The 51,271-nt window shown below is 48.2% G+C and carries 37 protein-coding genes, 1 tRNA gene and 2 pseudogenes; 18 read left to right on the top strand and 22 right to left on the bottom strand.

Annotated features, from left to right (window positions below; genetic code table 11):
- Positions 1-102 precede the first annotated feature (102 nt).
- Positions 103-540 carry an N-acetylmuramoyl-L-alanine amidase gene (locus T500_RS0112430; protein ID WP_028908384.1) on the top strand — a complete coding sequence of 146 codons (438 nt, stop codon included), beginning with the start codon at positions 103-105 and terminating at the stop codon, positions 538-540.
- A gap of 197 nt (positions 541-737) precedes the next feature.
- Here the strand turns inward: T500_RS0112430 and T500_RS15970 are convergent, their stop codons facing one another.
- From T500_RS15970 to T500_RS0112385, 9 genes are all read right to left on the bottom strand, one after another.
- Entirely contained in the window at positions 738-1,802 is a 1,065-nt protein-coding gene (locus T500_RS15970; RefSeq protein ID WP_230580908.1) for a glycoside hydrolase family 26 protein, read from the bottom strand.
- An 86-nt stretch (positions 1,803-1,888) separates the two neighbouring features.
- Positions 1,889-4,393 (bottom strand): glycoside hydrolase family 2 protein, encoded by a 2,505-nt coding sequence (locus tag T500_RS0112420; RefSeq protein ID WP_230580907.1) that lies wholly within the window; start codon positions 4,391-4,393, stop codon positions 1,889-1,891.
- Positions 4,394-4,448: 55 nt separating this feature from the next.
- Positions 4,449-5,642, bottom strand: a complete 1,194-nt coding sequence (locus T500_RS0112415; protein WP_028908382.1) for a glycoside hydrolase family 26 protein — start codon at positions 5,640-5,642, stop codon at positions 4,449-4,451.
- A 3-nt stretch (positions 5,643-5,645) separates the two neighbouring features.
- Positions 5,646-7,127, bottom strand: a complete 1,482-nt coding sequence (locus T500_RS0112410) for a hypothetical protein (protein ID WP_028908381.1) — start codon at positions 7,125-7,127, stop codon at positions 5,646-5,648.
- Between the two features lie 10 nt (positions 7,128-7,137).
- Positions 7,138-8,097, bottom strand: coding sequence for a hypothetical protein (locus T500_RS0112405; RefSeq protein ID WP_028908380.1), 960 nt, complete (start codon positions 8,095-8,097; stop codon positions 7,138-7,140).
- A 21-nt stretch (positions 8,098-8,118) separates the two neighbouring features.
- Entirely contained in the window at positions 8,119-9,621 is a 1,503-nt protein-coding gene (locus T500_RS0112400; protein ID WP_028908379.1) for a RagB/SusD family nutrient uptake outer membrane protein, read from the bottom strand.
- Positions 9,622-9,637: 16 nt separating this feature from the next.
- Positions 9,638-12,742: a SusC/RagA family TonB-linked outer membrane protein gene (locus tag T500_RS0112395; RefSeq protein WP_036909077.1), complete on the bottom strand. Its 3,105-nt coding sequence runs from the start codon at positions 12,740-12,742 to the stop codon at positions 9,638-9,640.
- Positions 12,743-12,912: 170 nt separating this feature from the next.
- Positions 12,913-13,944: a glycosidase gene (locus T500_RS0112390; protein WP_028908377.1), complete on the bottom strand. Its 1,032-nt coding sequence runs from the start codon at positions 13,942-13,944 to the stop codon at positions 12,913-12,915.
- A gap of 27 nt (positions 13,945-13,971) precedes the next feature.
- The gene (locus T500_RS0112385) at positions 13,972-15,549 is read right to left on the bottom strand and encodes a sodium:solute symporter (protein ID WP_028908376.1); all 1,578 of its coding nucleotides are present in this window, start codon (positions 15,547-15,549) and stop codon (positions 13,972-13,974) included.
- A gap of 167 nt (positions 15,550-15,716) precedes the next feature.
- Here T500_RS0112385 and T500_RS0112380 point away from each other — a divergent pair, with 167 nt between their 5' ends.
- Complete coding sequence (locus T500_RS0112380; RefSeq protein WP_028908375.1) at positions 15,717-16,586, top strand: AraC family transcriptional regulator; 870 nt, start codon at positions 15,717-15,719, stop codon at positions 16,584-16,586.
- Between the two features lie 162 nt (positions 16,587-16,748).
- On the opposite strand, the gene lpxA is transcribed toward T500_RS0112380, so the two are convergent.
- The 10 genes and pseudogenes from lpxA to T500_RS0112335 form a co-directional block, all read right to left on the bottom strand.
- The gene (gene lpxA, locus T500_RS0112375; RefSeq protein ID WP_028908374.1) at positions 16,749-17,528 is read right to left on the bottom strand and encodes an acyl-ACP--UDP-N-acetylglucosamine O-acyltransferase; all 780 of its coding nucleotides are present in this window, start codon (positions 17,526-17,528) and stop codon (positions 16,749-16,751) included.
- Positions 17,529-17,561: 33 nt separating this feature from the next.
- Positions 17,562-18,941: an efflux transporter outer membrane subunit gene (locus T500_RS0112370; RefSeq protein WP_028908373.1), complete on the bottom strand. Its 1,380-nt coding sequence runs from the start codon at positions 18,939-18,941 to the stop codon at positions 17,562-17,564.
- Position 18,942: 1 nt separating this feature from the next.
- Positions 18,943-22,203: an efflux RND transporter permease subunit gene (locus T500_RS0112365; RefSeq protein WP_028908372.1), complete on the bottom strand. Its 3,261-nt coding sequence runs from the start codon at positions 22,201-22,203 to the stop codon at positions 18,943-18,945.
- 31 nt (positions 22,204-22,234) lie between these two features.
- Entirely contained in the window at positions 22,235-23,410 is a 1,176-nt protein-coding gene (locus T500_RS0112360; RefSeq protein WP_028908371.1) for an efflux RND transporter periplasmic adaptor subunit, read from the bottom strand.
- 173 nt (positions 23,411-23,583) lie between these two features.
- Positions 23,584-24,048: an outer membrane protein gene (locus T500_RS0112355; protein WP_028908370.1), complete on the bottom strand. Its 465-nt coding sequence runs from the start codon at positions 24,046-24,048 to the stop codon at positions 23,584-23,586.
- A gap of 48 nt (positions 24,049-24,096) precedes the next feature.
- A complete protein-coding gene (locus T500_RS0112350) occupies positions 24,097-25,170 on the bottom strand; it encodes an acyltransferase family protein (RefSeq protein ID WP_028908369.1) in 1,074 nt (357 codons plus the stop codon).
- On the bottom strand, positions 25,160-27,106 hold the full coding sequence (locus T500_RS0112345; protein ID WP_410543884.1) for an alpha-N-acetylglucosaminidase: 1,947 nt from the start codon (positions 27,104-27,106) through the stop codon (positions 25,160-25,162). The genes T500_RS0112350 and T500_RS0112345 overlap by 11 nt, the downstream gene beginning before the upstream one ends.
- Before the next feature lie 42 nt (positions 27,107-27,148).
- Positions 27,149-27,385 (bottom strand): annotated as a pseudogene (locus T500_RS17515) (alpha-N-acetylglucosaminidase N-terminal domain-containing protein); the annotation flags it as partial.
- A 46-nt stretch (positions 27,386-27,431) separates the two neighbouring features.
- A complete protein-coding gene (locus T500_RS0112340) occupies positions 27,432-28,871 on the bottom strand; it encodes a CCA tRNA nucleotidyltransferase (protein ID WP_028908367.1) in 1,440 nt (479 codons plus the stop codon).
- Between the two features lie 63 nt (positions 28,872-28,934).
- Positions 28,935-29,213, bottom strand: coding sequence for a hypothetical protein (locus T500_RS0112335; RefSeq protein ID WP_013063461.1), 279 nt, complete (start codon positions 29,211-29,213; stop codon positions 28,935-28,937).
- 160 nt (positions 29,214-29,373) lie between these two features.
- Between T500_RS0112335 and T500_RS0112330 the strand changes: the two genes are divergently transcribed.
- From T500_RS0112330 to T500_RS0112280, 10 genes and pseudogenes are all read left to right on the top strand, one after another.
- A complete protein-coding gene (locus tag T500_RS0112330) occupies positions 29,374-30,741 on the top strand; it encodes an alanine/glycine:cation symporter family protein (RefSeq protein ID WP_028908366.1) in 1,368 nt (455 codons plus the stop codon).
- A 37-nt stretch (positions 30,742-30,778) separates the two neighbouring features.
- Complete coding sequence (locus T500_RS0112325; RefSeq protein WP_080694888.1) at positions 30,779-31,948, top strand: glycoside hydrolase family 5 protein; 1,170 nt, start codon at positions 30,779-30,781, stop codon at positions 31,946-31,948.
- On the top strand, positions 31,945-32,298 hold the full coding sequence (locus T500_RS0112320; protein WP_028908364.1) for a hypothetical protein: 354 nt from the start codon (positions 31,945-31,947) through the stop codon (positions 32,296-32,298). The genes T500_RS0112325 and T500_RS0112320 overlap by 4 nt, the downstream gene beginning before the upstream one ends.
- A gap of 130 nt (positions 32,299-32,428) precedes the next feature.
- Positions 32,429-32,995, top strand: a complete 567-nt coding sequence (locus tag T500_RS0112315) for a DUF1599 domain-containing protein (RefSeq protein ID WP_013063675.1) — start codon at positions 32,429-32,431, stop codon at positions 32,993-32,995.
- Positions 32,992-34,965: pseudogene (gene tpiA, locus T500_RS17020) on the top strand (triose-phosphate isomerase). Before T500_RS0112315 ends, tpiA begins: the two are co-directional and overlap by 4 nt.
- 17 nt (positions 34,966-34,982) lie before the next feature.
- Positions 34,983-35,600 (top strand): SPOR domain-containing protein, encoded by a 618-nt coding sequence (locus tag T500_RS0112300; RefSeq protein WP_080694887.1) that lies wholly within the window; start codon positions 34,983-34,985, stop codon positions 35,598-35,600.
- The gene (gene folE / locus T500_RS0112295) at positions 35,600-36,205 is read left to right on the top strand and encodes a GTP cyclohydrolase I FolE (protein ID WP_028908361.1); all 606 of its coding nucleotides are present in this window, start codon (positions 35,600-35,602) and stop codon (positions 36,203-36,205) included. The genes T500_RS0112300 and folE overlap by 1 nt, the downstream gene beginning before the upstream one ends.
- 12 nt (positions 36,206-36,217) lie before the next feature.
- Positions 36,218-36,808, top strand: coding sequence for a hypothetical protein (locus T500_RS0112290; protein WP_028908360.1), 591 nt, complete (start codon positions 36,218-36,220; stop codon positions 36,806-36,808).
- Positions 36,809-36,841: 33 nt separating this feature from the next.
- Positions 36,842-38,479 (top strand): glycoside hydrolase 43 family protein, encoded by a 1,638-nt coding sequence (locus T500_RS0112285; RefSeq protein ID WP_028908359.1) that lies wholly within the window; start codon positions 36,842-36,844, stop codon positions 38,477-38,479.
- A 5-nt stretch (positions 38,480-38,484) separates the two neighbouring features.
- Positions 38,485-40,821: a TIM-barrel domain-containing protein gene (locus tag T500_RS0112280; protein ID WP_028908358.1), complete on the top strand. Its 2,337-nt coding sequence runs from the start codon at positions 38,485-38,487 to the stop codon at positions 40,819-40,821.
- 120 nt (positions 40,822-40,941) lie between these two features.
- Here the strand turns inward: T500_RS0112280 and T500_RS0112275 are convergent.
- From T500_RS0112275 to T500_RS0112265, 3 genes are all read right to left on the bottom strand, one after another.
- A tRNA-Lys gene (locus tag T500_RS0112275) sits at positions 40,942-41,014 on the bottom strand.
- Between the two features lie 72 nt (positions 41,015-41,086).
- Positions 41,087-42,187, bottom strand: coding sequence for an AI-2E family transporter (locus T500_RS0112270; protein WP_028908357.1), 1,101 nt, complete (start codon positions 42,185-42,187; stop codon positions 41,087-41,089).
- Positions 42,162-42,764, bottom strand: a complete 603-nt coding sequence (locus T500_RS0112265; protein WP_028908356.1) for a thymidine kinase — start codon at positions 42,762-42,764, stop codon at positions 42,162-42,164. Before T500_RS0112265 ends, T500_RS0112270 begins: the two co-directional genes overlap by 26 nt.
- Before the next feature lie 95 nt (positions 42,765-42,859).
- On the opposite strand from T500_RS0112265, the gene rsmI reads away from it, so the two are divergent.
- The 6 genes from rsmI to T500_RS0112235 all read left to right on the top strand — a co-directional run bounded on the left by rsmI (position 42,860) and on the right by T500_RS0112235 (position 50,806).
- On the top strand, positions 42,860-43,558 hold the full coding sequence (gene rsmI, locus T500_RS0112260) for a 16S rRNA (cytidine(1402)-2'-O)-methyltransferase (RefSeq protein WP_028908355.1): 699 nt from the start codon (positions 42,860-42,862) through the stop codon (positions 43,556-43,558).
- A 2-nt stretch (positions 43,559-43,560) separates the two neighbouring features.
- Positions 43,561-44,427: a hypothetical protein gene (locus tag T500_RS0112255; RefSeq protein WP_013064364.1), complete on the top strand. Its 867-nt coding sequence runs from the start codon at positions 43,561-43,563 to the stop codon at positions 44,425-44,427.
- A gap of 372 nt (positions 44,428-44,799) precedes the next feature.
- The gene (locus T500_RS0112250) at positions 44,800-48,003 is read left to right on the top strand and encodes a SusC/RagA family TonB-linked outer membrane protein (RefSeq protein ID WP_028908354.1); all 3,204 of its coding nucleotides are present in this window, start codon (positions 44,800-44,802) and stop codon (positions 48,001-48,003) included.
- Between the two features lie 19 nt (positions 48,004-48,022).
- Positions 48,023-49,540 carry a SusD/RagB family nutrient-binding outer membrane lipoprotein gene (locus tag T500_RS0112245; protein ID WP_028908353.1) on the top strand — a complete coding sequence of 506 codons (1,518 nt, stop codon included), beginning with the start codon at positions 48,023-48,025 and terminating at the stop codon, positions 49,538-49,540.
- Between the two features lie 33 nt (positions 49,541-49,573).
- A complete protein-coding gene (locus T500_RS0112240; protein WP_036909070.1) occupies positions 49,574-50,275 on the top strand; it encodes a BT_2262 family domain-containing protein in 702 nt (233 codons plus the stop codon).
- 6 nt (positions 50,276-50,281) lie between these two features.
- Positions 50,282-50,806: a lipid-binding protein gene (locus T500_RS0112235; protein ID WP_028908351.1), complete on the top strand. Its 525-nt coding sequence runs from the start codon at positions 50,282-50,284 to the stop codon at positions 50,804-50,806.
- Positions 50,807-51,271 lie beyond the last annotated feature (465 nt).

The raw sequence follows: 51,271 nt of genomic DNA, 5'->3' as shown, positions 1-51,271 counted from the left end.
ACTTAACATGAAGGCAAAAGTTAATTGGACCAAGGTAGCAAAAGTCCTAAAATTCATCGCTACAGTAATAACCTCTGTTCTCGGATCGATAGCCGTACAGTCATGCGCACAGTAAACCTTATTATCATCCATTGCAGTGCCACTCGCAGCAACCGACGATTTACCGTCAAGGACCTCGAGAGCTGCCACAACGCCCGATTCCACAACAAGGGCATAGGCTATCACTACTACATTGAGCACGACGGACAGCTCTACGCCACCCGCGACGAAGACGAGATTGGTATACACGCCCGCCACTACAATGCCCACAGCATAGGCATCTGCTACGAAGGTGGATTAGACGAGAAAGGTAATCCAGCCGACACCCGCACCCCAGCCCAGAAACAAACGCTCATCGCATTGCTACGTAGTCTGAAGGTTGACTACCCCAATGCCGAGATCATTGGTCACCGCGACCTTCCCTGGGTAACCAAGGCCTGTCCCTGTTTCGACGCCCGCACCGAGTACCAGCACCTACAACCATTAGCTTTAGAACAGTAGTAACCATTAAAAGAGAATCCTCCAGCTTGCGATAAGCTGGGGGATTTTTTATCTATAAAACACTTTCTCGTTTATCCAGTAAAAGGCAATAATATATCAAAACGGGTATAATTTTAAATAATTTAAACGATTTTATACCCGAATTGATATAAAAGTAAGAGGATGTGCAAAAGAAATAGGCACATCCTCTTAATTGTTTACTCAACGATGATTCCGGTAACGGGAGAATACATATCAGGCAAATCGCGACTAAAATAGGTACGTTTATCGCAATAGAATGCCTTGAAATCCTGTTCAGAGGGATGTCCTGGAAAAACAGAGAAGAAATGAGTATCCTTCTCGTTCTTTCCTACATACTTATTTCGCCAGAAGGTTATGAAACTTATATGCACACCCGATGCTGTAGCAGGCTGTAAAATCTGGTCGGTCCAATAGCGAGGATTAGAAAAAGCTTCGAGACCGGTCTCGGTAACTGCACAGGGTTTCTGTTTCTTGGCTGACACAGCAGATAAACTCTTCAAACTGATATAGAAATCGATGGGATTCTCCTGCTCATAGAAATCATAACCAATCATGTCGACATAATCGTCGCCAGGCCACCAATAAGTAAAGCGCTCCTCACCATCAGCACCTCCCGACTGAGGCGAGATGATATAGATAAACTGGTGGACACCACCCCGCATCAGATAAGCCACGGTGTACCTCCAAAGGTTTACGAACTCAGACTCGGTTGCACAGCCACGGCCCCACCAGTTCCAGGTTTGTGTATGCTCGTGGAATGGACGAAAGATAATGGGGATTGGATGTCCGTTATCGTCCTTTAAATCCTTTACGAAGCTAATCAAACGATCTAACCATGTGTTAAACTTGGCCTGAGTATTGCTACCATTTTTCAGGATACCAGCCACAACAGCACGGCTCGAGTTGTCCCACGAATCACCACCGGTTAAAGGGTTATTAAGATGGCAACAAGCGGTAATCACCTCGCCACGGCGACGCGCTGCCAGAATGTTCTGCTTTGATTGCGCCACCCAATCGCTTTGGGGATTAAATCTATCATCCATCATACTGGCAAAGTCGAGACTATACACGGCAGGATAATCACCACACACGTCTTTCGTATCTGATTTTCCCTTAACGCCCTGCCAATGGCGACCATAGCTCAAATCATCGTGGTGACCGAACATAAAGCCTCGCTGCTGGATAGCCCATAAATTGGCATAGAGTGCTTTTGTCTCAGCTGTTGCATCTGGATCTACCATTTTCAGGGTAGTATGAGCCCCTATGTTAGTATAGCTACATACTAACATTATCAATATATAAAACTTGTTCATTTTTACGTTGTTATTTAGATATTGTTGAGTATTGTTATCTTTAATTGTTTTCTAAAATCGTCCTCATTCAAATCAGTCTTGACATATACCTGCTTCTTTGCACCTGGTATCAAGTCAAAATAGTTATCACTAAAGAAATTGTCGGTACCATCGAGCGACAGGAACACACCTCTTGCCACCTTATCGGCCGAAATCACCAATCGATAGCCATCAACAACCTTTATCATCTGGTAGACCACTGCAGACTTCTTGAACTTAACGTCCTTTGGTGGCTTCAGGTAAAAGATGTTACCATAGTGTTCCCTATCGGTAAACTCGGCAAGTATGACCACCTGGTCGGTCTGTTCATGATTCAACAACTGCTTGACGGGGACAGAGAATACATTCTTCGACACATTAGCAGGCACACGCACTTGCTTAGTGTGCTGATTCCTGACAGCACCATCCATATCGAGGACCTTTATCGACAGCTGACCGGAAGTTGAAGTAAGACGGTCGTTGACAATATAAACCTGCAGATTACCGTCCTTCTCAATCGGAGAGACAAGTATATCACGATACGAGTTACGCATCAGATAATGTGCAGCCTTCCATCTTCCGTAATAATCACGAGTGGCCCACGATGCTACTGGCCAGCAGTCGTTAATCTGCCAAAGCAGTGTGCCCCAACAGTAACCTTTCTCGCGGCGATGCGATTCGATAGCTGTCTTCATAGCATCGCCCTGCATCAGCTGGCCTACATACAGCAACGATTCGAAATCCTTAGGACGTTTATACTCACTGAGCAGATAAGACTCTATCAGCTGATTGGCATGCATACCGCCACGCTGGTGCGACATCATAACATCCGAATAGATATCCCAGTCGTTGGGTTGTGGTGCAAACTGTTTAACCGACTCAAACTCAGGGAAACTCTGCATACCGTATTCGCTACAGAAACGGAAACGTGTATTATTATACTCAGAGATGGGTTTCTTAGCATGCCATACTGCCCAATAGTGATAATCGCCAGATGTTTCTATGCTACCATGACCATAGCCACCAAAAGGCGATGAAGGCCAATAGGCTATGGCAGAATGATACTTACCAACAACCTCGGGCAGAAGATGATAGAACAGATCTTCGTATTCTTTCCAGACCTTTTCGGCATATTCAGGCTTCTGGTCTTCGAGTCGCTTTTTCCAGCCCCAGTTGTACCATCCGTCCTGACATTCGTTATTGCCACACCACAAGGCTATACAGGGGTGGTTGCGCAATCGGCGAACATTGTCGATGGCCTCCTGACGTATATTCTCCAACAAGGCACCTGATGCAGGATAGAGGCTACAGGCGAACATAAAATCCTGCCAGATAAGTATACCCTTCTCATCGCAAAGTTCATAGAAATAATCGTCTTCGTAGATACCGCCGCCCCACACTCTGAGCATATTCATGTTCACATCAACAGCATCCTGAATGGTTTTCTCGTAGACCGACTTTGTGACACGCGGCAGAAAATTATCGCAGGGGATATAGTCGGCTCCTTTCATGAACACACGTACACCATTCAACTCAAAACAGAACTCCTGCCCCCACTCGTCTTTCTGAGTGAGCAACTTGATGGAACGAATTCCCGTTCTCTGCGTATAAGTATCAGAAGAATCATCTTTTTGCACCTTTACATTAAAGGTATAGAGGTTGGGCTTGCCCAAGCCATTACACCACCAGAGTTTGGGGTTGTTGATACAGAACTCTAATGTCACCGTATTAACTCCTTTTTCCAGCTTTACCTTTTTATCGGCATAGTTGTTGCCAGCGTGATCTGTTGTCTGAACCATGGCCATTCCATCAGCATCGGCAAAGATTTCAACCGTCTGTCGGATTTTTGCCTTGGCCTTGCTAACCAGCGGCTGCTCGGTATACACATCGGTAATCCTAACGTCATTCCAAGCTACCAACGACACCTTTCGCCAAATGCCCGATGTAACCAGTCGAGGCCCCCAGTCCCAACCATAATGATAACCGGCTTTGCGGGCAAAGATACTGATTTTCTTATCAAAAAGTCCACCATTCTCCGACTGGTCGTTGGCTGCTTCGTAATGGTATGGCAGTGCATCCCATTTAGGCACGTCGACTTTGACGGGCGAATGGAAATAAACCTTCAGCTCATTATCCGAGCGTTTCAACAATTGACGGATATCGGCTTTCCATCTGCGGAACATGTTGTCAGCCTTGATAATCAGACTGTCGTTCAGGTAAACATCGGCATAGGTATCAAGACCATCGAACTCTATCCAGACATTATGTTTGGAGAATATGCTCTCATCCACACCGAATGCGGTTCTATATATCCAGTCTTCCTTATCAATCCACTGCACACCACGCTCGTTCAATCCGATAAAAGGATCGGGGATGATGCCGTTGGCCATCAAGTCGGTATGCACGGTGCCCGGCACTATGGCAGGAAGCCAATTGCCCTGTCGAACCTGCTTGAACTGCCAATCTGATCTCAACTCTACTCTTTGAACATTATTTGCCATAATTCCTAAAAAACAGAATATTGTAACGATTAAAAATATACATCTCTTTTCCATGCTAATTTACAGTTATATGGCTTGGTAAACTATACATATCATTCAGATCCTTGCTGAACAGGGTCAGCTCACTATTGTAGAACTTTACAAAATCGGAGGCCGAAGGATGTCCACCATAAACTGAATAATAATGTTTATCGGCTTCGTTGCCATTGACAAACTTGTTTCGCCACATCACAATCATACTAACCTTGCGTCCTGCGGCTGGTGTCAATATCTGCTTGGTCCAATAATTCTTATCAGTAAATGATTCCACACCGGTTTCGGTTACGCCACAAGGCTTGTGTTTATTGGCCGACAAATCAGAGAGAGTCTTGAGATTGTGTGAGAACACCTCTGGATTCAAGCCATGATAACAGTCCATGCCTATAAAATCAACATAATCGTCGCCAGGCCAGCGAAACAGGAAATCATCCATCGTCTTGCGACTGTCCATCTGTGGCGAAACAGCATAGATAAAATGATGAACACCTGCATGTTGCAGATAATCTACAGTAAATCGCCATAAACTGATAAACTCCGCCTCGGTAGTACACGACTTACCCCACCACGACCAGGTTTGTGTATGCTCATGAAAGGGACGGAAGATAATAGGAATAAAACGTCCGTTATCATCTTTCAAACTCAGCGCAAACGTAACCAATCTGTCAAGCCACGACTTGAACTTAAGTTGCGTGGCACTGCCATCAGTAAGGATCTCTGCTACTACCATATGGCTCGAGTTATCCCACGAGTCGCCTCCTGTCAAAGGATTATTCAGATGGCAGCAGGCAGTAATCACTTCACCACGACGGCGTGCTTCCAGAATGCAGCGTTTCCTGATGTCGTTTGCCTCTTTAGCTGTCTCATAACGGTCATCCATTATTTCTGCGAAATCGCAGCTAAACACAGCTGGATAATCGCCACAGACATCTTTGGTATCAGAGTTTCCAGACTTATTATACCAATATCTGCCATAAAAAAGATCATCGTGATGACCGAACATAAAACCTTTTTGCTGAACCTCCCATAAGTTAGCATACAGCGCCTTTGTTTCTGCAGTGGCCTGACTATCGGAAACAGAAAGAGTAACACTTCCTGAAGAAGGCTGCTCATGCTCTTTCTCTGTCTCATCGCCAGCTGCTGTACAAGATACAATGGGCAGCACGGAAATAAGACAAACTGCCCATTTTATTTTTCTATATATTGAAGTCATGTGTTATTTGATGTTTGTGTATAGAACAAACGACTGCGCCTTTACCGTTATGCGTTGGCCGCTGTTCAACGTTAGATTTTGTTCTACAGGAATGGGGAAACCATTAGTTCCCTTTAACTGATGGGGTTCTTCATACAAATACTTATCAGCATTGTTAATGACTGTAGGTAACGACAGCTGGATGGTCTTATCAGCATCGCCTACATTAACGATGGCAATGGTATTATGCCCTTGATACTCGCCAGCTACGCAGAACACGCCTTCATTGGCAACTCTACTTGTCTTGAGGATGTTAGTGCCTTTGGGGAAATACTTACACATTAATGACCAAGTGTAATACAATGGGCGCATGGCCTCCTCATCAGGTTTATTGAACACCTCGTTACCTAAGATATTCCATAGTCCCCAGATCTTTATGTCCTCAGGCCTTCCCGTATCACCATTGCTATGCATGGCATCATCGAGCATCCAGATAGCTAGCCCTGAGAAGCCATGGTTCATGACCTCCATGGCCAACATAGGCATGTCGAGTCCATAAAAGTAGTCGTAACAAAGCATGTTACAATCAGAACCCTTGGTAAAAGGATGATTCTCTACACGGCGCTTGTACTCGGCTAATAGCAGAGAGTCTTCGGTCTGCTGGTATTTGAAGCCCGCCTCGCCAAGCACGATTTTCTTTCCTGCAGGAACCTTACTTCTGAATGCAGCCAACGTCTCTCCGTACCTTCCGCTCCTAACCTCATACTGTCCTGGATAAGCATGAATATCATAAATACCAACAATAGAGTCGGCCATGGCTGCCGTATTAGTCACCCATCCGTAAGCATCGAATTCAGAATGAGGATTTTTGTAATGCGACACTACATCGGGACCTGCCAGCGATACCTTGTCGAGCAATCCGGGATACTCAGACATCTTCTGATGGAACCGATGCAGCATATCAAGCCATAAGCGATAATCGCCATTAGTCGAGGCCCAGTCGCCATCAGGCTCGTTGAATATCACAAAATGTTTGATGCAGGTAAAGCCTTGATCGCAGACGAGATAGTTGAGATAATCAACCGACATGTCGATCCATTTCTGATCAGCCTTCATCTCCCATGTAGGGGGATTGTATTCGCCAAAGATAACCGTGATTTGTTTCTGGGTGCAATACTTCAGCAGGCGCGAGATGGATTTTAGATGACGGGCTTTATCGTACGTTCCCGTTTGAGGGGTGTAATAACGGAACGGGCTATTGATCATGCAGCGCACATACTGCGGTTGCATAAAGTCGAGTCGCTTATATAGCGTCTGCCAGTCGTCGTCGGATACTTCAGTGCCCCACAACTCAGCCTCGTCGTACGGATCCCATTCTACACCATTACCAACGTAATCGGCGTTTATTACTTCATCGGCCACCTTAATCTCTACCACATCGTGCATTGAGCACGATGCAGTAAAGAAAGGAACAGCTAAACCAGCTAAAAGCATTCTTACATCCATAAAAACAATCTTAGTTTACCTTAGTTACACTTACCCAAAGTATTCTTGGCTTCTTGGCGAACTTATCATAGTCGCTATAAATATTCGTCCAATCATCAGTACCATTCAGAGAGAACTGGAATGCCTGATTGCTGACCGTGAAGCTCTTATCATAGCCCACATCTACAGTTCCTGCATCCACAAACTTACCGATAGTGGTCTTACCGTCCTTATCAATAAACGACACGGTTCCATCCGAATAGTTTCTGATCCAAGTACTCTCGCCCTCAGGAATCTGTCGATAAAACTTCTTTAAATCGATATCCACCCCCGACTCTTCCTTGTTCATACTACCATTGAAGATAAAATCGGCATACTTACCATCGGCTCCAGCATGGTTAATGCATGTGCCTGTGGTTGAACCATCGGGGGTTACACCTGTCATTGTAAACGTGAGCGTATTATCGCACTCTACCTCCGGACCATAGGTATCCGACCAGCACCATGGCTTATCGGCCAGCTGCATGATGGCTCCACCACCATACTCTGGGCCAGTACCACCGAATATGGTGAGGGCATTTACCTGATAAGTGCCTGTCAGAGTCTCTGTAAACTCCGACACGTTGATAGTATACGTTCTTGTTTCGCCCAGTGTAGAGGTAACGGTAAACGAAGCCTTGCCATTGCTGAAATCCATAGCATCGCCTACTTTTACCGAGCTCTGGGCCTGATACGACACTTGGATAGCGGTTAGTTTAACACTCGACATATTGGACTGGGCACCAACATTGATGGCCAGATCAATATTTCCAGTTGTGGCATCGGTATTCTCAATCATTGCTACACCTATCTGATTTTCGAACTCAATTTCTATAACGGAACGCTCATGGTTCCAACCACCGTTATTAATATCATCCTGCATATCTTTTACGCACGACTGTAACAACAGCACACCAACAAGCAGGAAAACATATTTCCTTATATATTTCATAACGTTTTTTTTTATGTTTTATTATCTTAAACTACCATTTAAATTAATTTCGGCCTGAGGAATCGGATAGAAAGTTACCTGATCTTCGGAAAGACCAGCAGCCTCGGCAACACTCTGGATTCGGTTAGTACGGCGCAGATCGTACATATAATCGCCCTCGTAAGCCATTTCAAACTTACGTTCCTGTATAACTGCCTGTCGGAACTCATCCTGATTTAGATTGCGAGCCATATCGCCAAGTCCGGCACGATGACGAATATAGTTAACTAATTCATATGATTTATCAGTAGGACCAGCAGCCTCTGCATATATCAGCGCCACATCAGAGAAACGAATCAGGAAAGGGCGTGTGCTGGTTTTATCACCATCGTAATTAGGATCGATGTACTTACGACAGAAGGGATAAGGCAATGCGCCTGGGTACTCCACATTCAAACTGCCATCTGCTCGATAAACCTTGCTCACAATCAAATCGGTCTTACGCTTATCGCTAGCATCGAAACTATTATAGAACTCTGGCGTAGTGCGGTATTCACCCCATCCGTCGTGCGAAGGTATATACGTATCGGTATCGCCCTGCTTCAGATAGATAGCCGCACCGTCGATATATGGTATGAACATCTTAGATATCTTAGAGTATTGACCCTCTGTTGTACCCGATCGGTCCATGGCCATCATAAAGATATGCTCTTTACCGTGACTTTTCTCTACATCATAGATGTCCAACAAGTTACCCTCGAAACCATAGGTTGACTGGCTATTGATGACCTGACCAGCATAGTAGGCAGCACTATCATACATCTCTTTGATATCACGGTGCATATCACGATACAGCATCACATTATGCTCTTTGGCTGAAGCTACATAGAGATAGGCCTTTGCTGCCAACGATTGCGCTGCCACACGGTCGGTACGTCCGGTTTTAGGTGTATCGTAAACTGGCAGGATATCAGATGCCTTACGGCAATCACCAAGAATAAGATCATAAAGCTCATCCAGGTTAGATGCAAAGGGCGATGAAGTTTCATCAAGTTCGTCAACCATTGTTGTATGCATGGGCACCAAGCCAAAATTCCTAACCAGGTTAAAATAGTTCCATGCACGCAGGAAATAGGCCTCGCCTAAGATTTGCTTACGAGCATTCTCGTCGAAAGATGCATTCTCAACATTCTGGATAACAGCATTGGCTCTGTTCACACCGATAAATGCATATTTAAAGAAGTTTTCGAGTGTACCATTTGTCTTAAAATTGGCCACCTTCCAGTTATTCAGATCCTGATTGTCGGCTGCCGCATCTGATTTTGTTGTCAATTCCTCAGTAGGCATATCACCAAGGAAGAACACTGAGCGCGAATACTCCAGATAATTCAGCGTACCATAGGCATACGTCAACGAGGCCTCGGCATCAGCAGCAGTTTTATAAAAATTGTCTTCAGAGTAGAAACCATAAGGTTCCTCTTTCAGACTGCAAGCCCCCAACACAAATGTGCCGGCAAGCATTGTTATAAGATTTTTTGTTTTCATAATTACATTGTTGTTTTTAGAATGTTAAATCAAAACCAACGGTCCACTTACGAAGGCGTGGGAATCCACCGCTATACACACCATTAAGTCCTACTTCTGGATCGTATCCTTTGAATCCAGTGAATGTATAAAGATTCTGCACATTCAGGTAAAGGCGTGCCTTTTCAAGGAAACTGCGTTGAGGCATATTGAACGTATAACCCACACTGGCATTCTGAATACGTACAAACGAACCATCTTCTAACCACCAATCAGATATCTTAGTCTGACGGCCTTCACGCAAACGAGGATAATCATTGGTGGGGTTGTCGGGTGTCCAACGCAATGGAGAATTGCTTGAAGTGCCAAACTTCTGGGTATTCAGGACGTCCTGTCCGAACACACCATTTAAGAAGATGCTTGCATCCAGATGCTTGTAAGTGAAATTAAGTGCCAAACTGGCCGTAAAATCCGGATTAGGATCGCCAATCACACATTTATCAGCTTCGGAAATCTGTCCGTCACCATTCAAGTCAACATACTTAAACTCACCTGGCTGTGCATACTCGCCGGCAAGACCAGCGTCAATACCCTCATTCAATGTCTGTACTATGCCATCAACCTTATAGCCATAGAATGCATATACAGGCTGACCAATGGCCAAGATATTGGTATAATCGCGATACTGTTCCAGACTGTTGCCCGAATACTCAAAGAGCATACCTGTGAGTTCGTCGGTAATCAAGCCCGACTCCAGAGTATTTCCCAGACTTTTTACCTTATTACGATTCATGGAATAGATAAGAGTACCTGACAAGCTCATATCATGTGTACTGATGATATTACCCTCGACAGTGACTTCGAAACCGCGATTCTGTATTTTTCCATCATTAACCCACATCTTATCGTAGCTTGAAGACAGCGGCAGGTTTCGCTGACGGAGCAAATCACGCGTTTGCTTATCGTAGACATCAAGAGAGACACGAAGACGACGGTTAAAGAAAGCCATATCAATACCAAAGTCGGTCTGAGATGTTGTCTCCCACTTCAGGCTTGGATTAGGAATACCACTCCATACGCGATAAATATAACCAGGACCAGTCCAACCTGATACATAACCAGGACCTATCGTGGTTACCCATGTACCATCGTTGTAATACATATCGGTACCATATCGGCTCAGTGTTTGATAAGGGCTGATACCCTGATTACCAGAAACACCATAACTAAGACGGAACTTCAGTTCATCAAACAAATGAAGGTTCTTGATAAACTCCTCTTCCTGGGCTTTCCAGCTGATGGCACCAGAGGGGAAGAATGCCCATTTATTATTATCACCAAATTTTGAAGAGCCATCGGCACGTGCTGTCAAAGTAAGCAGATAACGATCGGCATAGGTATAGTTTGCACGAAACATTCCCGACAATAACGTATTGGTAGACAGACCGTTAGACACAACATTCTTCTCAGGGCTACCAGCTCCCATATTTTCATATCTTAATGCCTCGTTTACAAAATCACGAGCTGTAAGACTTGAACTACGGCTATGGTAATACTCCCATGAGAAACCTGCCATGACGCCAAGAGCATGGCGACCAAAGTCTTTCTGGAAGTTGGCAAAAGTCTCGGATACCAGATTGGTTCCTCCCCAATTAGACATCACTGCCTGACCATTATTCATAGTTCCTGCTTCGGTGTAGGTCTTAGGATAATAAGCATCGCTAGTAGACTTTCCGAATTTGTAATTCAACTGTTCGGTAATTTTAAGTTCTGGAAGAGGCTGCCATTCAAAGGCCAATGAGGAAATCACATCGATGGTCTGCGACTTGTTTACCTGATTGTCAGAAATGGCAATAGGATGACTATAGTCGCTGGCATTCAGCAGGTAATACGATCCATCCTCATTATACACAGGATAAATAGGATTTCGCCAGAATGCCAAGCCATTATTTGTGTTACGCCAACCTGCACTCAAAATATTAGAAAAACGGATTTTGAAGTTATCGAACACGTTATGGTCAACACTCAGATTGTAGCCACCTTTTTTATATGAGTCCTTAATGTACATGCCCTGGTCGGTAAAGTAATTTGCACTAAGATTGAACATGGTTCTATCGTTAGAACTTGAAATGGTAGCCGTGGTATTATTAGAGATAGGATGGTCGCGGAAGACCAGATCAGACCAGTCAGTACGCGTAGTCCACGTTGTCATCAATTCATTGATACTAGGATAATAGATGCCTGCAGAGTTTATTTTACCCACATACATGGGTTCCAGATTGCCATTAATACGCGATTCATTGTTAAGAGTAGCCATCAACACCGGGTCGCGCCAAACATCGAGTTTTCCACTAAACTCCGACAAGGTGAGCTGCTGACGTACGGTGATATTGGTAGTTCCTGTTTTAGCACGCTTAGTGGTAACCATAATAACACCATTAGCACCACGCGATCCATATATAGCACTGGCCGATGCATCTTTAAGCACTTCGATATTAACGATATCGGCAGGGTTTATCTGTTTCAGATCGCCAGCATCGCCTAAAGGAAACCCATCAACAACCACAAGAGGAGCATTAGAGCCATTTAACGAACTACCACCACGGATACGAACCGTGGATGATGCACCTGGATCTTGTGACGAATTAACCACCTGTAAACCTGCAGCACGTCCCTGCAGCAAACTCTCAACAGAATTGGCAGGTATTTCCTGCAACTTATCCATCTTTACTGTTGCTACAGAACCTGTCAGATCACTTTTCTTCACACTACCGTAACCGATAACAACCACTTGATCTAACACCTGGCTATCATCCTCCATCATTACATCGATGGTCCTATCACTACCAACAACTACCGTTTTATCAGCCATTCCTACATACGAGAAACGCAGAATGGAACCTTTACGTACCTTATTTATTTTATAAAAGCCATCCAAATCGCTAATAGTACCAGTAGATTTTCCTTCACATTGTATGGTGACACCTATCAGTGGAGCACCAGAGGTATCCTTCACACGCCCAGACACATCGATGGTCTCAGGCGACTGTGCATAGATTGCATTCGAGCAATAAATGAGACAGACAGTCAGTACCAATTTCGACACAACTGCCATAAAATTCAGGTTCTTAATCCTTTTCATTTTTAATTCATTATAGATGTTGTTTATATGCTCAAGTGCTTCTTCACCCGGGATTTGAATCAGCAAACTTTCACGCTGCAAAGGTAGAGATATCTTTGCAATTATTGATTATAATAAATGTCCTAAGGCTATACTATTTTGAACACCTAACGATTTAACATTTCTTTAGGTCAGACAAACTTACAGGTATCAGATTTTAAATAGTTAATCAGGTCGTTTAAGGGGCATGTGGCCAAACCGATATTCATATCAGCAGCACCATAATAAACATATAACGTGTCGTCAACAACCACATTTCCCGTGGGAAAAACACAGCCATGATACATACCATTGAGTTCGTAGTCTAACTCAGGTTCAAGAATAGGCTGAGGTGTACGGGCAATCATCTTCAGTGGATTATCAATATCAAGCAGAACAGCCCCCACTCGGTAAAAGCCACATCCACCATGTTCAACACCATGGTAAAGCATTAACCATCCAGCCTCAGTACGGATAGGCGGTGTGCTGCCTCCGATTTTCTCTTCCCAAGTACCCTCGATACCAGTCATCAGCAGGTGGCTTTCTTTGGATTCCCAATCAAGCAAGTCGTCAGAGAACTTTATCCAAACCGACGGATACTTTACACCATACTCATCGCCAACATACTGTTTAGGGCGATGCAACATCACATACTTACCACCCACCTGCTCTGGGAACAAGATAACATCACGATCGTCGAGAACAGGTGAGGTCAAGCGGCCTAAACGCTTAAAATTCACGAAATCCTTAGTAACAGCCAACGCTGTATTTCCCAGATTCTGTTTAATGGCCAACGGAGCATGATCACCACACTCGGGCAATAATACAACATCGTGCGCAAACGTCCAATATTGGCCTGGTGCATAAGGGCGATAAGCATAGGTGATATAAAAATCATCGTCGAACTTCACGATGCGAGGATCTTCAATGCAACCACTGTCATATCCATCAATACTTGGTCCAAACGCAAACTCTTTAGATGAACGTTCAAAATGAACACCGTCCTTACTTGTAGCTAACCCAAAACGGATAACATGTTCTTTATCGTTTCCTGCCGCACGATACAGCATATAGAATATACCTTTATCGTAGATAACACCGGGATTACAGGTAATCAGAGACTCCCACTCGTTAATAGGATTGGGAGTTAGTATGGGATTCTCACTTGATTTAATCAGTTTCATTTTTATATTACTTTATTAATATGTCATTTATGCAAAAACATACAATACAACAAAACAACACACCACCAGAATCAAAGCTGCATTGAAATAATTATCATACCAAGGTTTAGTATAAGCTGTAGCTAACTCAAATCTGAAATCATGCATTGAGAACGTGGTATCCTGCAACTTACTTGTATATGGCTTGACAAAGCACAGACTAGCAACATACGTAACAACAGCACTGGCTACAAATAAGAAAGGAACAATCAACAGGAAGTGAAGATGCCCGAATATCTCAGTTTTATAGAACAGCATCACGACAGCCATTCCCAAACCAAAAAGCAAGCCGATAAAAGCACCTGAGCCATTAATGCGTTTACAAAAAACACCGAGCAGGAATGTTGCCACTATAGGCGGTGCAATATACGAAAGCATTTCCTGATAGTACTTCAGCAACGACCCGAATTTACCTATCTGCGGAGCCCAAATAGCAGCAATCACCATGATAACGCACGAAACAATCTTGCCTACCACAACCAACTGCTTAGATGATGCATGGGGAACAAATTTAGCGTAAAAGTCCATCGTAAACAACGTTGATGCAGAATTAAAGATGGCACTCAATGTTGATGTAAGAGCAGATAGTAACGCAGCAAGCATCACGCCAAGAAGACCTGCTGGTGCCAACTTTAAAACCATATTAGGATAAACCATATCAGGTGATTCCAAACCAGGGAATAAATCTCGAGCTATCAAGCCAGGAATGGCTATAATAAATAGCGTTATCAAAGTAAAGAAACCTGCCAGAAGCACGCCTTTACGCCCTTGATCAATGCTCTTTGAACTCAACACACGTTGTACCAGCGTTTGGTTGTTGGCCCAGAAATACAATCCAAGAATAGGCATACCAACAATGAGACCAGGCCATGGCGTAGAAATGTCATCAACAGGACGAATCAACTTGGCCATTATATCATGGTTTTCATACAAATCCAGGAAATAATCCCCTCCCCTTTCAAAACAGATGACAGTTAGTACAATTGAACCTAAAATCAGAATAATAGCCTGAATCAGTTCGGCATTAATTGCCGAAGACAAACCGCCAGGAATGGTATACGAGGCACATATCAAGGCAAAGACAATGACAAGAGTCTGCATGTCGGCCTCGGGATAAACCAGTTTAATAATCAAAGCAGCAGCATAAAGTGCACCTGCGGCATCAAGAAATATGTTACCTATGATACAAATACCAGAAAAATAATAACGAGAGCGACTATCAAAACGTTTTTCAAGAAACTCTGGTATGGTAAAAATATGCGATTTGAGATACAATGGCAGCAAGAATATGGCGAAGAAGACCATCACCAATACGCCTGTAAGGTTATAATTGAACACTGCCAGACCTGTAGCATATGAATCGCCCGACTGACCAATCAATGTTGTACTTGATATGCTTGCAGCAAATAGCGACAAACCTACCATCCACCAAGACATACCGCGACCACCTAGAAAATAGGATTGAGAATCACTGCTCTTTCCGTTTTTCAGTCCCCACCACACAATCACCGACATATAAGCGATAACGATAGTGATATCAACCCAACTGATAGTAAAATGCTCCATATTATGGCAAACTATATTTATTTGATGTTTCTGGGTGCAAAATTATCTATTAATTTGCAATTCTTGATATCAAATTCCGCTCAATGATTATACTTTTTTGAACTATTCATTGTTTGTTCACAAATAATTCATATTTTTGCAGCAGAAAATCAAAAAACTATTACTCTATGCTCAAAGACTTTCAAAAAGAGATTATCCCAATCGCAGATGAAGACTTATTTGTGGTACTAAATCACCCCAATGCAAAGTTTGACTATCCTGTACATTACCATTCTGAATATGAGATTAATTTAGTAATGAACACGCACGGGGAGCGAGTAGTTGGCGATTCGGTGCGTCAGTTTGATGAATTAGATCTGGTAATGACAGGTCCTAATGTTCTCCACGCCTGGAGGGGTGAGGTAGTAGAGGGTAACCATGTTATTACAATACAATTTACTGAAGGGCTCAATGACTTTCCTATTATGAAAAAACGTCTATTTGCACCAATCAAACAATTACTATCCGATGCTCAACATGGATTGTATTTTTCCAAGAAGTCAACAGAAGCAATAAGAGACAAAATCATTCATCTGACACAAACAAAAGGCTTTCAATCGGTACTTGAGTTTTTCTCGATTCTCTATGATCTAGCCTGTGCTGACTATTCCGTACTCACTAGCAATCAATACAATGCATCAGCTGTATTGACAACCTCGAAGAGCCGACGAATTGCCAAAGTATGCGATTATATGGAGAAGAAACACTACGATGCGATATCACTATCCGAAGTTGCATCATTGGTTGGCATGTCGGAATCTGCTTTCAGTCATTTCTTCAAAAAGAAAACAGGAGGCACTTTTATTGACTACCTTAACAACCAAAGAATAGCCATTGCTTGTAAGTTACTAGCCGAAACCAGTAATAATGTAGCCGAGATATGCTATTCAAGCGGCTTCAACAATCTATCGAACTTCATCCGAATGTTTAAAAAACGAAAGGGAATTACTCCTAATGAATACCGGATCATGATGAACCAAATGCTCATAAAATATTAGCCTTTCAATTTTTTAAAATGATTCAACACGATTTAGCAATGATATTAAGCACAATATGTATACCTTTGCCGCCAGATTCATTTTTGGTACGTAATTGATAATTGGTTAGTTAAAAAGAGGGTGTGTCAGAACGCTGACACACCCTCAATTTATTTGGATTGTTTATTTACACATGATACCGCGTTTGGTATTCTCGAGGAATGTGATGATATTGCGGATTTCGGGACCGTCGGGCACCTGTTCCTTAATCTGATTAATCACATCGAACACACTCGTCTTACCATGGAACAACAAACGGTAGGCATTGGCAATATGCTTCTGAACCTTTGGGTCGATCTCGGCGTAGTTCATCACAGTGGTGTTAGGACCGCCATATTCCATGGGCGAACCACCGGCAATTACGTAAGGAGGCACATCGTGAGAGAAGGTGCAACCAGCCTGGATGAGCGAGAGGTCGCCAGCACGGGTGTTGGCATTCTGGATGGCACCCGACGAGAAGATAACACCGTTACCAATCTCGCAGTCGCCTGCTATCTTAGTACCATAGCCAAACACGCAGTTATCGCCCACCACGGTATCGTGGCTGATGTGGGTACCCTCGAGCAGGAAGTTGTGATTACCAATCTTGGTAACACCATCCTTGTTGGTACCGCGGTTGATAACCACGTTCTCGCGGATGACATTGTTATCGCCTATCTCAACATACGACTTGGCACCACGGAAGTTAAAATCCTGTGGCAGGGCAGCAATCACCGAGCCCTGATGGATTTTATTGTTCTTACCGATGCGCGAGCCGTCGCAGATGCTAACGAAGGGGAAGATGATACAGTTGTCACCAATCACCACATCGTCCTCGATATACACAAAGGGGAATATCTTACAGTTGTCGCCAATCTTGGCCTTTGGGCTAATCTCGGCTTTTGGACTTATTTCACTTGCCATAACTATTCACTATTCGTTAATCGTTATTCACTATTAATTGGCGCCGCCACCGAGGGCCTGATAGAGGCTTACTACAGCCTGCATTTTTGAGAGCTGGTCGGTAACCTCGCTAATCTCGGCATTCAGCAGATTGCTCTGAGCGGTAATCACCTCGAGATAGGTGGTGTTGCTTGACGACTCCATCAAACGTTTGGTGTCCTCGACATTCTTCTTGAGAACCTCTACACGCTTGCCATCGAGCTCGGCCTTCTGACTGTAAGAGTTGTAGGCTACGAGGGCATTCGACACCTCGTTACCTGCCTTGTAGATAGCGTTCTGCCACTTGTTGTAAGCCTGCTCGTACTGCATCTTGGCCACCTTAAGACCTGCCACAATCTGTCCGTGCTGGAAGATGGGCTGAGTGAGCGAGCCAACAGCCGAGAGCAACCACTTACCTGGATTGATTGTACCACTATTGTTGGTAAAGGCTGCTGTACCAGTGATGCTAATGCTGGGATAGAAACGGCTACGGGCCGTCTCCACATCGTAGAAGCACTGAGCAAGCGACATCTCATACTGGTGCACATCGGCACGGTTAGCCAGCATCTGGATACCTACACCTGTCGAGAGGTCGGTTGGCAGCGACTGACCAGCGAACTTGCCACGGGCGATGGCCTGACCAGGCTGACCCAGCAACAGCGAGAGCGAATTCTCGGTCTCACGCAGCTGGCGCTCCAGATCTACACGCTGACTCTGTACCTGATAGTAGGCAGCCTCGGCACTCTGAACGGCTGTAGAGCGATAGCCTGCGCGGTTCTCGTGCATAAACTGCATCTTCTCCCAAGTCTCCTTGGTGAGCTGCTCCATATCGGTAACAATCTCCATCTGGCGATCGATCATGAGCAGGGTGTAATACAGGTTGGCGATGGTAGAGATGACGTTGGTCTTTACTACCGTCTGGTAATCCTTAGTAGCGATGAGCTGCATCTGGGCCGAGCGCTTAGCACTGAGCAGATTGCCGAACAGATCGACATTCCAGCTGGCCGAGATGGGCAGTGAGTACGACTTGGTAGCTGCAGCACCATCGAACGAGGTGAGTGAACCCTGTGGACTTACTGCTACTGAGGGCAGGAAGGCCAGCTTGGCCACCTTGAGTGCCTCGTTAACCATCTGCACGTTGAGGGCGGCATTCAGCAGGTCGGGATTGTTATCGAGACCTTGCTGGATGAGTGCCTGCAACTGTGGATCGGTGAATACCGAGCGCCAAGGCATATTGCCAAAGGTGGTGGTATCCTGTACAGCCAAAGTATCGGTCAGCGACTGAGTGTCGCGAATCAATCCCTTGGTGTCCACCTCGGGGCGCTCGTATTTATTATAGAGTCCGCAGCTTGTCAGCATCAAAGCTGCAGACATGCATATCATGAGTTTCTTCATATTACTTCTCCAATTCATAATCTTCTGATTTTTTATGTGCATACTGAGCCAGCTCGGCTGCAACCTCAGGATTCTCCTCGTCCTCGAACTTAATCGGACTAATCTTCTCCTGTAGCGTCTGGAAGATAACGAACAGTGTGGGCACAACGAACAGCTGCAGGATAGTACCGATTAACATACCACCTACGGCAGCAGCACCCAACGTCTGGTTACCATTCTTACCAACACCGCTGGCAAACATCATTGGCAGCAGACCGATAACCATGGCCAGTGAGGTCATGAGGATAGGACGCAGACGAGCAGCAGCACCAAGAACAGCCGACCACGTGATGGCCATACCTGTTTGACGGCGCTCGAGTGCGAACTGTACAATCAGAATGGCGTTCTTAGCCAACAGACCAATCAGCATGATGAGTGAGATCTGCATGTAGATATCGTTGGCATGACCAAACAGGTTGGTGAACAAGAAGCAACCAGCCAATCCGAATGGAACAGAGAGTACTACCGACAGTGGCAGGATGTACGACTCGTACTGTGCCGACAGAATGAGGTAGATAAAGATGAAACACAGCAGGAAGATGATACCTGTGGTGTCGGAAGCCTTAGCCTCCTCACGGGTCAGACCTGAATAGTCGTAGGTATAACCACTGGGCAGCATTGTAGCAGCCACCTCGTCGATAGCCTTCAGCGCCTCACCGGTAGAATAGCCATCAGCCACTGTACCTGTTACGTTGATAGAGGTGAACAGGTTGAAGCGGTTGATGTTCAATGGGCCATATACACGCTCCAAGTTACAGAACTCCTTAACAGGCGACATGCCCGAAGGTGTGCGTACATATATACTATTAAGCGACTCGGGAGTCATACGTGTCTCGGGCGAGCCCTGGATCATTACCTTATAGAGCTTACCGAACGAGTTGAAGTTAGAACCATACAGTCCGCCAAAGTATCCCTGCAGGGTGCTGAGCACAGCTGTTGGCGAGATGCCACTCTGCTTACACTTAGCTACATCCACATGAACCATGTACTGAGGATAGCCAGGGTTGTAAGAGGTTTGTGCCGACTGGAACTCAGGACGCTTGTTGAGCTCGGCCAGGAAGTCCTTCACGATACCGAAGAACTTGTTCAGGTCGCCACCGGTACGGTCCTGCATAACCAGCGAGATACCCGAGTTAGCAGAGAAGCCAGGAATCATTGGGGGTGAGAAAGCCAGAATCTGTGCATCCTTGATATGCGCTGTCTTGATAAAGATCTGGGCAATCACACCTGTTGCATCGTAGGGGTTGATGAAGAATCGATAGATACCATCACCCTCCCATAAGCCAGCGAGCTTCCACCAGAATCCCTTCTGACGCTCACCGAATGGCTTCAGCTTGATGATGAATGTACCCTGGTCGGAACCAGCACCTGCGATAAAGTTATAACCCTGCACCATCTCACGGTTCTTAATGGCAGGAATCTGCGACAGGATAGAATCTACCTGCAGCACGACCTCTTTGGTACGAGCCTCGGAAGTGGCAGGAGGCATAGAGATGGTACAGAACAGTGTACCAGTATCCTCATCGGGCACCAGACCGGTCTTGGTGGTAACCAAGGTAACTACCAGGATGGCGATACCAACAACCACGGTACCGATGATAGCCAAAGGCTTGCGCACCAGTTTCTCAAGGATACCACGATATTTATTGGTAGTGGTCTCGAAAGCCACGTTGAACGACTGGTGGAAACGATCCACGCGCGACATCTTCACTTCGTGACCATCCTTATCATGAGGCTTCAGGAACACAGCACACAGGGCTGGCGACAGTGTCAAGGCGTTAACAGCCGAGATGATAATACTGATAGCCATGGTTACACCGAACTCGCGATAGAAGGTACCCGAAGTACCACCGATGAATGATACAGGCACGAACACAGCTGCCATTACCAGAGTAATAGAGATGATAGCGCCCGAGATTTCATTCATGGCATCGATAGAGGCGGTAAGCGACGACTTATAACCCTGATCGAGCTTAGCATGCACAGCCTCGACAACTACGATGGCATCGTCAACCACAATGGCGATGGCCAGCAGCAAGGCTGAGAGTACCAGCAGGTTGATTGAGAATCCCATCACATTCAGGAAGAAGAATGTACCTACCAGTGATACTGGCACGGCAATCAATGGGATGAGTGTAGAACGCATATCCTGCAGGAAGATATATACCACGAAGAACACCAGTGCCAATGTCATGAAGAGGGTGAATACAACCTCCTCGATTGACGCATAAAGGAACTCGGTTACATCGTAGTTGATCTTAACCTCCATACCTGGGGGCATCAGCTTCTGCTGCGATTCAAGCTCGGCCTTTACCTGCTTGGCAATCTCGTTAGCATTCGAACCAGCCACCTGCTGTACCATGGTCATTACCGAAGGTACACCATTGTTCTTCATCGATACCGAGTAGCCTTCACCACCCAGCTCGATCTTAGCCAGATCCTTCAGTTTCAGTGTCTGTCCGTTAGCATCACTCTTAATAATAATGTTACCGAACTCCTCGGCAGTACGGAATCTACCGGTATATCGCATAGAATACTCGTAAGCCACATTTTTAGCCTGCTCACCAAACTTACCAGGAGCAGCCTCGATGTTCTGCTCGGCCAGCGCAGCGGTGATATCCGATGGAATCAGGCTGTGCTGCTTCATTACATCAGGCTTCAGCCATATACGCATGGCGTAGGTCTTAGAGCTGAATCCAGAAGCATCACCCACACCCTCGATACGCTTCAGCGCAGGAACGATGTTGATGGCGTTATAGTTGGTCAGGAACTCATCGTCGTAACGTCCGTCGGAGGTGAGCGAGTACATGATAACCTGTGACGACTGACGCTTTACCACACGCACACCAATCTGAACAACCTCGGAAGGCAGCAGGGCCTGAGCCTGGCTCACACGGTTCTGTACGTTTACGGCACACATATCCGGATTCATACCCTGACGGAACATCACCTGAATCATAGCCGAACCTGGTGATGCTGTTGAGGTAATATAATCCATTCCCTCAACACCGTTGATACTCTCCTCAAGTGGCGTAACCACGGCATTCTTCACCGTCTCGGCATCGGCACCTGGGTAGCTACCCATGACCACGATGTTAGGCGGCGCAATATTCGGATACTGCTCGATAGGAAGCGAGACCAGTCCGATGAAACCCAGCAGCACGATGAGGATAGAGATCACCGTTGACAGTACCGGGCGTTTTATAAAATTCGTAAAAGTCATTATTTCTTAACTCTTAATTCTTAACTCATAATTACTTCATAGCACCAACGATGTCGCCGGCAGTCATAGCCTTAGCCTGCTCGTCGATCTTCTGCTGATAGCGCTCTGGGGTGATGGGCACAATCTCCATACCGTCGGACAGTTTGGTGATACCATTGGTCACATACTTGTCGCCAGTCTTCAATCCACCTGTTACAATGTAGTTCATACCATCGTTCTGTGGAGCAACCTGAATCTCGCTATACTTCACCTTGTTGTCGGCACCCAGCAGGTAAACGAACTTCTTGTTCTGAACCTCGGATACAGCCGACTGTGGGACGATGATGGCCGACGAATTGCTGTGAGGAATCACGATAGCACCTGAGCCACCACTCTTGAGCACGCGCTGAGGATTCTGGAACAGGGCAATCATCTGTACCGAACCGGTAGCAGCGTCGATCACACCACTCATCTTGGTTACAGTACCATCCAGATTATACAAAGTACCATCGGCCAACTTCAGCTTAACTGGTGGGAACTTTGATACGGCAGCGTTCTGACCACCCTCGCCCTTGCTCATCTCGAGGGCATCCTTCTCTGTTACCGAGAAGTAAACCTCCATGGCAGAGTTGTTTGACACGGTAGTGAGCACGTTACCTGTGCTAACCAGTGCACCTACCTTATATGGCAGGGTACCTACTACACCAGCAGCAGGGCTCTTTACATAGCAGAAGCTCAGCATCTCCTTATTCGATGCCAGCAAAGCCTCGGCCTGAGCTACAGTGGCCTTAGCCTGCTCGTACTGGTTGGTGGCCTGCTGCAACTCAAAGTCACCAATCACGCCATTCTCATGCAACTTCTGAGCGTTCTCATAGCTCAACTTGGCTGTATTGAGCGAAGCCTTAGCGGTATTAACGCTGGCCTGCGACTGGCGTACCTGGGCCTGGTAAGTTACGTTATCAATCACAAACAGCACCTGTCCGGCGCTAACTGTCTGACCTTCCTTCACATTAATCTGAGTAATGAATCCAGCTACCTTAGGACTAATCTGTACATCCTGTACACCCTTGATAGTTGCAGGATAAGTGGTCTGAGTTTCAGAACTCTGAGTACCTACAGTTGTTACAGGATACTCGTTGTCGCCAAACTGGGGGCGACCACCGCCACCACCGCATGATGACAAGATCAGCGATGCTGCGGTCATTACCAAAAACATTCTTTTTTTCATACTATCTCTTTGTATCTAATTTAATCCAAACACAATTCAACCCGAAAACTTTGCGCATTACGCGGGGTTTTCGGGTTGCAAAGATACGAAAATTATATCTTACGATATATTCTTCTGAATAAACTTTTAACGTTTATTGCCTATAGTCTATAGAGCAACGCATTTTTTAACATTTAGAATGGGAATACCAAACCAACGTTCAGTGTGCTATGACCATCGTACTGAGTTTTGTAGCAGTACTCGCACTTAAACGAAAGATTGGCATTGAGAGGGTACTCCATACCGCAACCGATGTTCAGGCCCAGCTTAGAATCGCTACCCTCATCGTAGCTCCAACCCATTACGTTCAAACCTGCCAGAGGATAAACGGTAAACTTGCTGTTAGAAATATGGAACAGGTACTCTACATTGATATTGGGGTTCCACATGCTCACGTGATCCTTGTTGAAGTAGTAGTCGAACTGAGCGACACCACGAACATTCTCAGCAAACTCATAGCCAATGTTGGCACCGATACCACAATTGTTAGGTGAGTCGAGCAAGTAATTGAAATGACCGCTGATAGTGGTCTTACCAACTTGTGCATACGATGCCACACTAAGCATCAAAGCACAGATTCCCATTACAATCTTTTTCATAACTTTTGTCTTTTAAGAATTAAATTAATAATACAAAATACACATATATCAAAGTTTGATATAGATCTTCTTTCTATACAGCACGTAGCCGATGGCAAAATTCAGGAGTACAAAGTAAACAGCGTATGCGAACGATGCCCACTTGAGTGGCGCAATCACCGCATGAATGCCATTATATACCATTTCGGATACTTCGATATTTTTCAACAGAATAGCCAACAGTTCGCTCGACACATACAGGGCCAGCGCATTCACACCAAACACGTGGAAGAATGTGGTCCAACCGCTCTTCTTCTGTATGTCGATCACATACATCAGCAGGGCCTGCAGCAGCGAAGCCAAACCGCACGTCATGAGCACGTAGCTGGGACTCCAGATGCGCTTGTTAAGAGGCAGACCATAGCTGAGAAGGTAGCCGCCAATCACACATACTGCACCTACCACAAACAGGGCAATCACCTTCTGTTCAACCGTTTCACGCTTGCGAATCAGCATGCCACAATAGAAGCCCAACAGTACATGGGCTACCGATGAGATGGTACCCACCAAGCCCTCGGGGTCAACCGGACTTTTATGATAGATATGATCGTAGCCAAACAACTTTAAGTCGGCTTGCGCCAAAAAGTTCACGTTAGCATCCTCGGCATAGCCATTACCCAGAATCAGGATGGCGGTATAGATGGCTAACAAACCACCAATCACGGGCAGGGTGTACTTATGGTTACAGAACAGCGCAAACAGCGACACGATACCATAGCACAAGGCAATACGCTGCATTACCGCCCAGATGCGCAGATGACCAAAACACAGCAGGTCGCCCTCGATGGCATGGTCGAACCAGTTGATAAACAAGCCGATAGCAAACAGCAGCACCGTACGCTTAACAATGCGACGGATGACCTGTGGGGTTGGCTTGAACTCCGACTTTACCAGCGAGAGATAGCACGAGATACCCATGATAAACAGGAAGAAGGGAAACACCAGGTCGCAGGGGGTCATACCGTTCCACTTAGAGTGGCGCAACATCTCGAAGCTCTCGCCCCAGCCGTTGTTCACCAATATCATGCCTGCCACGGTAATGCCGCGCAGTATGTCGAGACTTAATAATCGCTTACTTTCCATTGCCCATTGAACATTGACCATTGAACATAAAATCTATCACCTCTTTGGCTACATCTACGGGTGAACCTTCGGGGGCTGCTGAGTATGGTGTCTGATCCAACGTCCAGGGCTCTTCCATGGCGTAGTAGTCGAGCTTTACCTCCTGAGGCAATGCCATAGCAAACAGCTCGGCAGCAGTCTTAGTAGCATTCGGACCGCCACCCAACAACTCGGGCTGTGGGGCAGTCTGAGCCTTCATCTGGGCTGCCAGGGCATCGAAGTACGACTTCCAACGTACATAGTAGAAGTCCTTCAGCAGTCCCTGCCACTCCTTATGGGCATAGTCGCGCAAACCACCTGTATCGGCACAGTAACGGTTACCCCAGGTAGTAATCTGTACGCGCGCGTTCCATTCATATAGTTTTTTCTCCTCGGCGGTGTTTCCGGCATTCACGGCATCCTGAGTCCAATGACCAACACGGAACTCGGTGCGGGTGCCCAGCAGCTTATCCTGCAGAAGCAGCATCTTTAAGAAACGGTCGGCATCGCGATCGAACTGCTTACGACTGAAAGCCTTGTAATCGGCAATGGTCTTCTGGTACTGCAAGCGTGCCTGATCGGCCAGAGCCTGACGGGTGATATCCACCAGATCGTATTCAAAATTCTCTCTTCCTGAGAGCGGCATAGCCGAGCGGTCATTACCACAATATTTCTCGGCCACGCTGTTCATCAGCTTGGCTGCCTCCTTGGTCATCGCCGGGTCGTAGTAGTTCTTCATCTTCGACCAGCTTGATGCCTGGAAGTTGTTGAGTGTGGGACGTCCGCAGAAGATGCTCTCGTGAGGGCCCTGCTGGTTGTTGCCTGCAGGACAGTTGTAGATACTCTTGGCCAGAACAAGCCAAGCCTTCTCGATAGCCTCATCCTCTACGCCATAGCGTGCCTTCACATAGTTCTTAACCCACTGCTCCTTGGTAAACTTCTCGGGGCGCCAAGGCAGCTCGCTCATCAACTCGAACATCACAGGATTGTTCTCCGAACCCTCCATGGTGAAGCCGATGCCCTTGCAATTTTTCTTCGAAGAATAAAAATTGCTAAGCAACTGATCCATACGTCCGTGCAAACCTACGTTAGCACCGAAGTTCTCGAGCAGACAGAACAGCCACTGGTGCTGCTTGTAACCCTGCTCACGCTTCCAGATGCTGGGGATACCGAACATGGGGCGACACTCCGAGAAGAGGTCGAGCACCAGCAGGTCGCCAGTCTTCATATCGTCCACCATGGCCTCGCGAGGATTCTCGGTCCAACCCTGAATCACCCAAACGGCCTTGGGATTAACACGCTTCATGGCCTGCATCATGGCCTGACCGGCTTTAGCATAATCGATATTTGGATCGTCGTTACTCTCGTGGAAGGGGTCCATCGAATAGTAATCGGCCTTACCAAACAGTTTGGTGAGCTCATTATAATATAAGGTGGCGATTTCGGAGAATCGCGCATCGGTAGGCAACAGGTTGGCAGGGCGCTGGAAACCATTCCACAGACCTGCATCGGCCACGTTCAAGCCCAACTTCTCCTTAGCGTCGTGGGGCACCATACCGCAATAGCCTGGCAGTACGGGGTGCATCCCCAACTGCTTCATGCGAGCCAGGATCTGCTTCTGCAGCTTTTCCTGACGAGCATACCACGAGGTAGGCAGTGGTCCACCCCACCCTTCGAGGTTGTTCATCTCCCACCAAGCCAAGAAGGCTGGACCAGCGATAAACTCGCCCACCTCTTTCTCGGTATAGCCTAACTTCAGCAGCATATTGCGCCATACACACTCCTCGCCAACAATAGCCAGTGGCATGTTGATGCCGTGAAGTGCCATCCAGTCGATTTCCTTTTCCCAGCGTTTCCAATCCCAGAAAGCCATCGAATAGCTGAAGGTGCAGTAGTTGAAATCGTAACGCAGCGACAAATCGGTTTCGCGGCGTTCCTTCTTGGTTACTGCAGGCAGCTTGGCAGGCAGTTTGGCCTGCATCTGGTTCCACGAGAGGTGTACACCGGCATAATATTTCAGATACCAGTTAAGTCCTGAGGCGATGTTTACCCACGAGTTACCGCGGATAACCACCTTATTGCCAGCCTGGTCGAGCTCAAAGAAGTCCCTATCGCTCTTTACCAGCTGTGTTTTAAACTTGACCGAAGCGCCCTTGTCGATTCTTTCCAGCAAATCATCTACAGGATTTGCCCACATCTGCATAGACAGCAGAATTCCGATAATAGTTAGTAGTTTCCTCATATCACTTAATTAGTGTCATTTCCTTTGCTTTTGCCATTAACAAGGCCATGAGCGGTTCGCGCTCATTCTCCACCTTATTATCTAATACAGCATCCTTCAGATACTGCTTGAGCACACCTACCTCGCGGCAGGGCTGCAGATGGAACATCTCCATAATCTCGTTACCATCAATCACAGGCTGCAACAGGCGCACGTAGTCCTTCTCCTTCAAGTCGGTCAACTTTTCGCGTACCATGCGGAAATTCTCAAGGAACATTTTTTTGCGCACCTCGTTCTTCGAGGTGATATCAGCCTCGCACAGGGTCATCAGGTCCTCAATATCCTCGCCCGCATCGTTCATCAGTCGACGAACAGCCGAATCGGTCACAATCTCATCGGCAATCACGATGGGACGCATGTGCATATCCACCAACTTCTGCACGTACTTCATCTTCATGTCGAGTGGCAACATGAGGCGACGGAATATCTGAGGCACCATCTTGGCACCTATCAAATTATGATTGTGGAAGGTCCAGCCGATGGCTGCATCCCAACGTTTCGACTTGGTTTTACCCACATCGTGCAACAGGGCTGCCCAACGCAACCACAGGTTGTCGGAGTGCTGGGCCACATTATCCAGCACCTCGAGGGTGTGATAGAAGTTATTCTTGTGTGCACGACCGTTCTTCTGCTCTACGATATCGAGTGCCGACAGTTCGGGCAGAATGATATTGAGCAGACCGCAACGCTGCAAATCTACAAAGCCACGCGATGGTGTCTTAGAAAGAATAATCTTGTTAAGCTCGTCCTTGATACGCTCGCCGCTCACAATCTTGATTCTGTCGGCCATGCGCTCCAGGGCCACAAAGGTTTCCTCCTCAATCTGGAAGTTAAGCTGTGTGGCAAAACGGATGCATCGCATCATGCGCAAGGGGTCGTCGCTAAAGGTGATGCCTGGCTCCAACGGGGTAGCAATGATACCATCCTCCAAGTCGGCCAAACCATTAAACGGGTCGACCAGCTCGCCAAAGCGATCCTTGTTCAAGCAGATGGCCATGGCATTGATAGTAAAATCGCGACGGTTCTGATCGTCCTCCAACGTTCCGTTTTCGACAATAGGTTTACGGGAGTCGTGACTGTAGCTCTCCTTACGAGCTCCCACAAACTCCACCTCGTATTCGGTACCCTTCTGCCAGAATTTCACCTGGGCTGTACCAAAGTTCTTAAATACGCTAAGATGTGCTTTCTTGCCTACGATGCGCTTGAGTTCCTCGGCCACCTTGATGCCGCTGCCAACTACCACCACATCGATATCGTTAGACGGACGTTCCAGGAATATGTCGCGTACATATCCGCCCACCACATAGCACTCCAGACCCAATCGATCTGCAGCCTCGCTGATTTGGTGGAAGATGTCCTGATTTAATATCTCTGCTAATTCCTCGTCGCTATATAAATTCATTATATATACCTTTTTAGGTTGCAAAGATACGGATTTTTTTCCTTTCCACCAATTATTTTAGCATTAATAAATAAAATAATCCTTGTTTGTCTTCTTTTTAATATTTTCTTTAATACTGCTGTATAACGGATCGTATTTGGCATTAGGCTTATTAATGGTAAAGCCCTTTACCTTTATAATATAGTTCTCAACACTATCGGCCGACATCTGATCGAGATGCAACGACTCATTATAAAACGCCTCCATTTCCGGCAACGAGTTTTGCGTCAACAGAGGTTTCTCTCCGTAGTAAGCTAGTCCAAGAAGCAGGACCGCAGCAACTATCAACAACAGCTTTTTCATTTGCGTATAGTTTTTTAAGTGGTGCAAAGATAAGTATTAATATTTAAACCGCCAAACATTTTTTTGCAAAATTACGTATTTTGATATCAATTTGCCACTTTTATTTTGTCATATCAGTCAAAAACGCTACCTTTGCGCCAAGAAATCAGTTACATTGCCAATGGAACCAATTAACGACTTTTTTTCGCTGATGAGTTCATTCCTCTGGGGATGGCCTATGATAGTGCTGCTGCTTGGTACGCACTTGTTCCTGACGTTCAGGTTACGCATACCACAGCGCAAACTGTTTACAGGCATCAAGCTATCCGTAAAGAAAGACTCAAAGGCCGAAGGCGACGTGAGTCAGTTCGGAGCCTTAGCCACCGCACTGGCAGCCACCATTGGTACAGGTAACATTGTAGGTGTGGCCACTGCCGTAGCCCTGGGCGGCCCAGGTGCTGTACTGTGGTGCTGGTTGACTGGTCTCTTCGGCATGTCGACGAAATATGCCGAGGGACTGCTAGCCGTAAAATACCGTGTTAAAACAGCCGACGGCAGAATGCTTGGCGGTCCGATGTACGCCTTGGAGCGTGGTTTGGGTATGAAGTGGTTAGGCATTCTGTTTGCCATTTTTACAGCTTTGGCCTCGTTTGGTATCGGCTGTACCGTGCAGGCCAACTCAATCGCCCTGCTGGCACACGAAACCTTCGGAGTACCTGCCTGGATTATAGGTTTAACCGTTTGTCTGCTCACCGCTTTGGTTATCTTAGGCGGTGTAAAAGCCATTGCCAAAGTGTGCACAGTATTGGTTCCCTTCATGGCACTGCTGTATGTACTGGGCTGCATCGCCATTCTTTGTATTAACAACAGTTACGTGTGGCCTGCCATCCAACTGATTATCAACTCGGCTTTCAACCCATCGGCAGCAGGTGGCGGATTTGTGGGTGCCACAGTGATGATGGCCGCCCGCTATGGTATTGCCCGTGGTTTATTCAGTAACGAGAGCGGACTGGGTAGCGCCCCCATCGTGGCAGCTGCCGCCCAGACACGCAACCCCGTGCGACAGGCCTTGGTGTCGAGCACAGCCACCTTCTGGGACACCGTAGTAATCTGTGCCCTCACCGGACTGGTATTGGTAAGCAGCATCCTGGCCTACCCCGACATTACCTATGCCGACGGCGCAGCACTTACCAAGGTAGCCTTCTCGAAAATCCCCTACGTGGGTGCACCCTTGTTGGCATTCGGTATCCTGACATTTGCCTTCAGCACCATCATTGGCTGGAGCTACTATGGCGAGAGTGCCGTAAACTATCTTGAAGGCAGAAGAACCAACCGTTTCTACCGCATTCTGTTTATCGTATCCCTCTTCTTCGGCTCTATCATCAATCTGGATATTATCTGGAATATTGCCGACTGCATGAATGCACTGATGGCGATACCTAACCTGATAGCCCTGCTACTGCTGAGCGGTGTGGCAGCCCAGGAAACCAAGAAATACCTGTGGAGCAACCGTCTGGACGATGAGATGGAAGAGGTGATTAGTGAATAGTGATTAGTGAATAGTGAATAACTAATAAACAAAAGGTATGAGAAAAAACATTTTAATGCTGGCCGTAGCTATGATTGCGGCAATGTGTGTAACCACGTCGTGCGGAAGCAAAGCCCAGAAACAGGACGAGACGCAGGCTGGGCAAGTGAACAACTTCCGCATTAAGCGCGGTACCAACATCAGTCACTGGCTGTCGCAGAGCGAGCAGCGTGGCGAGGCCCGTCGCCTGCACATTCAGGAGGACGACTTTGCACGTCTGGAGGAGTTAGGATTCGACTTTGTACGTATTCCCATCGACGAGGTACAGTTCTGGGACGAGGACGGCAAGCAGCTGCCCGAGGCTTGGGGATTGCTGAACAATGCACTCGACTGGGCTAAGAAGCACAACCTGCGCGCCATTGTGGATCTGCACATTATCCGCTCACACTACTTTAACGCAGCAAACGAGGACGATAAGGCCGCTAACACACTGTTTACCTCAGAGGAGTCGCAGCAGGGACTGATTAACCTGTGGAAGCAGCTATCGGACACCTTGAAGAACCGCAGCACCGACTGGGTAGCCTACGAGTTCATGAACGAGCCTGTAGCACCCGAGCACGAGCAGTGGAACCAGCTGGTTGCCAAAGTACACAAGGCCCTGCGCGAACTGGAGCCACAGCGTACACTGGTTATTGGTAGTAACATGTGGCAGGGACACGAGACCATGAAGTATCTGAAGGTGCCCGAGGGCGACAAGAACATCATTCTGAGTTTCCACTACTACAACCCCATGATTCTGACACACTACGGTGCTTGGTGGACACCTCTTGGCAAGTACCAAGGCAAGGTGAACTATCCTGGTGTGCTGGTATCGAAGGAGGATTACGAGGCTGCTCCTGCTGAGATTAAGGACCAGCTGAAGCCTTATACCGAGCAGGTTTGGGACATCAACACCATCCGTGCCCAGTTCAAGGACGCCATCGAGGCTGCCAAGAAAAACGACCTGCAGCTGTTCTGCGGTGAGTGGGGTGTTTACGAGCCAGTGGACCGTGAGTTGGCTTACAACTGGACACGCGATATGCTGACCGTATTCGACGAGTACAACATTGCCTGGACAACCTGGTGCTACGATGCCGACTTTGGTTTCTGGGATCAACAGCGCCACACCTTCAAGGACCGTCCATTGGTTGAGTTGCTGATGAGTGGCAAAAAACTGGGAGACGAATGAAGAAAGTAATACTGCCTTTATTGGCGATACTGATACTAACGGCTTGTGGCGAGACGAAGACCCGACAGGAAATCAATCGCCGCAAGGCCGCTTTGGTTGAGAAACAGGAAACCGAGTTGAAGAAAGCGCAGGCCGAGTTATGGAAGACCGACAGCTTGCTGCAGTTAACCAATCAAAAATTGGATGCGTTGACCAAGGAGGTAGAGGCGCACAAGCAGGCGCTGAAGGCTACCCCCGAGGAGCTGACCGCCCTGACACAACTGCGCGTAAAACGCGATTCGATCCGTACCCAATACGAAGCCTTGGGGCTGAAAATTAGGTACATACACAAGAAACAAAATAAAGAGTGAATAGTGATAAGTGAATAGTGAATAGTGGAAGGCTGTTAGTGTATACATTGTTAATAAATGTAGAAGAAAAAGCAACTTTTCACTATTCACTATTCGTTATTCACTAAAAATTGCTACCTTTGCACCCGATATGACCCAATTTGAAAAGACAAACGCTCAGTTTGAGCAGGCTCTGGCAGAATGCAGAGCACTGTTCGAGAAGAAGCTGCACGACTACAAAGCGTCGTGGCGCATCCTGCGTCCCACGGCATTAACCGATCAGTTGTTTATCAAAGCCAAGCGCATCCGCTCGCTCGAGATTAAGAAAGAATCACTGGTGGGCGAAGGCATACGTCCGGAGTTTATCGCACTGATTAACTACGGCATCGTAGGTCTTATCCAGCTGGCTAAGGGATTTGCTGATACGGTTGACATCAGCAACAGCGAGGCCATGGCGCTCTACGACGAGCATGCCAAGGAGGCCTTGGAACTGATGAAGCGTAAGAACCACGACTACGACGAGGCGTGGCGCGGCATGAGGGTTAGTAGCTATACCGACCTGATTCTGACAAAAATTGAACGTATCAAGGAGATCGAGAACTTGCAGGGCGAGACACTCGTGAGCGAGGGCATCGATGCCAATTATATGGATATCATTAACTATGCGGTCTTTGGAGTAATTAAATTATCGGAGGACGACGATAACGCCACAGCATGAAGAAAGCTGCCGTTAACATCTGCCGAATAGTGCTGGCACTGACGTTTATCTTCTCAGGATTCGTCAAAGCCGTCGACCCACTGGGAACACAGTACAAGATACAGGACTACCTGGTGGCAATCGGATTAGGGCGCATGATGCCCGACTTTACCACGCTGGCCTCATCGGTACTGTTGGCAGCCACCGAATTCTTCTTAGGCATCTGTCTGCTGTTTGCCATCAGGCGTCGCATTGTGTCGAAGCTGGTGCTGGTCATCATGGCCGTGATGACACCGCTCACACTCTGGCTGGCCTTGAGCAACCCCATACACGATTGCGGTTGTTTTGGCGATGCGCTGGTGCTTACCAACTGGCAAACGCTGTGGAAGAACGTGATACTGCTGGGCGCAGCCATCGTGGTATGGAAATGGCCATTGGAGCAGGCACGACTCATCAGTCAGAGCAATCAGTGGATAGTGATGAACTACAGCTTGGTGTTCATTCTGCTGTTTATCTCGGGCAAGAGTCTGTACACCCTACCCCAGTTCGATTTCCGTCCCTACCACATTGGGGCCGACATACGCGAGGGTTGGACAAAGATGATGGAAGGCGAGGATTCGCCCTACACCGATTTGTTTATCGAGCAGGTGAGCGATGGCGAGGACCTGACGGAGCAGATACTTACCGACGAGGGTTACACCTTTCTGTTGGTTGCCCCGCATCTGGAACAGGCCGACGACTCACGATTGGACGAAATCAACCAGATGTACGAGTACAGTCTGGATAACGGTTATCCGTTCTATTGCCTGACAGCCAGTGGCGAGAAAGCCATCGAGAGCTGGCGCGACCTGACAGGTGCCGAATACGCTTTCTGCCAGACCGACGACATCACGCTGAAAACGATGATTCGCTCGAACCCTGGACTGCTGTTGCTCAAGGATGGTAAGGTGATACGCAAGTGGAGCCACAACAACCTGCCCACCGAGGAGGAGTTGACCACCAAGCTTGAAGACAGCGAGTTAGGCCAGTTGCCCACCGAGACCGTAACCACCAAGATACTGTGGGTATTAACGTGGTTTGTACTACCGCTGGTACTCCTGACTATTGCCGACCGCCTCTGGGCTTGGACCAAGTGGGTGAGACGAGAAAAGACTGAGGATAGTGACAGTGAATAGTGATTAGTGAATAGTGAAATAGTTTTTTATACATTATAAAATTTTAGTAGAATTATGAGAAAGAAAATTGTAGCAGGAAACTGGAAGATGAACATGAATCTCCAGGATGGTATCGCTCTTGCAAAGGAGCTGAACGAGACTCTGAAGGCTGACAAGCCAAACTGTGGTGTAGTAATCTGCACTCCATTCATCCACCTCGCATCTATCGCACAGTTCCTCGACCAGGACATCATCGGTCTGGGTGCTGAGAACTGCGCCGACAAGGAGAAGGGTGCTTTCACTGGTGAGGTTAGCGCCGAGATGGTAAAGAGCACAGGTGCTCAGTACGTTATCCTGGGTCACTCAGAGCGTCGTGAGTACTACAAGGAGACTCCAGAGATCCTGAAGGAGAAGGTGCTTCTGGCTCAGAAGAACGATCTGAAGGTTATCTTCTGTATCGGTGAGTCACTCGAGGAGCGCGAGGCTGGCAAGCAGAACGAGGTTGTTAAGGCCGAGCTCGAGGGTTCAGTATTCAACCTCTCTGAGGAGGACTTCCGTAAGATTGTTATCGCCTACGAGCCAATCTGGGCTATCGGTACTGGTAAGACCGCTACTGCTGAGCAGGCTGAGGAGATCCACGCTTACATCCGTTCAATCATCGCCGAGAAGTATGGTCAGGCAGTAGCTGACGACACTACTATCCTTTACGGTGGTAGCTGCAAGGCTAGCAACGCTCCTGAGCTGTTTGCTAAGCCCGACATCGATGGTGGTCTGATTGGTGGTGCTTCACTGAAGGCTGCCGACTTCAAGGGTATTATCGACGCTTGGAAGAAGTAATCGCAGTGAAACGATTAATGACTATAATGACGCTTTGCATCGGCTGCTTTATGGTGGCCGATGCTCAGTCGTCGTTTACCCAGAGGCTGCAACAGAGCAAGAGCGGCGAAGGCAAGATAACCCTTACGCAGACTAAGGCCATCGACGAGTTGGTTAACGGTCCGGCTACTACTGCGGCTACCACAGGTACCACACCTGTAACCCCCAAGAACACTCAGAAACAAACAGAGAAGAAAGAAAACAATACTGCTACAAACACAAATCAGGATAAGGAAACAAAGCCGAAGGTACAGCCCGTAGTGGTTGAACACAACGACACCGTGAGCCTTGACAACCCCGAGGAAATCCAGAAAAAGATTATGAAGGGTACCAAGGTGCCAGGCTATCGCGTACAGGTGTATGCAGGCGGCAACTCACGTAACGACCGTATCAAGGCTGAAAGAATAGGCAGCGAGATCAAGGGACTGTTCCCCGGCGTACCTGTCTATGTACATTTCTACTCACCACGATGGATTTGCCGCATGGGCAACTATCGTACCTACGAGGAGGCACACGAGGTGCTGGAGCGTGTAAAGCGCAACGGCTATCAGTCGGCCATCATCGTAAAAGGTAAAATCACCGTACAATATCAATAATGAATATAGAGATTAAGGAATACGACAACGAGAAATATCGCGAGGGAATCGAGGAATTAGCCGACCACTACGAGAAGATACTCGGCCTTTTGGGCGAGGATCCAACCCGTGAGGGTCTGGAGAAGACCCCTATGCGCGTGGCCAAAGCCATGCAGGTGCTGACCAAAGGCTACACAATGGATGCCCACAAGATTCTGACCGACGCCCTGTTTAAAGAGGACTACAACCAGATGGTGATTGTGAAGGACATCGACTTTTTCTCGCTGTGCGAGCACCACATGCTACCATTCTACGGTAAGGCACACGTGGCTTACATCCCTAACGGCTACATCACCGGACTGTCGAAGATAGCCCGCGTAGTGGATATCTTTGCCCACCGTCTGCAGGTTCAGGAGCGCATGACGCAGCAGATTAAGGACTGCATTGAACAAACCCTGCACCCCTTAGGCGTGATGGTGGTGATCGAGGCCAAGCACATGTGCATGCAGATGCGCGGTGTGGAGAAACAGAATAGCATTACTACAACAAGCGACTTCAGCGGTGCCTTTAATCAGGCTAAGACCCGCCAGGAGTTTATGAACCTCATACACAATAATCAAATCTAAAACTAAAAAGGTATGTATCAAGCTGACATTGACAACAACACCAATTACAAAACCAACGAGTCGTTTACCCAGGAGTTTACCCGTAGCTGTCTGGGCCGCATACTCATCTTCGGCGTCATCCTTCTGGTAGGTATGCTGGTAGCCTACTTTACCGCTCCAACCGAGGCAGACATGAACGAGGAGATGAACGATAACCTGATGCAGTGTCTGGAGGTTAACGACGGCGTTAAGGGTGATGTAGTGGATGACTATGTGCACAACTTGACATTTATCTTTACCACAGCCGATACAACAGTGATACCCGAGGATGTACTGCAGACTTACCACAAGTACAACCGTCTGGTATCGTACCGTCATACATTCTATTCAACCTCTTACATCCACAACAACATGCACCCAGAGGGAACTCGCGTGGGTGTGGGAATTTTCGGTCTGATTATTCCTACGGCTTACTTCGGGGATATCTTGTTAGAGGTTGGTCCTATCCACAAAGGCTATGAGCAGAAGCTGAATCAGCAGGTAATTGGTCAGCCCGAGGAGTTGGATTTGGGCAAAACGCCTGAAATCACCGAGTTCCACTACAAGCGCAATCCGGAAGACTAATCTCACCAAGCTGATTATTAACTATATCATTATATGAGAACCAGAACTTTACTGAGCATCGCCCTGATGCTCTGTGCCTCAACGAATATGCAGGCACAAAATCATGCTGAGAGCAAGCATGAAAACATTGTTACAAACATGATCGACAACCCCATGCTGTGGGCTGATGTACCCGACCCCGACATCATCCGCGTGGGCGATACCTTCTATCTGGTATCCACCACCATGCACCTGATGCCTGGCGCCCCCATCATGAAGTCGAAAGACCTGAAGAATTGGGAGACCGTAGGTTACATCTTCGATAAACTGACCGACTCGCCCAAGTATGACCTCTCGCCTACCGAGGGCACGGTTTACGGACGCGGACAGTGGGCCACATCACTCAAATACCACAAGGGTAAGTTCTATGCCCTGCTGGCTCCCAACGAGCACGGTGCCATGGGCGATACCTATATTTTTACTGCCGACAAGGCCGAGGGCCCATGGAAGCAGGTGTCGCGTATGCGCCACTTCCACGACTGCTCACTGTTCTTCGACGACGATGATCGCGTGTACGTAGTATATGGTACGGGCGAGATGATGGAGTTGAAGCAGGACCTCTCGGATGTGATTGAGGGCACCCATCGCCACATCTTCCAGCGTGAGGCCGACGAGACCGGACTGCTTGAGGGTTCGCGTATGATTAAGCATAACGGCAAGTATTACCTGCTGATGATTTCGCATGTGTATGCCCCTGGCCGCCATCGCCGCGAGGTGTGCTACCGTGCCGATAATATCCAGGGGCCTTACGAGAAGGCAACTATTCTGCAGTCGGAGTTCGGAGGCTTTTCTTATGAGGCACAGGGAACCATTGTCGACACCCAGGATGGCGACTGGTATGGCATCATCTTCCAGGACCGTGGCGGTGTGGGCCGTGTGCTCACCGTAATGCCCTGCCGCTGGATTGACGGTTGGCCTATGCTGGGCGACGAGGAGGGACGTGTGCCCGACCGCGTTCGAGCCCTGAAGAATGGCGAGCCCGAGGCAGCCATTGTTAAGGCCGATGATTTCTCGAACGATAAGTTAGGCTTGCACTGGCAGTGGAACCACAACCCCGTGGATAAGGCCTGGAGCCTGACCGAGCGCCCAGGTTACCTGCGCCTGAAGACCAGCCGCGTAGTGCCCAACCTGTATCTGGCCCCCAACACACTGACTCAGCGTATGGAAGGTCCCAAGTGTACAGGCGCCGTAGTACTCGACCTTTCGAAGATGAAGGATGGCGACGTAGCCGGACTGGCAGCATTCAACGATCACTCGGCCGTGATGGCCGTGAAGAAAGTGGGCAAGAAACTCACCCTCGAACTGAGCGACCAGCAGGTACGTTTGAGTCAGCGCGAGAAGAAGGTTGAGAACGTAGAGGTGAAGGTAATTGAAACTGTAGCACTGCAACAACTGAAACAGCAGAAGCTGTGGCTGCGTATCGATGCCAACTTTATTCCTCGCACCGATATCGCCACATTCTCGTACAGTCTGGATGGTAAGGAGTGGACCAAGATTGGTGGCGACTTCCGCATGGGATTCGACTGGCAGCGATTCTTTATGGGAACCAAGTTCGGTATCTTCAACTATGCCACCAAGAAGGTGGGCGGATACGTAGATGTTGACGAGTTTACATACAACAAACATCAATAATAACTATGAACAGAATTACAGTAGCCATTCTTGCCTTGCTGGCACCAATTGCTATGTGTGCACAAGGTGTAAAGATTGAGTTCTTTACACCTTCTGTTGTACATGTGGTAAAATACCCAGGGCAACCAGTAACACCCGAGAGCAAGGTGATTATTGCCAAGCCTCAGGAAGTAAAGCTTACCCGCAAGGGCAGCACCACATCAAGTAGCGAGCTGACGGTGAAGCTCGACGAGAAAACGGGCTGCATCACATTCCTTGATGCCAAGGGAAAAGTGCTGCTGCGCGAAAAGTCGCACACGTTTGCACCGCTCAACCAGACGTTTACACTCGATAAGGGCGAGGCTATCTACGGTCTGGGAACCATCCAGAACGGCAAGATGAACCGCCGTGGCGAGCACAAACGCATGGAGCAAAGCAATCTGGAGGACTTTCAGAACGTGATTCAGAGCATCAAGGGCTGGGGCCTGTATTGGGACAACTACGCCCCCACCCAGTTCGACGATGATGCACGCGGTATGTCGCTCACCTCGGAGGCAGGCGACGTAATCGACTATTACTTTATGTATGGTGGATCGGCCGATGGCGTGATTGCACAGATGCGCCACCTGAGCGGTGATGTGCCCATGTTCCCATTGTGGACATATGGTTTCTGGCAGTCGAAGGAACGTTACAAGACCGCTGCCGAAACCGAGAGTATTGTTGATAAGTACCGCGAGCTGCAGGTGCCACTGGATGGTATCATCCAGGACTGGCAGTACTGGGGTTCAAACTACCTGTGGAATGCCATGGACTTCCTGTCGGAGGATTTTGCCAGCGGCAAGCAGCTGATTAAGAACGTACACCAGAAGCATGCCCACTTTATGATTAGTATCTGGGCCAGCTTCGGACCAATGACGCAGCAGTTCCGCGAGCTGGATGCCAAGGGTTTGCTGCTGCCCATTGAGACATGGCCACAGAGCGGTATCTCGCATGTATGGCCACCAAAGATGGAGTATCCTTCGGGTGTAAAGGTGTACGATGCCTTCAGTCCCGAGGCACGCGCCATCTACTGGAAGTACCTGAAGAAGCTGTACGATTACGGCACCGACGCCTGGTGGATGGACTCTACCGATCCCGACTTCTTCAATCCCAAGGAGAGCGACTACCAGCACCCCGTTACCGGTGGCACCTGGCGCTCACTGCGTAACGCCTTCCCATTGGAAACCGTACGCGGCATCTATCAAGCGCAGCGCAAGGATGATCGCGGCAAGCGCATCTTCATCATGACCCGCTCGTCGTTTGCCGGCCAGCAGCACTACGGCTCAAACATGTGGAGTGGCGATGTAGCCTCGTCGTGGGAGATGCTGCGCAATCAGATACCATGCGGACTGAGTTTCACCCTCACCGGCAACCCCAACTTCAACACCGATATCGGCGGTTTCTTCTGCGGCTCGTACAACACCAAGGGCTCTGGCTCAGCACCTAAGAACCCACAGTTCCAGGAGTTGTATGTGCGCTGGATGCAGTACGGCTTGTTCTGTCCTGTGTTCCGCAGTCATGGTGCCGATGCCCCTCGCGAGATATGGCAATTCGGAAAGAAAGGCGAGCCCGTTTACGATGCTATCGAAAAGCAGATTAATCTGCGCTATCGCCTTATACCTTATTTATATAGTATAGCCTCGCAGGTAACCAACAACAACGATAGTTACATGCGCCCCCTGTTCAGCGACTTTGCCGCCGACAAGAAGGTGTGGGATATGACCGATGAGTTTATGTTCGGTCGTAGCATACTGGCAGCCCCCATCGTAGAGGCCCAGTACACACAGGAAAAGATTGTCAAGGAAGATGCCATGACCGGCTGGGACCGTAAAGAGGTTACGGGCGAGTCTGTCGCACAGGCAAACTGGACCGAAACCAAGACTGCCACCAAGTACCTGCCTAAGGGTGCCAACTGGTACGACTTCTGGACAGGCAAGCTGTACAAGGGCGGACAGAACGTGGTGCTTACCACCCGATTCGACCAGGTACCTATGTTTGTACGTGCCGGTAGCATTCTGCCGCTTGGTCCTGAGATGCAGTACGTAGGCGAGAAGCCATGGGACAACCTCGAGATACGCATCTACCCAGGTGCCGATGCCGAATTCTCGCTGTACGAGGACGAGGGTGATGGTTACAATTACGAGCAGGGTTACTACTCTAACATCATCTTTACCTGGACCGACCGCACCCGCACACTGCACATCAGTGCCCGCCAAGGTGGTTACAAGGGCATGCTGCTCGACCGCAAGTTTACATTGGTTCTGCCCGATGGCACCACAAAGACCATCGATTACAACGGAAACCAGATAGAACTTAAACTTTGATCCGTTTGGGGCTCGCGCTCGGCGACGAAGGAGACGCTTTGACCTTGGTCAAAGAACCCTTGGGTGAGAGCCCCCAACGGTGAAACAAAAAAGAGAGGCTAAAAAACCTCTCTTTTTCTGTGATCCGTTTGGGGCTCGAACCCAAGACCCCAACATTAAAAGTGTTGTGCTCTACCAACTGAGCTAACGGATCAACCTTGGAATGACGGATGCTTTCTTACGAAAGCGGGTGCAAAGGTACGAAGTTTTTCCGAATTATCCAAATTTATTCGGAAGATTTTTCATTATCACCCTCATTTTCTGTGTCTTTTGTCACATATTGCTCGTAATACGCAATTAAAAGTGTGGTTAACGGCAGGGCGATAATCAGTCCGATAAAGCCCAGCAGCGCGCCCCAAACCGAGAGCGAGAGCAGCAGGATGGCAGGGTTCAGCCCCATGGCCTTACCCATCACCTTAGGCGTTACAATCATGTCGCATATCAGCTGCACCACAATGAATACCAGCAGGGCCAGCGCCAGGATTCCCCAGAAGTTCTGACCGGTATCGGCCGACTTGAGCAGTGCCAGCAGCACCGTAGGTATCAGCGCAAAGGTGTGCAGATATGGCACCAGGTCCATAATACCTATCATAATACCCAGACCGATGGCCATGGGGAAATCGATGATGGTAAAGCCGATGCAGAACAGGATACCCATAATGAGTGCCACCGTTCCCTGACCGCGCACGTAGTTGTTAAGCGCCTGTCCGGCATCCTTACCCAGCCCCTGCCAGAAAGGACGACTCTTCTTGGGGAAGATGCGAATCCAGTTATCCGTGAGGTACTCGTAATCGAGCAGGATAAAGAACATATATAATAAGGTAATAAGCGAAGCCACGATACCGATAACCACCGTAGCCGTCTGCCCTAACACGTTAAACAAACCAGGCAGCACCGTCTTCAGACTGTCGGTAAAGGTGTCGCTCTTGAAGAATTTTTCAATCTCGCGGCTGTTCTGGTTTATCCACAGCTGTATGGCACCAGGAATATCCCTGATGTGCGCCTCTTTCTGGATGTAGTCGGAAGCCAGACTGCCCAGCTTCTCGAACTGCTCAATCATCGGCGGTATTATCATATAGATAACGCCAGCCATCAGGGCTATCAACAGCACCAGTGTGATAACAATGCTCAGTGCCCTGTTGCCCACATGCATTTTGTACTGCACGAACTTAACCGCAGGATAAAGCAGATAGGCCAGCAGCCAAGCCACAAAGAATGGCAACAGCACACTGCTCAGGTAGTTTACCAGCAGCAATATGCCTATCACCAACAGGCCTGCACCCACCCAGCGTACCAGCTGATCAAGCGTGATTGTCTTTTCTTTCATTTTCCTCTTTTATTGCTTTTTGATAACACTCGCGGCACAGGGGCTCGTACTCGGTAGTCTCGCCCAGCAGCACGCGCTGCTCGCTCTCCACCTTACGGTGACTCACGTAAGCCAGATTACCGCACTTCACGCAGATGGCATGCACCTTAGTCACATCGTCGGCAATGGCACACAGGGCAGGCATAGGACCGAAGGGCACGCCCTTGTAGTCCATGTCGAGTCCGGCCACAATCACGCGCACACCGCGGTTGGCCAGCTCGTTGCACACATCTACGATGCCCATGTCGAAGAACTGGGCCTCGTCGATACCCACCACGTCGATATCGCTCGACAGCAGCAGGATACTGCCCGGCGAGTCGATGGGTGTACTCTGGATGTGCTTCTGATCATGGCTCACCACATCCTCTTCCGAGTATCTCACGTCGATAGCCGGCTTGAAAATCTCCACCTTCTGACGGGCAAACTGCGCTCTACGCATTCGCCTGATCAGCTCCTCAGTCTTGCCCGAGAACATCGAGCCGCACACTACTTCAATTCTACCAGGACGGTGTGCCTCGCCTGTTAAGTTTTCTATCATATGGTTGCAAAATTACAAAATACCTTTTAAAAATTGCAAAGATTTGCGTGTTTTTTTGTCTATTCCATCAATTTGCCTTATATTTGCCCCTTGTTATGGGTATATTATACATCGTACCGACTCCAGTTGGGAATATGGAAGACATGACTTTCCGAGCCATCCGTATCCTGAAAGAAGTGGATCTGGTGCTGGCAGAAGACACTCGCACATCGAGCAAACTGCTTAAGCATTACGAGATTCACAACCAACTGATGTCGCACCACAAGTTTAACGAACACGGAACGTCGGCCTCGGTCGTAGCCCGATTGCAGGCAGGCGAGAACGTAGCACTGATAAGCGATGCTGGCACACCAGGCATCAGCGACCCGGGATTCTTCCTGGTGCGCGAGGCCGTACGCGCAGGCATCGAAGTACAATGTTTGCCAGGCGCCACAGCCTTTGTGCCCGCCCTGGTAGCCAGCGGATTGCCTTGCGACCGCTTTGCATTCGAGGGATTCCTGCCGCAGAAGAAGGGGCGCCAAACCAAGATTGAATCGCTGAAGGGCGAGCAGCGCACCATGATATTCTACGAGAGTCCCTACCGCGTGGTAAAAACGTTGCAGCAGTTTGCCGAGGCTTACGGTGCCGAGCGCCAGGTAAGCGTGTGCCGCGAGATATCCAAGATACACGAGGAGAGTGTACGTGGCTCGCTGGAAGAGGTGATAGCCCATTTCAAGGAGCACGAGCCCAAGGGTGAGATTGTAATCATCCTGGCTGGAAACGATAATAAAGAACAATCAAATAAACAAAAGTAATTATGAAAAAGTTATTTATCTTTGCCCTGTGCCTTACCGCACTGGCAAGTTGTAATGAGGGCGCCAAGAAAACCGAGAATGCAGCCCGCGCCGAGCGCGACTCGCTGAACCAGGTGATTGCCCAGAAGGACGACGAGATTAACGACATGATGACCACCTTAATCGACATTGAGGACGGATTCCGTGAGATTACCGACGCTCAGAACCGTGTTACCCTGGCCAAGCAGGGCGAGGGCACCAACAGTAAGCAGCGTATAGCCGAGAACTTCCAGTACATCCAGTCGATGATGCAGCAGAACAAGGATCTGATTGCCAAGTTGCAGCAGCAGGCCCGCGAGAGCTCGATCAAGGGCGACAAGCTGAAGAAGATTATCGCCAGCCTGCAGGAGCAGATGGAGAAGAAGGACTTGCAGATTGCCGAGATGCAGGCACAGCTTGACCTGAAGGACATCCACATCAACGAGCTTAACAACGAGATCAACACCATGCAGGACGACGCTCGCGCCATGAAGAGCGAGAACGACGCTCAGGCCCAGAAACTGCAGGAGCAGGACAAGCAGCTTAACACTGCCTGGTTTGTTTACGGTACCAAGGACGAGCTGAAGAAGCAGCAGATTCTGACCAAGGACGGTTTGTTCAGCAAGAGCAAGATTCTGCAGGGCAACTTCAACCGCGAGTACTTCACCAAGATTGATATCCGCGTGGATCGCGACATCAAGCTGTACAGCAAGGATGCCAAGGTACTCACCTCGCACCCCGCCAGCTCGTACCGCTTAACCGCCGATGCCAACAAGCAGCTCATCCTGCGCATCAACGATCCTATCGCTTTCTGGAGCACCAGCAAGTATCTGGTTATCCAGGTTAAGTAAAAACTAACTGTAGCACTGTAGCGCTGTAGCGCCCGCTCACGCGCACGTGTATATATAATGTATACAAGGTGGATGTTTATACAGCATCCACCTTTTTTGTTGCCTTAAAACTCACAAACCAAGTAAGGGTTTAAGCCATTAAAAACACATTTCGAAAGCAAATGTTGTGTTTTGCTTACAAAGTGTAATTAAAAAGCATTTTTACACTTTTACATTGACATAAATCAAGCCACTAAGAATAAAAATGCAAAATTTAGGGTTAAAGTGTGATTTTTTTATAATTTTATTTGTTTTTTAGACTTATATACCATAATTTTGCACCTCATCAGACTTAATATTACAAACGTATAATTAATCAAAGAGAGTGAATTTATGAAAAAAAGTCTAACATTGTTAATGGTCAGCCTTTTTCTGTTTGTAGGAACAGCGCTGGCACAGACTAAGATTACTGGTACGGTGCTCTCACAGGAGGACGGACAGCCCATTATCGGTGCTGCCGTTAAGGTAGATGGCACCAATACTGGTATGTTGACAGATGTAAACGGTAAGTTCTCACTGACATTGCCCGAAGGCAAGAAGAGCCTCACGATTTCGTATCTGGGCTTCCAGCCAAAGACAGTAACAGCCAAGAACGGTATGCGAGTATTCCTGAAGGCCGATGCAACTGCACTCGAGGAGGTAGTTGTAACCGCCATGGGTATCAGCCGCCAGCAGAAAACGCTGGGATACTCTGCACAGACTCTGAAAGATGAAGAGCTTACAGTAGGTAAGCTTACCGATGTTACCTCGGCCTTGGCCGGTAAGGTAGCCGGTGTGCAGATTAGCGCCAGTTCGGCTAACCCCGGTACAGCCAACTCGGTTATTATCCGTGGTTTCAGTTCAATCAATGGTAACAACCAGCCTCTGTACGTAATAGATGGTGTGCCCATGCAGCAGACCTCATCGCTGGCACAGGGTAACCAGGAGGCATTCGGTGGTATCTCGAACGTTAACCCTAACGATATCGAGAGCATGACCGTGCTGAAGGGTGCTGCCGCTACCGCACTTTATGGTAGCCGCGCTGCCAACGGTGTGATCGTGATCACCACCAAGGGCGGTAAGAAGAATGGCGAGCGTAACTTCCAGATTACTTACGACGGAAGCGTACAGTGGCGCCAGGTAAGCACACTGCCTAAGATGCAGAACCAGTTCGGACAGGGTTGGAACGGTAAGCAGACTTATATCGAGAACGGTTCATGGGGTCCTGAGTTCGACAGCTCTATGCAGGTTTACGGTCCAATCTGGAACCACCAGCAGCTCATCCACAAGTACGAGGCTGTTGAGAGCAACATCAAGGACTTCTTCGAGACCGGTCTTAGCACCAGCCACAGCGTAGCCCTGAGCGGTGTCAGCGACGATAACAAGATGACCTACTACCTGAGCTACTCATTCAGCAAGGACGATGGTATCATCCCAAGCAATAAGGATACTTACACACGTAACACTATCGCTTATCGCGGCAGCTACGAGGCCACCAAGTGGCTCAAGCTCTCGAGCAGCGTAAACTTTGCCAAAACCAGCACCGATATCGTTGGTTCGTACCAGGGTACCTCAATGATTGATGGTATCATGGAGTTCCCACGCGACATCTCACTGGTTGACCGTAAGAACCTGAGCACGGCTTTCGATACACCTGAGGCTTGGTACACACCTTATGGTATTACCAACCCATACTGGGCTATCGAGAACAACTACAACCATAACGATGCCAAGCAGCTGTATGGTAAGATCCAGGCCGATATCAAGCCTATCAAGCAGCTCACCCTGTCGTACCGCTTCGGTTTCGACTATACCGACTACGACCTGAAGATGGGTTACCCACAGATTGCACTCGACGACGCACTGATTAACGAGGACTATGGTTATGCTCCTTCGAACATGAACCAGGCCGGTTGGGTATTCAGCCGCTACCAGCGCAAGTACGAGTTGAACCACGACTTCCTGGCAAACTTTGCCGACAAGTATCTCGACGATAAACTCGACGTGAATGTGAACGTAGGTGTTAACATGAACGAGCGCTACTCTACAGTAATGACCGGTCAGACCGACGACCTGACATTCGAGACAGGTTTCTGGGATCTGAGCAACGGTGCTACCAAGAGCGAACTGAGCGAAGGCCAGTCAAAGCGCCGCCTGGTTGGTTTGTTCGGTGATGTGACACTGGGTTGGGACGAGATGCTGTACCTGAACCTTACAGCACGTAACGACTGGTCGTCAACACTGCCTATCAATGCTAACAGCTACTTCTATCCCGGTGCTACACTGAGCTGGATTTTCACACGACTGATTCCAAAGAACGATATTCTGGAGTTTGGAAAGCTGCGTTTGGCTTACGGTAAGACCGGTAACGATGCCGATCCTTATCAGACAGCCGTTCGCTTTATCCAGGGTACATCACGCGCCTACTACGGCACCGATGTAGCTAAGTTCCCAATGAACGGTGTTAACTCATTCCAGGCATCATCTACCATCGGTAGCTCTGACCTGAAGCCTGAGATGACTACTGAGTACGAGGTTGGTTTGAACCTGGCTCTGCTTAAGAACCGCATCAACATCGACTTCTCGTTCTACAACCGCGAAACCAAGGACCAGATCTTTACGCTGCCCGTTGACCCCGCTACCGGTTACTCGTACATGGTAACCAACTTTGGTAACGTTCGCAACCGTGGTATCGAGTTGCTGGTTAACACCACTCCTATCCAGACCAAGGATTTCCGCTGGGATCTGGGCTTCAACTTCTCGAAGAACCAGAACAAGGTTCTTTCGATGCCTGCCAGCGTTGAGGGTGGTAAGACCACTATCTATAACTTCTCGGCCGGTAACGATGCCGTTTACTTCTACGCCGAGGAGGGTAACCCCATGGGTGAGTTCTACACCTACATGCCTCAGTACACCGAGGATGGCAAGCTGATTGTTGGTAGCGATGGCCAGCCCATACTTACCACCGAGCTGCAGGATACCGGCAAGAACATGAACCCCGACTGGATTGGCGGTGTAACCACAGCCTTCTACTACAAGGGCTTCAGCCTGAGCGGTGCGCTCGATATCCGTAAGGGTGGCTACATGTTCTCACGTTCTAAGAACCTGATGCAGTTCACCGGTAACGGTTCGATTACCACTTACAACCAGCGCCGCCCATTCATCATTCCTAACTCTGTTTACGAGGATGGCACTGAGAACACCACACCTATCATGCTGGGTGGTAGCGACTACGAGGTGGGCGACTATCAGGATTACTACAACAACTACGGCTGGGGCCTGGGCGGCGAAGCCTACCTGGTTAACAAGTCGTACGTTAAGCTGCGTAACATCACCCTGGCCTACCAGTTGCCAAAGAGCATTGTTAACCAGCTGTACCTGAGCGACGTAACCCTGTCACTCTTCTGCAACAACGTGTTCACCTGGACCCACAAGAGCAACACCTTCATCGATCCTGAGAGCAGCACCCGTGGTAACGACCTCGAGGGACAGTTCGGTGAGCTTTACGTGAACCCCAGCTGCCGTACGTTCGGTTTCAACGTAGGTATCAAATTCTAAACAAAGGAGGACATAATTTATGAAGAAAATAGCAATTATATCAACAATTGTCCTGGGTCTTGCTGCTACATCATGTAACAACTACTTAGACATTAACCAGGACCCCAACTCTCCTGCCGAGGGTAACATGACTACCAGCATTCTGATGCCTGCAGCCGAAATGGGTATTGCTGCCACATACGGTAACCTGCTGCGCATTCCTGGTGGATATTTCTCACAGCACTACGCTCACATGTTCGGTACCAGCAACTACGTAGACTACAGCCAGTTTACCATGTCGCCAGTACGTTCGGGTTCAGCTTACTCGCAGATTAACCGCGTAGGACTGAAGAACCTGCAGACTATTCGCGAACTGGCCGAGAAGAACGAGGAGTGGGGAACCTATCTGGCTGCCACCACCCTGCGCTGCTTTGCCATCCAGGCACTGGTTGACTGCTACGGCAGCATTCCTTACAGCGAGGCACTCGATATCAGTAACCCATCGCCAAAGTACGATGAGGGCGAGGTAGTTTATGCCGGACTGCTTTCTGAGCTCGACGAGGCTCTGAGCAAGGCTAATGCCAGCGACCCTGTAGCCACAAACTTCCTGTTTGCAGGCGCACGTGCCGATAAGTGGATTAAGTTTGCCAACGCCCTGAAGCTGAAGATTATGAGCCGCGAGGTTGGCGCAGTAAGCAGTGTCGACAGCCAGATTGGCGCACTGATTGCTCAGAACAACTTCCCCACCGAGGACGTGGCTTACACCGACTGCTGGGGCAACGAAACCGGCCAGATGAACCCTTACTACTCTGAGGAGTTTGCTACCTCATTCGGTTCAACACAGATTAACGTTACTGCCAACATGGCCATCATCAGCACCATGCTGCAGACCGATGCCGAGGGTGTAGTGGTTTACGAAGACCCACGCCTGCCAGCCTTCTTCGAGAAGAACAACTCGGGCAACTACGTAGGTGGTATCTCAGGTACCAACTTCAGCACATCAAGTAGCTACAAGGCTGCTTACTGGTGCCGCCCAGTAATGGCTTACAACTCGCCTGTTTACTACATTCAGGTAGCCGAGACCGAGTTCTTCATTGCCGAGTACTATGCTCGCCAGAACAACGCCGCCAAGGCCGAGGAGCACTACAATGCCGCTATCGAGGCTTCGTGTGCATCAGCCGGTGTTAGTGGCGCCGAGAAAGTTATCGCTCAGTTCCCTTACACTCAGGCCAACTACAAGCAGTGCATCGGTATCAGCAAGTGGGTAGCCCTGGCAGGTACCAACAACTTCGAGTCGTGGTGCGAGCTGCGCCGCCTGAAGTACCCCGCATTCGGTACCGCCACCGGTAACGACCTGTACGATGCTACTTCGGACAAGCTGCATAGCGAGAAGTACGTGCCTGGCACACTCTACACACCAATCTCGGTGTTCGACAAGGTGGGCAGCAACAAGCTTCTTGAGCGCTGGCCTTATCCATCGGCCTCTACTTCAAGTAACGCCAATGCGCCTAAGTTCAGCGACAGCGATTACACTACACCTCTGTTCTGGGCAAAGTAAAAAAAGTAACTCAACATTAAAATGAAGAGAAACATGAAAAAGAATATATTATTCGCAATGATGCTCGCCGTGTTCAGTCTGGTACTTACCAGCTGCGGCGACAAGGACTCGGAAGGTTTGAGCCGATTCACCTACTACCCCACTATCGAGCTGCAGGGCGACTCTTACCTGGTATGGGAGAAGGGCGTGGCTTACGAGGAGCCTGGCTACTCATCTACCATGAACGGCGAGGATGTAACCAGTCAGGTAACCGTAAATGGTAGCGTAGATGTAAACAAGAGCGGTATCTACACCCTCACTTACAATACTATCAAGAACGAGGATGGTTTCGGCGCATCGGCCAAGCGTACCGTTGTTGTGCTCGACTCAAAGAGCGCTGTTGAGGGTTTCTACCTTACACAGGCCGACAGCTATCGCGATCGTTCGGGTACGGTAGTAGCCTACGGTAACCAGTACGAGATTCTGATTATTGATAATGGCGACGGCACAGTATTTGTTGACGACCTGCTGGGTGGCTGGTACAGCCAGCGCGCCGGATATGGCGACAACTACAAGCTGGGTGGCACACTTGCCATTGCAGCCGACGGTACCCTTAGCTGCTTGGAGAGTTACATTAACGGATGGGGCGACAGTCACGACGACCTTACTGGTACCTTCGATGCCGCAACTGCAACATTTAAGCTCGACGCCGTTTATGCCGGCATGCATTTTGTACAAACCTGGATTAAAGAGTAAACAGTTATGAAGAAAATATTATATTTCGCAGCCCTGCTGCTCACAATGACTTTTGCCACATCGTGCGAGAAAGAGGAAATTGGCGGCACAGCCACCGAGGCCCTTGCTGGCGACTGGTATGTTACCATTGATGCTGCCGACGAGAATGGCAATGTAGTTGAAGGATTGGAAGATCCCTTTGGTTTGGGTCGTATCCACGTGGCTACCTTTAACACCGCAGCCAACACAGCCGATAAGCTTTACGTAACCGACTTTGGTGATTTCTGGGGTTTCAAGGTTAGAACAAATAGCGATGTTAACGCGCTTACATTCTCAACCGCTGGTGCAGTAGCTAACGAGTCGTACGATTGCAACGTTACTATCACCGATGGTAAGATTCTGCCCAAGGCAGGTAAGCAGAACAATGGTTCGGCTGCCGATTCTATCGTATTCTACGTAAGTTTCGACGACGACCCTTATCCCGCAGCCTATGGCTATGCCAAGTATAAGGTAAGCGGTGTTCGCTACTCAGGCCTTGAAGAGAACGATTAATCCCCTTGCAGAGAATCAATCTCTCTTTTTAATAATTGTCCCCCCGCAAAACCATGTGAATGGCCCGCGGGGGGATTCTTTTTTTCTAACTGTAGCACTGTAGCGGTGTAGCAGTGCCGTGTCTTTTCCTGATTTTGGTTGACAGTTTATTGCTTTTTTCCTGATATAGTTGACAGTCGCTTTACTGAATAAGTTGACTCTTTACTGGAATCGTTGACACCTTTACTGAAAAGGTTGTCTTTTTCCTGAAAGAGTTGACAACTATGAAAAACACTGCGGTGGTTTGCCATGCGGCTGGAGGCGCAAAGCCTCCAAAGAGTGTCCTTCGACATTCCGCTTGCAAAGTTAGGGATTATTCTGCAAACTCTGTTCATTCTTGCGATAAATTTTATTCTTCCACATCTTTTTTTGTTCACCAGACTGCTCGTGAGCTGTATTTGGAGTCTGCATACCGATGCTGTAGTG

The organism is Xylanibacter ruminicola Ga6B6 (assembly GCF_000687715.1).
In the GTDB taxonomy this organism is placed as follows: domain Bacteria; phylum Bacteroidota; class Bacteroidia; order Bacteroidales; family Bacteroidaceae; genus Prevotella; species Prevotella ruminicola_B.
The sequence above is the reverse complement of the archived record's forward strand: the minus strand, read 5'-3'. Positions and strand labels throughout refer to the sequence as shown.

Coding starts and splice junctions, on each gene's coding strand:
- T500_RS0112365 (WP_028908372.1), bottom strand. CDS start 22,203: ATGACTTTTACGAATTTTATAAAACGCCCGGTACTGTCAACGGTGATC.
- T500_RS0112415 (WP_028908382.1), bottom strand. CDS start 5,642: ATGACTTCAATATATAGAAAAATAAAATGGGCAGTTTGTCTTATTTCC.
- T500_RS0112270 (WP_028908357.1), bottom strand. CDS start 42,187: ATGAAAGAAAAGACAATCACGCTTGATCAGCTGGTACGCTGGGTGGGT.
- T500_RS0112325 (WP_080694888.1), top strand. CDS start 30,779: ATGAGAAAAAACATTTTAATGCTGGCCGTAGCTATGATTGCGGCAATG.
- T500_RS0112280 (WP_028908358.1), top strand. CDS start 38,485: ATGAACAGAATTACAGTAGCCATTCTTGCCTTGCTGGCACCAATTGCT.
- T500_RS0112265 (WP_028908356.1), bottom strand. CDS start 42,764: ATGATAGAAAACTTAACAGGCGAGGCACACCGTCCTGGTAGAATTGAA.
- T500_RS0112400 (WP_028908379.1), bottom strand. CDS start 9,621: ATGAAAACAAAAAATCTTATAACAATGCTTGCCGGCACATTTGTGTTG.
- T500_RS0112290 (WP_028908360.1), top strand. CDS start 36,218: ATGTATCAAGCTGACATTGACAACAACACCAATTACAAAACCAACGAG.
- rsmI (WP_028908355.1), top strand. CDS start 42,860: ATGGGTATATTATACATCGTACCGACTCCAGTTGGGAATATGGAAGAC.
- T500_RS0112370 (WP_028908373.1), bottom strand. CDS start 18,941: ATGAAGAAACTCATGATATGCATGTCTGCAGCTTTGATGCTGACAAGC.
- T500_RS0112340 (WP_028908367.1), bottom strand. CDS start 28,871: ATGAATTTATATAGCGACGAGGAATTAGCAGAGATATTAAATCAGGAC.
- T500_RS0112245 (WP_028908353.1), top strand. CDS start 48,023: ATGAAGAAAATAGCAATTATATCAACAATTGTCCTGGGTCTTGCTGCT.
- T500_RS0112235 (WP_028908351.1), top strand. CDS start 50,282: ATGAAGAAAATATTATATTTCGCAGCCCTGCTGCTCACAATGACTTTT.
- T500_RS0112315 (WP_013063675.1), top strand. CDS start 32,429: ATGACCCAATTTGAAAAGACAAACGCTCAGTTTGAGCAGGCTCTGGCA.
- T500_RS0112350 (WP_028908369.1), bottom strand. CDS start 25,170: ATGGAAAGTAAGCGATTATTAAGTCTCGACATACTGCGCGGCATTACC.
- T500_RS0112380 (WP_028908375.1), top strand. CDS start 15,717: ATGCTCAAAGACTTTCAAAAAGAGATTATCCCAATCGCAGATGAAGAC.
- T500_RS0112360 (WP_028908371.1), bottom strand. CDS start 23,410: ATGAAAAAAAGAATGTTTTTGGTAATGACCGCAGCATCGCTGATCTTG.
- lpxA (WP_028908374.1), bottom strand. CDS start 17,528: ATGGCAAGTGAAATAAGTCCAAAAGCCGAGATTAGCCCAAAGGCCAAG.
- T500_RS0112395 (WP_036909077.1), bottom strand. CDS start 12,742: ATGAAAAGGATTAAGAACCTGAATTTTATGGCAGTTGTGTCGAAATTG.
- T500_RS0112330 (WP_028908366.1), top strand. CDS start 29,374: ATGGAACCAATTAACGACTTTTTTTCGCTGATGAGTTCATTCCTCTGG.
- folE (WP_028908361.1), top strand. CDS start 35,600: ATGAATATAGAGATTAAGGAATACGACAACGAGAAATATCGCGAGGGA.
- T500_RS0112335 (WP_013063461.1), bottom strand. CDS start 29,213: ATGAAAAAGCTGTTGTTGATAGTTGCTGCGGTCCTGCTTCTTGGACTA.
- T500_RS0112320 (WP_028908364.1), top strand. CDS start 31,945: ATGAAGAAAGTAATACTGCCTTTATTGGCGATACTGATACTAACGGCT.
- T500_RS0112285 (WP_028908359.1), top strand. CDS start 36,842: ATGAGAACCAGAACTTTACTGAGCATCGCCCTGATGCTCTGTGCCTCA.
- T500_RS0112300 (WP_080694887.1), top strand. CDS start 34,983: ATGACTATAATGACGCTTTGCATCGGCTGCTTTATGGTGGCCGATGCT.
- T500_RS0112405 (WP_028908380.1), bottom strand. CDS start 8,097: ATGAAATATATAAGGAAATATGTTTTCCTGCTTGTTGGTGTGCTGTTG.
- T500_RS0112420 (WP_230580907.1), bottom strand. CDS start 4,393: ATGGCAAATAATGTTCAAAGAGTAGAGTTGAGATCAGATTGGCAGTTC.
- T500_RS0112410 (WP_028908381.1), bottom strand. CDS start 7,127: ATGGATGTAAGAATGCTTTTAGCTGGTTTAGCTGTTCCTTTCTTTACT.
- T500_RS15970 (WP_230580908.1), bottom strand. CDS start 1,802: ATGGTAGATCCAGATGCAACAGCTGAGACAAAAGCACTCTATGCCAAT.
- T500_RS0112390 (WP_028908377.1), bottom strand. CDS start 13,944: ATGAAACTGATTAAATCAAGTGAGAATCCCATACTAACTCCCAATCCT.
- T500_RS0112250 (WP_028908354.1), top strand. CDS start 44,800: ATGAAAAAAAGTCTAACATTGTTAATGGTCAGCCTTTTTCTGTTTGTA.
- T500_RS0112255 (WP_013064364.1), top strand. CDS start 43,561: ATGAAAAAGTTATTTATCTTTGCCCTGTGCCTTACCGCACTGGCAAGT.
- T500_RS0112240 (WP_036909070.1), top strand. CDS start 49,574: ATGAAAAAGAATATATTATTCGCAATGATGCTCGCCGTGTTCAGTCTG.
- T500_RS0112355 (WP_028908370.1), bottom strand. CDS start 24,048: ATGAAAAAGATTGTAATGGGAATCTGTGCTTTGATGCTTAGTGTGGCA.
- T500_RS0112430 (WP_028908384.1), top strand. CDS start 103: ATGCGCACAGTAAACCTTATTATCATCCATTGCAGTGCCACTCGCAGC.
- T500_RS0112385 (WP_028908376.1), bottom strand. CDS start 15,549: ATGGAGCATTTTACTATCAGTTGGGTTGATATCACTATCGTTATCGCT.